This window comes from Enterobacter sp. MALB-1, from assembly GCF_041021625.1.
Classification (GTDB): Bacteria; Pseudomonadota; Gammaproteobacteria; order Enterobacterales; family Enterobacteriaceae; genus Enterobacter; species Enterobacter oligotrophicus.
The window spans coordinates 2,350,834-2,407,810 of the sequence record NZ_JBDPJL010000001.1; the positions used below are offsets into that span (position 1 = coordinate 2,350,834).

The window sequence follows — 56,977 nt, forward strand, 5'->3', positions numbered from 1 at the left end:
CGGCTCTTTTCGTGTCCACGCCTGGTAGCGCGCCCCCTGCGGCAGGGGAATCGAAAGATCGAGGGTTTTGCCCGCAATTTTGGTGGTTAGCCCGGCGGTATAACGCATCCAGTTCAGGGTACAGCCCACTTCAAAGGCGCGGGAAATGTTAATGGATTTCCCCTGCTCCAGCGTTTCAAGCTGCGCCAGTTCTTCGCTGTGCTGTTCCAGCAGATCGGCAAAACGCAGCAGGATGCGCTCACGCTCCGCCGGTAATTTTCCCGCCCAGCTTCGGGCCACAAAGGCGCGCCAGCCAGACATCACAGCGCGATCCACATCGTCCACGCTCGCATCCGCCGTCGATGCAATAACCTCGCCCGTGGCCGGGTTGTAGATATTCAGGCGCTTCTCGCTCTCTGACGCCACCTGGCGGCCTTCAATCCACAGGCCGTGGTGTCGGTCTAAAAACTGCTGTACGGCAGGCAGGACGGCTACCTGTGATTCAGACATCGGGAACTCCTTTGTTATTCTTCGCAGGGTGTTAATGCAGTCTACGAGGGCTTTCGCATTCCCGCTTTTGTCTGTGTGACATTCGCTTTGCCACCTGTGACAGGCTCCGCAATTCGTGATAATTCCCGCTTATTACGCTGTTACCAGTGAGTGTTCTTTCCTATAGTCAGCCTCATGGCTCTGACAAATTGCAACATAAATGCAACAATGCAAAAACATTGACGATGCATCGGGATAAACAATGGCGTGTGCAAGCGAACAGGAAAAATATCAACAGTGGCTGGCGCAAATAAACCAGGTGTGTGGACGCTTTGCGGCCCGTCCGCTGGAGGGTAAGTTTATTGGCGAACTGGAGACCAGCTACGCCCGAAGTCTGAAGTTAAGCACCGTGACCACCGCGGGCGTAAACCTGTTCCGTAGCCGCCATGAGATTAAAAACGGCAATGATGCCTGGTTCTATACCGTGTTCCAGCTGGAAGGAAGCGCGGAAATTGAACAGGACGACCGTCGCGCCATTCTTAAAACCGGTGACATTACCCTTCTCGACGCATCGCGCCCCTGCTCGATATCCTGGCACGACAAATCGCGCCAGATTTCACTTCTGCTGCCCCGCCAGATTGTTGAGCAACAATACCGTTTCCAGGAGGTGCACTGTGCGCTGCCCCTCCCACGCACATTACCTACCGTGCAACTGAGCCACCGACTGTTGCAGGAGAGTATGGGAAATCCTGATTTGAGCGATCTGGAGAGCGAAGCCGCGCTGGCAGCGATGGTCTGTCTGTTGCGTCCGGCGTTTGTGCAACGTGAGCCCGCGCAGCCGCCGCGCAAGGAGCGTCAGTTCCGCAACGTGCTTGCTCTGATTGATGACCATATCCAGTCTGAAGCATTGCGCCCGGAGTGGATTGCCGCGGAGAGCGGCATGTCGGTGCGCAGCTTATACCGTATGTTTGCCGATAAAGGTCTGGTGGTCGCCCAGTACATTAAGAATCGTCGTCTCGACCTGTGCGCTCAGGTACTGCGCACCGCCAGCGATGACGAAAAACTGGCGGGAATTGGTTTTAGCTGGGGCTTTTCTGACCACAGCCATTTTTCGACGGCCTTTAAGCAACGTTTTGGCGTCTCACCTGGCGAATATCGTAAGCGTTTTCGCTAACTATTTTTTCAGCCACTTACCGTTAATACCCTTCACGTATTCGCCCGGCTGTGCGCGGGCCACCAGCTTTTGCCCTGCCATTTTCGCCACTTCATCAACAGGCAGATTATTGCTGTCGGCCAGTTGCTGGTAGCTCTCCGTGCGTGCCGCGTTAATACGCTTCACCAGCGCCAGCGTTTCTGCATCCTGCTTAATCGGCGCGATATAGCCGCTCAGGGTTTCGCCAACACGCCCCTGCGCACGGGCGTCGTTCAGCGTGAGTGTTGCAGCCTGCACGTTCATCCCCAGCGCCAGTAGAATCAAAGCTAAAGCGAGTCGTTTCATGGCGTCCTCAGAACAGATCGCTGCGTGATTTCAGCAGGGCTTCAACGTCTTTATCGACCTTGATATGGATCTCGTGTTCGATTTTGACATTCATATTGATGGTTATCGGTTCTTTCGGCGCTGCGACTTCAATGCGCGGCGTACAGCCTGTCAGCAACCCGACAACGGCGACGGTGAGTACACCAGCCCTCTTTTTCATTGTTGTTCCTCACTTTCCTTGCCAGCCGAACTGCGGATACCGGGTATCGTCGCATGTTGCTCAAACCAGGTTTGCAGATTGTCCCCAAAGCGCAGGCTGCGCCAGAGCGTAAAAACATTCTCTTCGTGAGTGTAGTTAAGGTTCACGGAGCCGCTTTTACCTTCCACGCGGCTGGTTCCCTTAAGGGTCGACTGCATCGTTAATTCACCCAGATTATCCAGATTGATTTTCGTCCATGACCGGGAAATTTCCATATAGCGTAGCCAGTTAATCGCCGCCCCCGCCACCATATTATCATTCACAATGGCATCTGCCGTGTCTTTGTCGATACGCAGCGTCATTGGCCCTGGGTTGGTTAACCAGCCATCTTTGATGATCCATTTTTCATTGTCCAGCCAGAATGGCAGCGCCCCGCTCACCGGACCAGACAGAGTGAACTGCTTCGGATTGATGGCGCTGATAAGCTCGCTGGAGGAGATATTGTCTACGCGCAGTAGTGCCGGATCGTGCTGTGGCATACGCAATTGCTGCAGAGTGATCTTCCCGCCGAGCGTCTCGACCTTCACGTTGGAGAGCAACAGAGGATGGTTCTCTGACCATGGATAATCACCCTGCAAATCCGCCGTGATATTGCGCGCGGTTACCAGGTTTTGCACTTCACCAATGCGTAACGTCACGGGGCCACGCGTGCCCAGCGACCAGGTGCCCTCGCTAAAGCGGAACGGCAGAACAAAATCGACGCCGTTGATTTGGTTATCGGGCATCCACACACTGCCGGATTGCAGCACGCCGTGGCCACCCGCTTCAAAACCTTGTTCCGCCGCCGCTGAGAACGCCACCTGCGCGTACAGCGAACCTTCACGCAACGTCATTTTCCAGTCCGGTGGAAGCAAAGGCTGGAAAACGGTGAGAGACTGTTTCGGCCACCAGGCCTGCCCGCGCAGACGCTCGCCATCCCAGCGTCCATTCACCCGCACTGGCCCGATTTTATCGGCATGGAGATCGCCTTTGAACTGGAAGATCGTCGGGTCGGTGCCGTCAACGCGAAAAGTCAGTACCGATGGAGGTAGCACGCTTCCGCCGGAAAATGTCGTTTGCCCGGCATTGAGCGATAACGCGCCGCTAAATGTCGGGCTGTCAGGGTCGCGATACCAGCGCACCGGCGTGTCCAGCGCCAGGCGCGGTTTGCTGACCAGCATGGTGCCGTACTGGAGTTTATCGAAGCCGGTTGAGAGATCCGTCAACTCAATAACGTTATCACGCCACTCCCCTTTACCCGCCACATCCCAGCGCGCGTTCATTGGCGTGAAGTTCCCTTTCCCCCAATAGCGCCACTGCCACAGGCCGTTATCCGGTAAAAAATCGCTGGCCTGGCCGTCCAGATGAAGTTCAAAATCCCCCATCTCGTTTTCATGCGCCCGCAAAATGGCCTGCAGGCGGCCATCCACTCCCTTCTGCGTCAGCTTTACACCTGCCAGCGGCCAGCGTATTTCATCGATATCCAGCGAGTTAATAATGCGACCACGCGAGCGCAGCAGCGCCCCTGGCTCGAAAGTGAGCAGCGGATCGTTAAGGCTTCCCGTCAGCCTGGCCGGGAGTTTTGCATAGAGGATCAGATCGTTTTGTTTGGCTTCTCCGCTCAGATGCAGCGGCATGTTGCTGTTTTCCATGCTCAGCGTGCCGGGCCCGATATTCAGAACGGCGTTCCCTTTACCGGCATCGCCCTCGGTTAATACGTTCAGTCGTCCGGCGAAAGTGGCCTTCTCCAGCCCGTGTTGCCAGTTGTCGATCTTAAGGCCCAGGCGTCCACTCAGCGGCATCCCGGACTGTTGCCAGTTCCAGCGCCCATCACTGATAGTCAGTTGCTGCGCGGTGATTTGCCACGGCAGATCGAGCAGCGGATCGGGATTATCCCGCGCCATGACCACCAGTTGCCCCTGGCTGTTCTCCCAGTCCAGTTCGGCATCGACCAGCGAATCGATCTGTGGCACGTTAAAGGTTGCCAGCGCATGGCCTTTGACCGGCACACCGTCCGGCACGAGCGGCATTGTAAACTCACCCACCAGTTTCAGCGGCTGAGGTTGATTCGGAAGTTGCACATCAAACTGACTGATGGAGAGCATCTGACCGCGCAGTTGACCTTTGATGCTCACCTGCTCGCCTTTGTAGCTCAGCGACTGACTGGCAGGCGTCAACGAGGCTCGCAGTTCTCCCTGCCACTGCTGCCAGGGCGCAAGCGTCAGACGATGAATAGTCAGCCAGGTGTTGGGCAGAATGGCCTGCCACTGCGCCAGCGTTTTTGGCGCGACGGTTGACGGCGCAGATTGGGGCAATTGACTCAGGCACGCCGAGTTAAGCTCAAGCGCACCAATATCGAGATTCCAGCGGCTGGGATGCGATAAGGTGATATTGTCGATTCGGGCAATTTCGCAGTCTTCCACCAGATAACGGAGATCGGGGATCTGGAGGGAGTGACGCGTCAGACGGGGACTTTTTTCAAAGGCGATACGCGTTCCCACCGGCAGCCAGATCCCGGCAAGCGTGGGCACCCACTGGGCAAGCGTCATCAGCAGCGTCAGCGGCACGAGTATCAACAGCAGTAAGAGCGCAATCGCGGCTTTGTATTTACCCTTCATGGGCGGTTAATATCCTGATTTAGCGAGAAAAATAAGCCGACATTGCCGATCATTGTCGCATGTTTAGCCAGTCAGTTGAAGTGAACGCCATTTTTAAGGATAGATGCTCTACAATGATTCATAGAACTTATTGAATTCAATAATATTTTATAAATTGTAAGATTATTTTAATCATGCTAACGTGAATGCAAAATCACTGGAGAAAGTCTTATGAAACTCGCGGTATATAGCACAAAGCAGTACGATAAAAAGTATCTGCAACATGTTAACGAGGATTACGGATTCGATCTCGAATTTTTCGACTTTCTGCTGACCGAAAAAACCGCCAAAACGGCGCACGGCTGTGAAGGCGTCTGTATCTTTGTGAACGATGACGGTAGCCGCCCGGTGCTGGAAGAGTTGAAAAAACACGGGGTGAAGTATATTGCCCTGCGTTGTGCAGGTTTCAACAACGTGGATCTTGACGCAGCGAAAGAGCTGGGTCTGAAGGTCGTTCGTGTTCCGGCATACTCGCCTGAAGCGGTGGCCGAACACGCCATCGGTATGATGATGTCGTTGAATCGTCGTATTCACCGCGCTTATCAGCGTACCCGCGATGCCAACTTTTCTCTGGAAGGTCTGACCGGCTTTACCATGTACGGTAAAACTGCTGGCGTTATCGGTACGGGTAAAATCGGTGTGGCCGCCCTTCGCATTCTGAAAGGCTTTGGCATGCGTCTGCTGGCATTTGATCCCTACCCAAGCGCTGCTGCGCTGGATCTCGGCGTAGAGTATGTCGACCTGCCAACCTTGTTCTCCCAGTCAGACGTGATCTCCCTGCACTGCCCGCTAACGCCGGAAAACTATCATCTGCTCAACCAGACCGCATTTGACCAGATGAAAGATGGTGTGATGATCATCAATACCAGCCGTGGGGGGTTGATTGATTCTCAGGCCGCCATCGAAGCACTGAAAACGCAGAAAATTGGCGCACTGGGCATGGACGTGTATGAGAATGAACGCGATTTGTTCTTTGAAGATAAGTCTAATGACGTAATTCAGGATGACGTGTTCCGTCGTCTGTCCGCCTGTCATAATGTGCTGTTTACCGGTCATCAGGCCTTCCTGACCGCCGAAGCGCTGATCAGCATTTCCGAAACGACACTGGGGAATTTGCAGCAGCTGGAAAACGGTGAAGAGTGCCCTAACGCAATTGCGTAGGTAAACATAAACGGCAACCGAGGGTTGCCGTTTTGCAATATTATCTGCCATTGGTTATAACCACATATCTTGATCTGCTTTATTATCTGCGATCGATGTCAATACTGCTCCTGTTGTAAGCCCAACAAATAAGGGCAGAACGATAATAAATATAAAAAGCCATACTGACATATGCTCTACAACCTGTGGAGCAAATGCTGCTAACCCAATTAAAATAGTCACCATAGTGCAAACTCCAAACATTCCCCCTGCTTCCCACGGGCTACGATAGTTGGTATTAATTTTTGTTATTAATGCCTTAGGGATTTTTGAGGATAAGGCAACCAGTGATAGTTTATTATCTGTTGACGCCGCAATGAATTGCGGCCCCTGAGCATATTTTACGCCATCTGCCGCCAGAGCCAGCGCAAACCACCGATAACCTTCCGTTGACGAACCGAATGATCCTTCCAGTTCCAGCCTGTTTGCTGCCATTTTCCAGTCGTCTAATATCTTCAACAGCGGATATTTTTGCGATTTAGTTAAACCGGTATACCATAACGTCTTTGGTTCCTTCACCTGCTCGGTTTTAAGGTAAACAGGTATCGTTTCTTCCGGATCGGTTATGTCAGTTATCGGACGAAAAATATATATCGTCTTTTCGCCTTCTACTTTCCCATAACTGTTTGTCAATAATAATGCCGTTGCATTCTCCATCGATTTTGACGGTTTATCTTCCTCATGCATATCAATGATGATGAGCAGGCGTTTGATTACATAATCATTCCTCATCCATTCATTTAATAATGTGTAGCCGGGACACTCAGCCAGATAAGAGATTTCCGTTGCCGGGATATTGAGCTTTTCTAAGGAATATTTTAATTCTTCACTACAGCTTTCATTCCCGCCGCGGACCCAGAGACAGGCCTTGAAGCCATTACAGGATGCTTTTAACTTATCCACCAGTGGCGTTACCCCCTCTTTTTTAACAAGCATATTCGCCAGCATAGTAATGATTGTCCCCTGGCTATGGGCAACTATATTAATTACATCATCTTTGGTTACGGGCTCACGTCTAATCTGGAGTATTAAATCAGCAAGCCGTTGCGCCGCAAAAAACTGGTATATCCGGTGCGGGTTGGAATACATCGCATGGGTGTAATCCCCGTCTGAGGGATTACGAGACATTTTCGCTACCAAATCATAACTTAACCCAGCGGAACCAGGGCCTAACATATCCGGGATGCAGGTTGTCGCATTGGCGAACACACCACCGCCTTTGGCATAGTTCTCATCAAGTGCGTTAGCAAAGTTATCATTTTGAAATTTAAATGGTCCTTTACCATCATTACCCGCGGCGGCTTTTTTCTCAGGGTCAAACTCCTGATAAGCGTCATAAGGCAGCCTGGCATCTCCGGAAAGTTTACCCACTTCATCACGGTAGCGTTGCTGGTCTGTTTTCCAGTCTGCATATGTGACGGGTTTATATCCCCAATAAAAAGGAATAACGGGGCTTCTGCCCGGCTTACAGATTTTTGCACAATTTTCGCCAGCGTCCGAAATCTGAAAATGATTCCATCCATGAGGATACATATCATCGCGATTCAGCCGCTTCGATAATCCGGCAATAATACCTTTTTCCTGATTCTGATAGGCTTCACCTACATCATTCACACCATGAATAAGGATGACGATCCCAGGCATAGGACGAGGGATACTCACGACGGTGGTACAGGCTGCAAGTCCGGCACCTTTATGTGCCGGAATATCCCCCTGAGAAACAACACGAGGCCGATAAGGGCTTTTATTCTGTTCCGTCATTCAACTAACTCCATGATGTAGGTATCTAAGTCTGTGGCATCAAGTAGCGGCGAATTGCCGTTACTGTCAGTCATACCTTCCGTGACCTGGCCGGAGGAACTTGTCAGTTTAAATTTTTGATTCGCAATGGGTTGCCCGTCCGTCTGCAGTTGATAGCGTTTCTGGAAAGTCCCCTCTTTAAATGCCGGCGCTTGCACCTGAACGCTTTCAGGGCCATCGTATTTAAAGCCAGGGGCTTTTATTTCTACGCCTGTCGGCGAAAATATTTCTACAAGCCCATTGGGATTAATACGAATCCCGCCACCGCCACAGCTAAGTTGAATCCCTTTTTTCGCGCTGCCGTTCATCCGCCCTTCTGAACTCATCAGCGTGAAATCCTGCTGTGAAAACAGATGTACTGCGCCGCGTTGTGCCTGAGTAGTGATATCGCCTTTGCTGGCAATCAACTGAATGCCGAGTTTGCGCACAAATAAAGAGAATTTTTCGCCTGCGGCAACCGACAGTTTTTTGACAATATTCACACTGCCGTTATTCCCCGCCGTGGCAACCAAATCGTTACCCGCTGAAAGCTGCAGAGTTTGTGGAGTTACGTGCGCTTGCCCCTGGTCGGCATAGCTCAGAAGCCCCGCCCCCGTCAGCTTATCAAGCATGGCCTTTAGTTCATGTTGTGACGCCGTCTCCGTCTCACTGGCTCCGGCCGCGGCGGCGCATTGTTGAAGCGTATTTGCGATGCTTAACGCTTTCTCAAGCTGCGCTATGGCAGCGGCCATATCCAGTTGCTTGCCCTGCGCGCGAGGCTGAGGCTCTGTTGTGATTAACACGCCTTTACCGCCACGTAGCGCTATGCGGTCATCAGTACGCCCCTCAATACCTTCTCCGCGCGGTTTCCCTTGCGCATCGACGAGATTGCCTACGCTTAACTGGCTTTTCCCGTGCTCTGTGGAAATCTTGATATGTTCCTGTCCCCGCTTGTCTTCAAGCCGGATTTTATTCAGGCCAGCAGTGCGAATAACGTTGCGGGTGTTGTTACTGTTTGTCACCAGGTCCGGCGCTCTGCCATTATGCAAAACATGCGCGATAAACGGCCTGTCCGGATCGCCTCCCTCAAACGAAACAGCCACTTCGGTGCCATTGAGTAGCGGGAAATGAAAACCGTAAGTCTCGCCCCCATAAGGACGGCCTAACCGTATCAATGCGCTTTCAAACCCTTCACGTTTTTCAGCTAAATCAAAATCAAACTTCACCCGGTAGCGGCCCTGAGCGTCTATCCCTGCATAGGTTTTATTGCTGCCCAGGGAGGCTATGCGTGCAGGTACGGTTCCGGTAATCACAGGGCGGGAAGAATAAGCTGGACGATAGCTATAACCGTCAACGTAGGGTATGCCGTTGATGACACTCTGATAATGTTCTGAGCGACTGCCTGTAATTGTCAGCCTTGTCACCACCAGGCCCCGTGTGAACGATTGAGGTACAGGGCCGCCAGGCGTAAACACAGTGCCTGGAATTAGAACAGGATCGCTGGTGGTTGCGCTCAGGAGGCACTGCTCGTTAAGGAGTCGCTCATGCCGGACGCGTGCGTAGAATGCGGCGGTTTCTGTTTCATCGCCAAACAAATCACCTTCTTCCCTGAAGGGATCTGCATAGTGGTATTCCTGTCCGCAAGTAATTCCCTCTGGTATGTCATGAGAGGCTATTGCTTTATTTTTTTGCGGTGAAAAGGGAATTCGGTAGTTATAGCTTCGGACCAATGCGCTTCCGGAAACCAGAGTATGTTTTTCTTCCAGGTCGGTAATATATTCGTTGTAGCTAGTCATCCCTGAACGGCGTACATAAGGAATAGCCCGGTCACAAAACACATACTGGCCGGAGGAATCACCAAAAAGGACGACAACTTCGCTTTGCACTTTTTCGTGGTTTTCAAAACGGAAAAAGATCCCTACTTCGGCCAGTAAACGTTGAATAAACTGGAGATCCGTCTCTTTCCATTGGATCACCATTTCGCGCCGAGGGTAATGGTGGCTGAGCTTATCAAAATCGATGTTAAACCCTTCAAAGTAGCCACTGTCTGTCATTAATTTTTTAACCAGTTCCGGTACAGACAAATTCATATAAACAGCGGAGCGATAATTCCTGTTCAGTAACGAAAGTTCGTGTTCCAGAACACATTCATAAAACGCTTCATCAGCCGATGATTTGATACGCGCCAACGAGGTGATAGTACCATTTACCCGTCTGACAGGAAGCCAGGGGGTTTGTCCATGCCAGGCGGCTTTAGGGTTAGGCTCGCGAATATGAAATTCTGCACAATGATTGAGTATTCTTTCTACCGGGATATTTGATTCTTTAGAGGTGAAACGTATCGTGTAACGATAAGGGGTACTAAGCGCTTCCGTTGCTATAAAGGAATGGACATCGGCTATCACATCCTTACTATAAAAAAAAAGGAGATACCTGTTTAATGTGTCCTGCTGTTGTAGGGGAAATTGCTCTTTCATAGGAACATCCGTTTAAGTAAGCCGCAAAAATTATACGACCACTTTCCCCGGAGAGAAATACGTTTTCATCTACTATTAATTCAATACATTTATCAAAAGAATAAACTCACCCCCAACAATAAAAATTAAATATATTAATTACAGGGGGGCTTTTTATATTATATCTAACTCTTTCCGCTTTTTTAATTCAGACGCCCCTCTCCTTGTGGGAGAGAGGCAAAGTGAAAGCGATAACTCGTTAACTTAACCCACGATTCTTCAACATCGGCTCCAGCTTCGGATCGTGCCCGCGCCAGTCGCGGTATAGTGCTTCCAGGTCGCTGCTGTTCCCGCGTGACAAAATCGCCTCGCGGAACGTTTGCCCGTTTTCTCGCGTCAGGCCGCCCTGCTCAACAAACCACTGATAGCCATCGTCCGCGAGCATTTGCGTCCAAAGGTACGCGTAGTACCCTGCTGCATAGCCGCCACCAAAAATATGGGCGAAATAGCTGCTGCGATAGCGAGGCGGTACGGCGGGGAGATCCAGCCCCTCTTTTTTCAGTGCATGCGTTTCAAAAGCCTCAACATCCTCCACTGGCTCGCTGATCTCGTGCCAGTTCATATCCAGCAGCGCGGCGCTCAGCAGCTCCGTCATGTCGTAGCCTTTGTTGAACTGGGTCGCGCTAAGCATTTTATCCCGTAGCGTGTCCGGCATTGGTTCGTTGGTTTCATAGTGACGCGCATAATGCGCAAATACCTGCGGATGGCTGGCCCAGTGCTCGTTAATTTGCGACGGAAACTCTACAAAATCGCGCGGCGTGTTAGTACCAGAGAGCGTGGCGTACCGCTGGGTTGCAAACAGGCCGTGCAGCGTATGTCCGAATTCATGGAACAAGGTGATGACGTCATCCCAGGAGAGGAGCGCTGTCTGCCCCTGCGCCGGCTTTTGGTAATTACATACGTTGTATATGACCGGACGAGCGGAAAATTCGTATGACTGCTCAACGAAATTTCCCATCCACGCACCGCCGCTTTTGGAGTCGCGGGCGAAGAAATCACCGTAGAACAGCGCCATTCCTTCGCCGGTGTGGTCAAAGATTTCCCATACGCGAACGTCCGGGTGATAGACAGGAATGTCAAAACGCTCCACGAAACTGATCCCAAACAACTGGTTCGCGGCCCAGAATACGCCGTCATGCAGCACGGTATTGAGCGCAAAGTACGGTTTTATTTGCGACTCATCCAGCGCATATTGCCCCAGACGCACGCGCTCAGCATAAAACGCCCAGTCCCATGCCTGAACCGTAAATCCGCCCTGCTCATCGTCAATCACTTTCTGAATGTCGGCCTGCTCACGCTCTGCGCGCGAGCGCGCCGCAGGAACAATACCCCGCATAAACGCCAGCGCCGCGGCTGGCGTTTTCGCCATCTGATCGGCAATGCTCCAGCTGGCATAGTTTTCGAAGCCGAGCAGTTGCGCCTGACGCGCGCGTAATGCCGTGAGACGGCGGATCAACGCACGGGTATCATTTTCATCACCCTTCTGCGTACGTACCCAGCCCGCGTTGAATAAATTTTCGCGGGTCTGACGATCGCGAAGTGCAGAGAGCGCGGGCTGCTGCGTGGTATTAAGCAAGGGGATCAGCCACCGATCGTTCAGCCCTTTTTCTGCCGCGGCCTGCGCCGCCGTTGCAATCTCATCGGCGCTGAGTCCATCAAGCTGGTGAACATAATCCACAACCAGCCCGCCCGCTTTATTTGCCGCCAGAAGTCGCTGGTTAAACTGGCTCGTCAGGGAGGCCGACTCGGTATTTAACGCCTTCAGCTCCGCTTTTTCTGCATCATTCAGACGAGCCCCCGCCAGAACAAAGTGCTGATACGTCTCTTCTGCCAGACGGCGGGACTCGGCATCCAGCGCCGCGCGCTCCCGCCAGACAGCCTCCACGCGGGAGAAAAGCAACTCGTTAAGCCAGATGTCGTTCGCGAGCGCTGCCAGTTCCGTCGAGAACTGTTCATCCAGCGCTTGTAAAACATCATTGGTATGCGCGGAAGTCATCGCGAAGAACACGCTGCTGACGCGGGACAGCATGGCCCCGCTTTTTTCCAGCGCCAGCACGGTGTTGTTAAAGTCCGGTTCTGTCGTTTGCGCGACGATAGCGTCGATTTCCGCGCGTTTCTGGCGCATGGCTTCGTCAAATGCCGGGCGATAGTGGCTATCGGTAATCTCGTCGAAACGAGGAGCCTGATAAGGTAACGGGCTGATTTCAAAGAAAGGATTGTTGACCGACATCGTTTACTCCTGAGAACGGTATATCTCCCCAGAGTAGGCCAGGCCGCCGCGCCCTGCAATGCCGTCATACAAATGTTGCCTTAACGGGGTACCTGAGAGCGTGCTATGGTAGTAGAACACAAAAAGCGTTGAGGAACAGTGAGATGATTATTTTAGTTACCGGGGCGACAGCAGGGTTTGGTGAATGCATCACGCGCCGCTTCGTCGCCAACGGTCATAAAGTGATTGCGACAGGCCGTCGTCAGGAACGTCTGCAGGAGCTGAAAGATGAGCTGGGTGACAGCATTTTGACCGCACAACTGGACGTGCGTAACCGTGCCGCCATTGAAGAGATGATAGCGAACCTGCCTGCCGAATGGCGTGACATCGACGTGCTGGTGAACAATGCCGGTCTGGCGTTGGGTATGGAACCTGCCCATAAAGCCAGCGTGGAAGACTGGGAAAATATGATCGACACCAACAATAAAGGGCTGGTGTATATGACCCGCGCCGTGTTGCCTGGCATGGTTGAACGCAATCGCGGCCATATCATCAACATCGGTTCAACCGCGGGCAGTTGGCCTTACGCGGGGGGGAACGTCTATGGCGCGACCAAAGCGTTTGTACGCCAGTTCAGCCTGAATCTGCGCACCGACCTGCACGGCACTGCGATTCGCGTGACCGATATCGAGCCTGGTCTGGTTGGTGGTACGGAGTTCTCTAACGTGCGTTTCAAAGGGGATGACGCGAAAGCGGATAAAACCTACGAAAATGCCAATGCGCTGACGCCGGAAGATGTTACCGAGACCGTCTGGTGGGTCGCAACCTTGCCAAAACACGTTAATATCAACACCGTTGAAATGATGCCTGTCAGCCAGAGTTTTGCCGGACTTAGCGTCCATCGTGGTTAATTTACCCTTCCCGGCCTGCGGGCCGGGGATGTGATGACAGACAAAAGAATGGTAGTATGTGCAGGTTAACTCTCTGAGAAACCACAACACATGGCCGCTGAATCGCAACTCAATCCTACCCAGCCTGTTAATCAGCAAATCTATCGCATTCTGCGACGTGATATCGTTCACTGCCTGATCCCGCCAGGAACGCCGCTCTCTGAGAAAGAGGTATCCGTCCGTTTTGATGTCTCTCGTCAGCCTGTGCGCGAAGCATTCATTAAACTTGCAGAGAACGGTCTGATTCAGATCCGCCCGCAACGCGGCAGCTATGTAAATAAAATTTCCCTTTCTCAGGTGCGGAACGGCTGTTTTGTCCGTCAGGCGATTGAGTGCGCAGTGGTACGCCGCGCCGCCTCGCTGATTAATGACAACCAGTGTTACCTGCTGGAACAGAATCTTCATCAGCAGCGCATCGCCATCGACCGTAAGCAATTGAACGACTTTTTCCAGCTTGATGATGAATTTCATCAGAAGCTGGCTCAAATCGCTGATTGTCAGCTGGCCTGGGATACCATTGAAAATATCAAAGCCACCATTGACCGCGTGCGCTACATGAGCCTTGATCATGTCTCACCACCGGAAATGTTACTCCGACAACACCATGATATTTTTAATGCACTGGAAAAGCGTGACACCGACGCTGTTGAAAAAGCCATGACGCTGCACCTGCAGGAAATTAGCGAATCTGTGCAGTTAATTCGTCAGGAAAATAGCGACTGGTTCAGCGAAGACTAAATTCGCCGCCCCCTTTCGGTTGCGGCGTAGTGATTAACGAACGACTAATACCGGGATACTGGCATAGCGCAGGATGGATTCGGCGTTCGAACCGAGCAGATGGGTGGTGATACTCGGATTTTTTGATCCGATGACGATAACATCATATTCCCCTTCTTTGCTGAGCTTGATTATTTCATCGCGCACATTACCGAAGCGTACTACGCAGTGAATATCTTCCGGGGCGATATCGAATAACCGCTTGAGGTCCGTCATCTTTTTTTCGGACTCGGCGGTCATATACGCTTCAAACTTTCTGATATCGGCATTAAATCCACGTAACAATGACCGGCTGCTGCCCGGCAGAATATTAACCAGCGTAATCGACGCGCCTTCCGCCTTTGCCAGATTAGCCGCGTGGCGTACTGCTTTGTCGCTCAAGTCCATTTCAAACACATCAACAGGCATCAAAATCTTTTTATACATAAGCCTGACTCCCTTATTCCAGTGAAAGGATTATTTCCTGATCCAAGTTTGACATCTGCAATATAAACGAAGCCTCAACACTTACCTGCAGAAACTATCATTCTGCGAAAATAACTGTCCAGTTTGTAAATTGCTGTCCTGAACTGTCAGCAGCCACCAATAGTGAGAAAAAAGTGTGAGTTTGATCAAAAACAAAAAAACGAAGTGCAGACAGGCGTATTTATAGTGCCCCGTGAACGACAAAACCAGAATAGCGCCGTAACGGATACGTTAGAGAGGAGAAAATACCATGATGACATACGACCGAAACCGCAACGCAATTACGACCGGCAGCCGGGTCATGATCAACGGCACAGGACACACTGGTGTAATTAAAGCGATTCACAGCAACGGCCTTGATGCCGCACAGGTGCGTCGCAGCAAAACGGTTGAAGTGGAAGGATGCGAAGGTAAGTTTGAACCGATTGAACTGATTCGCCTGGGAATGCACTAAAACGTGCAAATCATGCCGCCGCGAACGGCGGCATGTGATGCGTTACAGCTGCGCCGCGTACTGCGCAACCGTTGCTTTCGCGCCTTTCTGAAGTAATGTCTTGTACGCCGCCATCACCGCGTCAACAAACACCGCTTCCTTCGGTAATTCTGTTCCAAAGATAGCCTCAATACCCAACAACGCTTTCACGCGGCTTTCACCTTCTGCACTGCCGTTTACGGCTGCCTGGATCACCGCCAGCTGCGGATCGCTCACTTCAATGGCGTTCCCCTGCTCGTCCACGCCACCGACATAGCGCATCCACCCCGCCACACCAAGTGCCAGCAGCGGGAAGTCTTTCTGGTGCACCAGGTGCCAGCGCACGGAATCGAGCATACGCTGCGGGAGCTTTTGGCTGCCATCCATCGCAATCTGCCATGTCCGGTGACGCAGAGCCGGGTTGCTGTAGCGCGCGATCAGCAGATCGGCATAGTGACCTAAATCGACCCCTTTCACTTTGAGCGTAGGGGCCTGCTCTTTCAGCATTAGCGCGTGCGCGGCTGTACGGTAGTTCGCGTCTTCCATGCAGTCGTTAATGTGCTGATAACCAGCCAGATACCCAAGGTACGCCAGGAAAGAGTGGCTGCCGTTGAGCATACGCAACTTCATTTCCTCAAACGGAATAACGTCAGACACCAGTTCAGCACCGGCTTTTTCCCACTCTGGCCGTCCGGCGACAAAATTATCTTCTACCACCCACTGACGGAACGGTTCACAGGCCACACCTGCCGGATCACGCACGCCGGTCAGCTGTTCGATTTTATCCAGCGTTTCCGCAGTCACCGCCGGAACAATACGATCCACCATCGTTGACGGGAAGGTCACATTGGCTTCAATCCAGTCTGCCAGCTCACCGTCCACAGCGCGTGCATAAGCACAGGTGACGTTTCGCATGACGTGACCGTTTTCCGGCATATTGTCGCAGGACATCACGCTGAAGGCTGGCAAACCCGCCGCTTTACGACGCGCCAGTGCTTCAACCACAACGCCCGGCGCAGATTTAGGCTGGTGCGGATTTTGCAAATCCGCAGCGATAAACGGGTGATCGAGCATTAATTGCCCGGTGGCCGGTGAGTGGCAGTAACCTTTCTCTGTGATAGTCAGTGATACAATCGCCACCTGCGGTTCACACATCGCCGCCAGCACGCTCTCCAGCCCGTCAACCTGCGCGTGCAGCGCATTTTTTACCACGCCGACCACGCGTGAAGTCCAGGCATCGGCTGACATTTCCGCCACGGTATAGAGGTTGTCCTGCGCCTTAAGATCGGCAATCTGTTGCTCGCCGCCAATCAGGTTTACTTCGCAGTAGCCCCAGTCGCTGCCGTGTTCAGCAGCAAGGATATCGGTATAGACTGCCTGGTGCGCACGGTGAAACGCACCGAATCCTAAATGCACAATACGTGCGTTGAGACGCTCACGGTCGTAATGAGGAAGTGTCGCCTTCGCCTGTAATAATCGGTTTTCCATGATTGTGACTCGTAAATGTAATTGAGGATCGTTTTGCCGCCGCGGCCACGTTACCGCTCGACCTGCTGACTACACCAACTAGAATGGTAGTTAATGCGTTATTTCTTTACCCGTAACCATACTGAATGTGCTGGTCTGAATATTGATTTACATTAACTTTCTTCTAATTGGTGTGATACAAACTTCAAGTTGTGTGACATCTAAGGCAATAGATGTAAACCAGGTTAGCTCACTGACGACGACCGGACTGCCACGCTATCTTCTGCATGCTCAGGCTCACGGCACAACGAATCGTAGGAATAGCCAGTAAGATCTTCCACCACGCGACGTGCCTCAGGCGTGGCATGCTGCGGTGAACCTTTTGCTTTCAGTCGCTCCAGTTCATCAACAAAAATTTTATGCGTGCGTTTGTTCAAATGGAATGTTAATGCCTGCCACAGAGCAAGGATCAGCAGCCCCGCAGTGCCGATAAACATCAACATAGCGATAGTGTGAATAGCTTCCGGCGGTTGCGTCTGGCTTCCTTTCACGAACCCACCGTTTTGCAGCAGGAGGCCAACAATAAAGGTGGCGATAGCAACGGTGGTTTTGCGGGAGAAGGTCATCACAGCGGCAAACAGCCCTTCCCGACGCTGGTGGCTTACCATTTCGTCGATGTCTGGAATAAACGGGAATACGTTCCACGGCGTAAATTCCAGCACGCAGCGCCCAACCTGATACAAACCCGCCAGAATAACCAGCGTCGCGACAGTATTCAGTGCCGGGATCTGGTACACAGCAAAGAACCCGCCCAGGCAGAGCATCATCAGAGAGTAGGCAAAGACATACAGTTTCGACGGGCCAAACTTAATGATCCCGATACCGGCAATCAGGGTAACCGGCAACCCGACGATACTCATCGACAGCAGGCTGCCTGCCAGCGAAGAAGAAACATTCAGACAATAAACACAGAAGAAGACGAATACGGTGTTGTAAACATCCTTTCCGGTAAAAGAGAGCAGGTATATCGCCAGATGTTTTCTGAATGCACGAATTTTAAGGGTAGAACCATAATCTTTAAACAGACGTCCAAATGCAGCTAACTTTTCAGCCAGCGTTTTTTGCCGCTCGGTTTTTTCAAGCTCAGCCAGCATTTCAGGAGTCAGTTCGCGTTCCCATGTCACTTTCCAGGAGATAAATACGCAAATCATAAACAACACGGCAAAGATCACACCGTTAATAAGATAGGCTTCGGCACTTTTTTCACCAAAGTAGCCAATGAGTAAGCCTGGAATAAACGTTGCCAGAAATGTTCCGGATGCAGAGAGAAACATGCGACAGGTTGACAGCTTCGTTCTCTGGTTAAAATCTTTGGTCATCTCCGAAGGTAATGTTTCCCAGGGGATCAAGACCATCGCGGCAATAATTTCAAACGCCAGGTAGACTGCAAGATAAAAACCATACGTCATACCATCAAGCCAGAGTAAGGCATACACCAGCATCAGCGGTGCCCCGATCAGCAAGAAGAAACGGCGGCGACCGAATTTCTTCCCGAAATAATTCTTATAAAAGTGATCGGTATAACTCCCCATAAAAAGACTGACGACAGCATCGACAATCCTGGCAATAGCAACTATCGATGCCGCTTCGACAGGTGACAAACCCACAAATGTCGTATAAAAAAACAGTAGCCAGGCACCAATGACGGTAAATGCACCACCGCCCATAATGTCTGTTAATCCATACCCAATACTGACCGGGATGGTTACATTTTTATTTTTGCGTAACATGTTCTATCCCCACTCTAAGAGTAGTTATTTAAAATTTAAAATAGTTATGAGCGTTATCGTGGCAAATATTGCTTATCATTTTTGTGAGTATCTTGTTATTATCGGGGACTTCCCCTTTTTCTACCCAACCGCCAATTAAATTACACAAGATCCTGCGAAAATAATCATGCCGGGTATAAGAAACCAGACTTCTTGAATCTGTGAGCATACCGACAAAATTCATTAACAAACCCTGGTCGGCAAGACTATTAAGTTGATTTTCCATCCCCCGCCGCGTGTCGTTAAACCACCAACCGGAACCAAACTGCATCGGCGACTTCACGCCGAGTTCAGCAGACTGGAAATTGGCAATGGTAGAGGCAACGATATCGTTATAACTGGCATTAAGGTTATAGAGTATTGTTTTGGGTAGCCCTCCATTCTGTGACATGGCATCTAAAAGCCCGTTCAGGCTTGAAGCCAGATGAGACTGATCGGTTATGGAATCGAACCCGGTATTCAGCCCCAACGTCTGGTACATCCGGGTATTATTATTGCGAATCGCACCAAAGTGAATTTGCATCGCCCAGTTGTGCTGTTTATAGTGCTTTGCCAGCATAATAAATATGGCACTGTCCAGAACCGCATTATCCAGATGATTAATCCCCTCCCCTTTGCATTTGCGCGCAAAAATGGCTTCAACCGATTGTTCATCGGCAGCCTGATAATGTATTTCGACCGGGCCGTGATCAGAAATACGGCATCCCATTTCATGGAAATAATCAATACGCATTCCGAGCGCGGTAGAGAAATCAGAAAACGAATGAATATTTACCCCTGTCAGCGCGGATAATCGTTCAACAAAGGTGGCAAACTGCGCCGGACTTTCTGCAAAAACATCATCCGGACGGAACGTAGGCAGCACCTTCACTGAAAATGTTTCGTCGTCACGCAATAGCTGGTGGTAGTGCAATGTGTCCAGCGGTGAATCTGTGGTACAGATCACTTCGACGTTTGAACGGTTAATCAGCTCCCGAGGCGCAAAATCGGGGCGTTGCAATAAACGATTGCAGTGCTCCATAATGTCACGCCAGTTATGGCTACCAAGCTGCTCGTCACAGAAGAAGTAATGACTCAGTTCTAAATGCGTCCAGTGATAAAGCGGATTACCAAAACTGGCTTCTACCGTTTCCGCCCATGCAGCGAACTTTTCCTCCGGTGAGGCATTTCCGGTAATGTATTTTTCGTCGATACCGTTCGCACGCATCGCTCGCCATTTATAGTGATCGCCACCCAGCCAGAGCTGAGTCATATTCTCTGCGTTTTTATTCTCGAATATCTCTTTGGCATCAAGATGGCAGTGATAGTCGATAATAGGTAAGTTTTTGGCAACGTTTTGATATAAGCGTAAGCCCGTTGCATTGCCAATCATAAAATTATCGTTAATAAAACTCATAACAGCGCTCCATATTTTTGATTCTCTCCGGCCTTGCCTTTGTGAGCTTTTGCTTCAGCCGCATCTTCCGCCTCGCTCAAATCGCGGTCGCGTACTTCCGGCATTAACACCGCAGAGATCAACCCAATCAGCGAGTACGCCACCAGCATCGCAACAATGGGCCACCAGGAACCGGTCATATTGCAGAAGATCCCCGCCAGCACCGGGCCAAAGCCGACCGCCACCAGCCCCCCCGCCTCTTTCGAGATAGCCATGCGGGTAAAGCGATTACGTGAGCCAAACATTTCCGCCATAGTGATATTTTCCAGCGCGAATAACCCCAGCACCGCAACGTTATGGATGACGATGATGGACATCATGATCACACCCGGCGCATAGCTTTTATCAACGATAATCGACAGCATCGGGTAGGCCAGAATAATGGCGGAGATGTTGAGAATGATGTACGGCAGACGACGCCCGACTTTGTCAGACAGCCAGCCCAACAGCGGGATAGAGATAAAGCCGAGGATGGAACTGATCATCAGCGCGTCGGTAGGAATTGCTTTATCGAACAGTAATGACTGCACCAGATAACCGGCAAGAAACGTCTGGATCAAACCTGAATTGCCCGCCTGACCAAAGCGCAAGCCGGTCGCCAGCCAGAAGGATTTGCTTCTGAACATTGCCCCCAGGGATGTCTCCTGCGCAACCGCTGGTGTCGCCGCGTCAGCATCGTTCACCTTTTCAAATACCGGGCTCTCTTTGAGGTTCATTCGCAGCCAGATGGCAAAAATCATCACCACCACGCTTGCGAGGAAAGGCACACGCCAGCCCCAGGCAACCAGATCTTCACGATCGAGGGCAAAAAACATAACCGCCCAAATCGCCGTCGCGCTCAGGGTCCCGCAGTTAGTCCCCATCGCCACCAGCGACGAGATGATGCCGCGTTTCCCTTTCGGTGCATACTCCGCCAGCATGGTTCCCGCACCGGAGATTTCCGCCCCTGCACCCAGCCCCTGAATAATACGCAGCGTCACCAGTAGCACCGGCGCGAAAATCCCAATCTGCGCATAGGTCGGCAGCACACCGATCAGCGTGGTACAGATCCCCATCATGGTAATGGTGATAAACAGCACCTTCTTACGACCGATACTGTCGCCCATTCTGCCGAAAATAAAGGCTCCGACGATACGCGCAATATAGCCCGCGCCGTAGGTCCCCATCGCCAGAATCAGCGCCATTGCAGCTGACTGTTCAGGGAAGAAGATTTCATGGAATACCAAAGCAGCGCCCAGCGAGTAGAGCTGGAAATCCATAAACTCCAGAGCGGTGCCCAGCCAGCCAGAAACGGCGGCTTTCACCAGATCTGAAGTCGTTCTTTGAGGTTGTGCTTGAGTCATAATAGCTATCTCTGAAAGGTAAGATGCGTACCACTCAGAGCCTGTCTGTGCAGGCTCTTAACCGCTGTGTTTTTATTAGCCGAACGTGAGCAAGACTTTGCAGCACTGCCGCTGGTCTTTTTCAAACAGTTCGATTGCGTCTGTTACGTGGTGATAGTCAAAGGTATGGGTAATCAGTTTTTCCGGGTCGATCAGCCCCTTTTCCAGCCAGTCGATAACGACCGGGAATTTGTTGGCGTTCAGGCGCGAGGAGAATATCGACAGCTCTTTCCCGGTGATCCCCTGCTGGACAATCTGGCTTGGGTCACTGGAAAAGCCCATCAGCACGATACGTGCCGCCGGCGAAGCCAGCGCGATCGCCTCCTGCAGAATCGACGGATGACAGGCGGCATCAATAATTAACGTCGGTTTGATCCCTTTTTCTTCCAGGGCAGCCTGTAACGGCTGTTCGCCATTGTTAAATACCCAATCCGCGCCGCTGCGCTGCGCCATCGCCAGCCGCTCGTCAATCCGGTCGACCACGATAACCTGCTTCACCTTGTAGACGCCTTTCAGCGCCTGTACGGTGACCAGCCCCATCGGACCTGCGCCGTAGATCAGCGCAACATCCTGCTCCGTTGGTTTTGCCTGGCCCGTCACGTTCGCAGCAATGGTAAACGGCTCCACCATTACGGCGTGCTTGTCTGAAATAGCATCCGGAATAGGCCAGGCGTTTTTTGCCGGAACCACGGCATATTCGCTGAAACCGCCGTCACGGTGGACACCCAGCACCACCAGCGAGGTGCAGACGTTGGGTTTACCCACCGAGCATGGGTAACAGTGGCCGCAGCTGATCACCGGGTCGACCGAAACGCGCTGGCCCAGGCGGGAACGCTCAACGCCCTCGCCTACGGCATCAATCACGCCGAAGAACTCATGGCCGATGACGCGCGGGTATTTGGCAAACGGGTTATGACCACGGTAAATATGGCTGTCTGAACCGCAGATCCCCGCCAGCGTGATTTTGACGCGCACGTCCCCGGCGGCAGGCTCAGGGAGCGGGCGTTCTTCAATTACCAGTTCATTCGGCTGTTGAATGACTACGCTTTTCATCGTTCACTCCTTTTACCAGTTCCACAGGGTGCCATCTTCAAGGCGAGCTACGGGCAGGTAAGCCGGGTCGTATGGATATTTCGCCGCCAGTTTTTCGTCAAACTCAATGCCAAGCCCTGGTTTATCGCCTGGGTGCATATAGCCGTTGTCGAAGCTCCAGCTGTGCGGGAAGACTTCCAGCATCTGCTCGGAGTAGCCCATATATTCCTGTACGCCAAAGTTTGGCACCCACAGGTCGAAATGCAGCGCGGCAGCGTGGCAAATCGGCGACAGATCTGACGGGCCGTGTGAACCGGTACGCACCTGGTAGAGTGAGGCGAAGTCCGCAATACGACGCATCCCCGTGATGCCGCCCGCATGAGTAATGGTGGTGCGGATGTAGTCGATAAGCTGTTCTTCGATGAGCTGTTTGCAGTCCCAGATGCTGTTGAACACCTCGCCCACGGCGATCGGCGTAACGGTGTGCTGGCGGATGAGACGGAAACATTCCTGATTTTCCGCAGGGGTTGGATCTTCCATCCAGAACATGCGGAACTCTTCAATGCTTTTACCAAAGCGCGCCGCTTCGATAGGCGTCAGGCGATGGTGCATGTCGTGTAGCAAATGTTCATGGAAACCAAATTTGCTGCGCACCGCATCAAACAGTTTCGGCGTGAAGTCGAGGTACTTCTCAGTAGACCAGAGCTGCTCTTCCGGCCAGTTACCTTTGGTGGCAGGCTCATAGGCCAGCCCTTTCCCTTTGGACATGCCGTAGGTGGTTTTCATCCCTGGCACACCGCACTGAACACGGATAGCCTTAAAGCCCATCTCTTTGTGACGGGCGTAATCTTCCAGCACGTCATCAATGGTGTGGCCGGTTGTGTGGCAATAGACCATCACCCCTTCGCGGGATGCGCCGCCCAAAAGCTGGTACAGCGGCATGTTGGCGGCTTTCGCTTTGATATCCCACAGCGCCATATCTACAGCGGAGATCGCCGACATAGTGACCGGGCCGCGACGCCAGTAAGCGCCTTTGTAGAAAAACTGCCAGATATCTTCGATACGGTGCGCATCGCGGCCAATCAGCTGCGGGCAGAGGTGGTCTTTCAGGTAAGAGGCAACGGAGAGTTCACGTCCGTTCAGTGTGGCATCACCAAGACCGACGATCCCCTCGTCGGTGGTGATTTTTAGGGTGACAAAGTTACGCCCTGGGCAGGTAACAAAAACTTCAGCCCCGACAATCTTCATAATCCAGTTCCTTACATCGTTCGTTGTGATGCAGGAAATTTACGCAACTACACTACTACCATACAAGTATAATGATCATAAAATCAGCGAGCGATCACAAAACGAGGGCGCTTAAGCGCGCCCCCAGCCTGCCACAATGATCAGCATGCCGCACAGCGCAACCCCTGCACCAGCCCAGTCGTATACGCTGAGTTTGACGCCATCGACCACGCGCAGCCACAGCAGCGCTGTGCAGACATACACGCCGCCATAAGCAGCATAGACCCGCCCGCTGGCGGCCGGATGCAGCGTTAACAGCCAGACAAACAGCGCCAGTGCCACACCCGCCGGGACAAGCAGCAGCACCGCTCCCCCCTTCTTCAGCCAGAGCCAGGGTAAAAAGCAACCGATGATTTCACACAGCGCGGTGGCAAAAAATAACAGTGTCGTTTTGAACATGTATGAGGTTATGTGAGGATTGATTTAAACATCATACCCGATAATAGCCTTTACTTTTCCATACCTGCGGCGCGGGTATGCCGACATTTCGGTTTGGTGTAGAATTCGGATTGGGTATACCGCATATCTGCATCGTTTTTAAAGGAACACGCTATGACTACATTAAGCAAACGCCTTTGTCTGACAGCATTGCTCGCGCTGTCAACGTTCACCTTTGCCGCAGCAGCGACTGCCGAAACCAGCAAGCTCATTATTGAATCTGGTGACAGTGCGCAAAGCCGTCAGAACGCCGCCATGGACAAAGAACAATGGAATGACACCCGCAGCCTTCGTCAGAAAGTGAACAAACGTGCTGAAAAAGAGTGGGATAAAGAAGATGTCGCCTTTGATGCGCGTGATAAGTGCCAGCAAAGTGCTAACGTCAATGCCTACTGGGAGCCAAACACCCTGCGCTGCCTGGATCGTCGTACCGGCCGCACGGTTGCACCTTAATCTCACGGAGTGAAAATGGCTGATATATCAGACGTTAAACTTCGTCCGCTGGAGCGCGAGGATCTGCGCTTCGTCCACCAGCTCGACAACAACGCCAGTGTGATGCGCTACTGGTTCGAAGAGCCTTACGAGGCGTTTGTCGAGCTGTCCGATCTTTATGACAAGCACATCCACGATCAAAGCGAACGTCGTTTTGTGGTGGAGTGCGAAGGTGAAAAAGCCGGTCTGGTCGAACTGGTTGAGATTAACCACGTTCATCGTCGGGCAGAGTTCCAGATCATTATTTCCACGGAACATCAGGGAAAAGGTCTCGCCACGCGGGCGGCAAAGCTGGCGATGGATTACGGATTTAACGTCCTGAATCTCTACAAGCTCTACCTCATCGTGGATAAAGAGAACGAAAAAGCGATCCACATTTACCGTAAACTGGGCTTTATGGTAGAGGGCGAACTGATCCATGAGTTCTTTATCAATGGCGAGTATCGCAACACCATTCGCATGTGCATCTTCCAGCATCAACATCTGGCCGGGCATAAATCGTCAGGTGCCAGCCTGCTGAAACCGACCGCGCAGTAATCTGCGCGGCTCTTACTCAATAGTAATCAATGCTGTTTTTAATGGTGTATTTGCGCTCAATGGCAGGTTTTACGCTGTCATCGACGATCACCAGATCGCAGCTCACCGGGTTGTTATGCCTGTCGTAGTCGCAGCTCTGCTTCACATTGCCCATTGGTTTATCGTTCAGCACACTCACCGCCGTGTAATCCATTCGTTTACGCAGATCCTTTGATGGCGTCGACTGGACGGATAAGTGTTGATCTCCGGATACGGTCGTTTTGCCCAGCGGATAGCCGTCGGTGTCGTAGCGATATTTAACTTCCATCTCTTTACCGTGCGCCGCCACCACGAAGCCATTGTCGTCGGTGTCCCACGTCACACCCGCTGAAGGTAATTCCGCAAGCTGGCATTTCCCCTGCAGCTTCACTTTCTGCTGCTGGGTTTCAGCATCAAGATAATAGTTTGCATCCAGTACCAGTGCGACGCCGGTATTGGCCTCCAGATCGTGCAGCTCCAGGGTATCGAAGCACCCTTCCGTCGACAGGGTGCCGGTCACGCGTTTTGAGACCTCCCCCTTGTCGTTAAACAGGGTCTGGGTAAAGTCTTTGACCGGCCCGCGCAGAGGATCAAAATCAAATTCGTTTGAGAAGCTGGCCATTTCCGGCGTAAATGACAACGGCGCGGAATTGTTATCACATCCCGCCAGTACCATCGTCAAAAGCGCTATTGCTGCGTATTTCTTCACATCATTTACCGATACAGAAAGATTATTCCCAATCATATTAGCAAATACAGATGTTTACACGAACCCTGCTAAAATTAATCTACACACAGAGAAAAGGAGCTACAGATGAAACGGTTAACCTGGATTACCGCCCTGCTGATGTTGAGTGCATCACCGGCCGTACTGGCTGCCCCCGATTCCTGCGAGCGCGTGAAAAGCGACATCCAGCAGAAGATCATTAACAACGGCGTGCCGGAGTCCGGCTTTACGCTTAACATCGTCCCTAACGATCAGGCCGATCAGCCTGATGCACAGGTGGTTGGGCATTGTGCCAATGATACCTTCAAAATTTTGTACACCCGCACAAGTAGCGGTAACTATCCGGTCAGCGGCGCGGGTACTCAGGATAACGCCCCCGCTGAACCACAATGATTTTCTCGACTCAATGCCCTTTCAGTTGACGAGGATTAATATTTAATACCCCCAAATAAGTAACATTCACCCCATCATTAGCCCGGTTGTAATCACGGGTGAAAATAATACGTAATAACAATGATGGGGTGAGTCATGTCCGATGTTGAACATCACGGCGGGATTAGCCGTCGAACTCTGGTTAAATCCACTGCAATAAGTTCACTGGCGCTTGCCGCCGGAGGGCTGTCATTACCGTTTGGTTTGAAAAGGGCCGCTGCCGCGGTGCAAAACGCCATGCAACCTGCGGAAGATAAAGTCGTCTGGGGAGCCTGCTCTGTAAACTGCGGGAGCCGTTGCGCGCTGCGCCTTCACGTGCGTGATGACGAAGTATACTGGGTCGAAACCGACAATACCGGTGATGATATTTACGGCAACCACCAGGTGCGCGCCTGCCTGCGCGGTCGTTCCATTCGCCGCCGCATCAACCACCCGGACCGTCTGAACTACCCGATGAAGCGCGTGGGGAAACGGGGTGAAGGTAAGTTCGAGCGTATCTCCTGGGAAGAAGCGCTGGATACGATCGCCCACAGCCTGAAAGGTGTGGTAGACAAATACGGCAACGAAGCGGTCTACATTAACTACTCATCCGGAATTGTTGGCGGCAATATCACCCGCTCCTCCCCTTATGCTTCGCTGGTGGCACGTCTGATGAACTGCTACGGCGGTTTTTTAAGCCACTATGGAACCTACAGTACCGCGCAAATCGCCTGCGCGATGCCTTACACCTATGGCAGTAATGAGGGCAACAGCACCTCGGATATCGAAAACACAAAACTGGTGGTGATGTTCGGCAACAATCCGGCGGAAACGCGTATGAGCGGCGGCGGGATTACCTATTACCTTGAACAGGCGCGTGAACGTTCTAATGCGCGGATGATTGTTATCGATCCACGCTATACCGACACTGCCGCAGGCCGTGAGGACGAGTGGATACCTATCCGTCCGGGGACGGACGCCGCGCTGGTAAGCGCGCTTGCGTGGGTCTTGATCACCGAAAACCTTGTCGACCAGCCTTTCCTCGATAAATACTGCGTCGGCTACGATGAAAAAACGCTGCCGGAAGGTGCGCCAGCAAACGGACACTACAAAGCCTGGGTCCTCGGTCAGGGTGATGACAACACGGCCAAAACGCCGGAGTGGGCCGCCCGCATTACCGGCATTCCTGCAGACAGAATCATTAAGCTGGCCCGCGAAATCGGCTCCGCTAAACCGGCCTACATTTGCCAGGGCTGGGGTCCACAGCGCCAGGCCAACGGTGAGCAAACCTCTCGCGCCATCGCAATGCTGCCGATCCTCACCGGTAATGTGGGGATCAACGGCGGGAACAGCGGCGCGCGTGAATCCACCTACACCATCACCATCGAACGTATGCCGTTACCGGATAATCCGGTGAAAACGCAGATCTCCTGTTTTAGCTGGACAGATGCCATCGCCCGTGGCCCGGAAATGACCGCCCTGCGCGATGGTGTGCGCGGCAAAGACAAGCTGGATGTGCCGATCAAGTTCATCTGGAACTATGCCGGTAACACCATCATTAACCAGCACTCTGATATCAATAAAACCCACGACATTTTGCAGGACGAAAGCAAGTGCGAAATGATCGTGGTGATCGACAACTTCATGACCTCATCGGCAAAATATGCCGATATTCTGCTGCCGGATTTAATGACCGTTGAGCAGGAAGACATCATTCCTAACGATTATGCAGGCAATATGGGCTATCTGATTTTCCTGCAGCCCGTTACCGCGCCGAAGTTTGAGCGTAAACCAATCTACTGGATCATGAGCGAGGTGGCGAAACGCCTCGGGCCGGATATCCACCAGCGTTTCACCGAAGGCCGGACTCAGGAACAGTGGTTGCAGTATCTGTACGCCAAAATGCTCGAAAAAGATCCGCAACTGCCGTCCTATGACGCGCTGAAAAAAATGGGCATCTACAAGCGCAAAGATCCGGCTGGACACTTTGTGGCTTATAAGAAATTCCGCGATGACCCGGACGCGAATCCATTAAAAACCCCGTCGGGTAAGATTGAGATTTACTCCAGCAAGCTGGCAACTATCGCTGCCACCTGGGAGCTGGAAAAAGATGAAACGATCACCCCACTGCCCGTTTATGCCTCCACCTTTGACGGCTGGGATGCCCCTGAGCGCAGCAAATTCCCGCTACAGATGTTCGGTTTCCACTTCAAGGCCCGCACGCATTCCAGCTACGGCAATGTCGATGTCCTCCAGGCCGCCTGCCGCCAGGAAGTCTGGCTTAACCCGCTTGATGCCGACAAACGCGGCATTAAGAACGGTGATATGGTCCGCGTCTTTAACGATCGCGGCGAGGTGCGTATTCCGGCGAAAGTTACGCCACGCATCATGCCCGGCGTAAGTGCGATGGGCCAGGGAGCCTGGCACGATGCTGACATGAACGGCGATCGCATTGATCACGGTTCGTGCATCAACACGTTAACCACGCACCGCCCGTCACCGCTGGCGAAAGGCAACCCGCAGCACACGAATCTGGTGCAGATCGAGAAGGTGTAAGGAGTAACCGATGACAACCCAGTATGGATTTTTCATTGATTCCAGCCGTTGTACCGGTTGCAAAACCTGCGAGCTGGCCTGTAAAGATTACAAAGACTTAACGCCGGATGTCAGTTTCCGTCGTATTTACGAATACGCGGGCGGTGACTGGCAGGAGGACAACGGCGTCTGGCATCAGAACGTCTTTGCCTATTACCTGTCGATTGCCTGTAACCACTGCGAAGATCCGGCGTGTACCAAAGTCTGCCCGAGCGGTGCGATGCACAAGCGCGACGACGGTTTTGTGGTGGTGGATGAAGATGTCTGCATCGGCTGTCGCTACTGCCATATGGCCTGCCCGTACGGCGCGCCGCAGTACAATGCCGCCAAAGGGCATATGACCAAGTGCGATGGCTGCCACACCCGCGTGGCGGACGGTAAAAAGCCGATCTGCGTGGAATCCTGCCCGCTGCGTGCGCTGGACTTTGGCCCGATAGACGAACTGCGTAAAAAACACGGCCAGCTTGCTGCGGTGGCACCGCTGCCGTCCGCGCACTTCACGAAGCCGAGTATTGTGATTAAACCTAACGCCAACAGCCGTCCGACGGGTGACACCACCGGCTATCTGGCAAACCCGAAGGAGGTGTGAGATGGGAAGTGGATGGCATGAATGGCCGCTGGTGATCTTCACCGTCTTTGGGCAATGCGTGGCCGGCGCGTTAATTGTAAGCGGCTTTGCCTGGTTCAAAGAAAAAGACGAGGCGATAAAATTACGCATTGTACGTAGCATGTTCTTTCTCTGGGTGGTGATGGCGATTGGCTTTTTGGCCTCGGTGCTGCATCTCGGTTCGCCGCTACGCGCATTTAACTCCCTGAACCGCGTCGGTGCCTCAGCGCTCAGTAATGAGATCGCCGCAGGTTCCGTTTTCTTTGCCGTCGGCGGATTCTGGTGGCTGGTCTCCGTCATCGGTAAAATGCCCGCAGCTCTGGGGAAAATCTGGATGATCGTCAGCCAGGTTCTGGGGATTGTCTTTGTCTGGGCCATGACCCGTGTGTATCAAATCGATACCGTGCCAACCTGGTATACGGGTTACACCACGCTGGCCTTTTTCCTGACGCTGGTTCTGGGAGGGCCGCTGTTTGCCGCCCTGTTACTTCGCGTCGCCGGAGCGAGTTTTAAAGGCACACGTACCGCAGCGCTAAGCGCGCTGGCGTTGTTAATCAGCGTGGCTGTCATTGTGCTGCAAAGTAACGATCTGGCGACGATCCACAGCTCGGTTCAGCAGGCAAGCGCCCTGCTACCTGATTATGGTTCATTGCAGATCTGGCGTCTCGTGCTGGTCGCCGCCGGATTAGGCTGCTGGCTGTGCCCGCTTATTCGTCGTCAGGAGCCAAAAACCCTCGGCCTTTGTGCAGGTGTGGTACTGGGGGTGCTGGGTGAGCTGATTGGCCGTGGGCTATTCTATGGACTGCACATGACCACAGGTGTGGCAATTGCGGGTTAACATACGCGCGGCAAGCCGTGCGTGAGTAAGGAACGTTGTAATGAATGAAGTATCAGATCGTGAGTTGTTCGCTTTCAGCGCCAGGGTGCTGGGTGCGCTTTTTTATTTTTCCCCGACCAGCGAGCAAACCGCACCGCTGGTAAATGCCCTTACCCACAGTGACTGGGTGCAGGACTGGCCACTGGCACAGGAAGTGCTGCACCCTGTCGCGGAAGGTTTTAAAACCCCTGCCAGTGAAACGCTGAAAGACGCCTGGCAACGTCTGTTTATTGGCCCCTACGCCCTGCCCGCGCCGCCGTGGGGCTCCGTCTGGTTAGACCGCGAATCTGTCCTGTTTGGTGACTCCACTCTGGCGCTACGCCAGTGGATGCGCGAAAACAATATTGCCTTTGAAATGCAGCAGAACGAGCCGGAAGATCACTTTGGTACGTTACTGCTGCTGGCTGCATGGCTTGCGGAAAATGGTCGCCATACAGAACGTGACCAGCTTCTGGCCTGGCATTTACTGCCGTGGAGCACGCGTTTTCTTTCAGTCTTTGTCGAAAATGCCGCTCACCCGTTCTACACGGCGCTTGGCAAACTCGCGCAGCTCACGCTCGCGGACTGGCAATCCACCTTGCTTATTCCGGTTGCGGATAAGCCGTTATACCGTTAATCACCCTGGTTTGCCCACTAATGGTGGGCAAACCAGGCCTTCCAGCTACTGAATACCGAAAACTTTTGCGCGCTGGTGGCGTTACATCGACCAGTTGAACTCACAGCCAACAGCGAGCATAAAATTTATTACAGTGACTTAAATTAATTTCTATTTCGCAGGTCTGTTCCATGGCATTTTTAACAACAAACTCGCCATCCCACATAGACCACTCAACCCTGCAAAAAGTAATCCTGCACCCACAAAGCCTGACAGAAGAAATAGCCTGCTATCAATGGCGTACCCCAAAACAACCCCTGTAAGAATAAGGGTGCCCGCAACAATCTGGACTTGCCTCATGACAGGCAACGGTTGCTTTTTGTCTTCAATAGTAGGGAGGCCGGCGCTCTTCCACGCATTAATACCTCCTGCCATCAGTAAAACCGGTGCAGGGCTAGCTGCTTTCGTGAGTACATGGGCATTTTGAGCTGTACGCATTCCCGTCAGGCAATGAAAAATGACAGGCTGGCGCTCTGCACTTACCACCGTTTTATCCGCTGTAATATCAGCGAGTGGAAGTGAGAGCGCATAGGGTATGTGCTCACGCAAGTATTCAGCGCGGTCTCGGATATCAATGAGCACAGCGCCTTGCTCAATAAGTCTTTGGGCCTCTTGTGGAGATACTGATTCTGATGTCATTTAAAAACCCTCAGGACAGTAAATGTCTTTCAAAGTGGAGATGATTTTTTCCACCGCATCGTTTTTGATGAAGTAGTTCACTCTTTGCGCCACTCTTTTTGACTCAACCAAACCATCTTCTTTCATTTTCGCCAGATGTTGAGAGGTTGCGGAAGGCGTAAGGCCGGTCAGTTGCCCTAACTCACCCGATGAAGTACCAGGTTTATCAATGAGAACACAAAGAATTAGCAGACGATTGCTGTTACTCATCGACTTAAGCAACGTTGTTGCCTGTGAAGCGCCTTCTTGTAATTGGAAAAGTTGAGTCTCTTTCATCTTAATTTTAGATTTATCTAAATTTAGAATACCCTAAATCAAAGAGGGTACACACGCAATCAAAAAATTTAAGGTCTCAGGATGTTTACTGTTCGCTCACAGCGGACCTTCCTGATACTTATCGCATTTCTTACAGCACTCTTTTAAATGCTACAATTTCTGCAACCATACTTTTCCTGAATAAAATGACTGATGGCTATAGCTAAATTTGAACGACCGAAACTACAACTTCCAAACGGCGCAGATAAATTGTTGTTGCACTCGTGTTGCGCCCCCTGTTCCGGTGAGGTAATGGAAGCCATCCTGGCGTCGGGCATTGATTACACCATTTACTTCTACAATCCGAACATTCATCCGCACAAAGAATATCTCATCCGTAAGGAGGAGAATATTCGTTTCGCTAAGAAACATGGTGTGCCTTTTGTCGATGCAGATTATGACACCGACAACTGGTTTGATCGCGCGAAAGGAATGGAGTGGGAGCCTGAGCGCGGCGTTCGGTGCACCATGTGCTTTGATATGCGCTTTGAGCGCACAGCGCTGTATGCCGCAGAAAATGGGTTCAGCGTGATCAGCAGTTCGCTCGGGATTTCCCGCTGGAAGAATATGCAGCAGATTAACGACTGCGGACAACGCGCTGCCTCACATTATCCGGGAATGGTGTACTGGGATTACAACTGGCGTAAACAGGGAGGGTCATCGCGCATGATTGAGATCAGCAAGCGCGAACAGTTTTACCAGCAGGAGTATTGTGGCTGCGTCTATTCACTGCGCGATACTAATATGCACCGTAAATCGCAAGGCAGGCCGCTCATCAAACTCGGTCAACTTTACTACGGTAAGGAAGATGAAGGGCAATAATACGAGAGGCGTTTATTTCCTCTACATATTCAGAAAACCCATTCGGAACATCCCGTTGATGCAGATAATTAGTGGTTGAAAATATGGCAGGAATGACGGAAGAATATGCCAATGTTGCTGAGGTTCAAATGGATTGAGAGGCAAGAAGTGGGATCGTCTGAGACAGTAAAGAAAATCGTTCTGCTGACCATTGCGGTCAGCCTGGCCGTGGGATGCGCGCCGTTACATCCTTCCGGCTGCCATAAGACCACGGCAACGGGTAATTGCAGTTCAGGACGCTGGGATGATCAGGATGAATGGGGTGCGCAAGCGCGGGCAATCAGGGCAGCAATAAATGCCAAACTTGATGATCCACAAAACTGGAAAGGGAAAAAATGCAGGTTGCATATGGAATTTTCTCAGGATGGCACGGCTTTAAAAATATCAACCAGCAACGGCAATAAAGCCTATTGCGAAGCGATCAAATCTGCAGCCCATAAAGCCAAATTCCCGGCCTTCAACAATCCGGAAGTCTATAGAGATTTTCAACAATCCGGCTTCGACATGCGCGGTTAGCTATCTAAATGTCGCCTCCTCGCTCATCGCAGTCACATAAACGCAATCAACTTCCTTTTTCATTCAGCGCCACGTCCTAGAAAATCAGCACTTCATGCCGGGACTTACCCTAAATTTTCAGCGTATCAATCACCGCTCTCAGGGCTGGCGACACGTTGCGGTGCGGATAATACAAGTACAATCCATCCATGCGCAGGCTATAGCGCTGCAACACTCTGATCAGCACTCCACGTTCTAAATCATCCGCCACCAGCTCCACCGGAACATAAGCCAGCCCCAACCCCTGCCGGGCGGCTTCGGCTTCCATATAGCTGTCAGACAGGGCCCATTGTCCTTCTGGCCGATGGGTTATTTTCTTACCGTCCTGAACGAGTTCCCACTGATAGAGACTGCCGTCGGCAAACTGATAGGCAATGCAGGGATGAGCCACTAAATCTGCAGGCGTTTGCGGGAAACCGTAGCGTCGAAAGTGATCCGGAGTGGCAACTACGGCCATCTCCATGTCGGGCGTGATGCGCACCGCGATCATGCCCTGGCCTACCTCTGGTCCCAGCCGTACACCCGCATCGAAGCGCTCAGCAATAATGTCGACAAAACGACTCTCATTCATCAGCTCCAGCCGGATGTCAGGGTAACGCTGTTTGAAAATTGCGAGCTTTGGCAGGAGGCATTTATCAATAGCGTGCTGGCTGGCATTAATGCGAACCGTGCCGGACGGTGTCTGGCGATAATGTGCCAGGGTCGCCAGACCCGTATCGAGCGCATCAAATCCCGACTCTGTTGTCTTGTAGAGCTGCTCCCCCGCGTGGGTCAGCGACAGTTTTCGCGTGGTGCGGACCAGAAGCTGGACGCCAAGCCGCTCTTCCAGCTCGCGCACCGAACGGCTGATACCGGATTGCGCCAGCCCGAGCCGTTGCGCTGCTGCAGTGAAACTGCCCTCCCGCACCACCTGCATAAACAGGTACAGCTCATTGTAGTTTTCCCGTTTCGCCATCATGGCTCCGCTATTTATAACAATATGATATGAATCTTAGCAGCTTTCGCCCTCTAATCAGCACTATTCCTGCGAACTATACTGGCCCCATCACAACAACACACGGTACCTCTTATGAAAATATTCACCCAAAAACTGATAGTTGCGATGCTGTTATGCGCATCATTAAGTGGAGTGACGACAATGAGTTATGCAGAAACAACCAACCCGAACGCGCCGGTTTCAATGGTTACCACCTGGGACAAAACCTTCGCGGAAAGTGACAAGGTTGATCACCGTAAGGTGTCATTCCAGAACCGGTACGGGATCACCCTGGTGGGCGATCTTTACCTGCCAAAAGACCGTGGAGCGCGCAAACTGGCAGCGATTGCCATAAGCGGACCGTTTGGCGCGGTTAAAGAGCAATCCAGTGGTCTTTACGCGCAAACAATGGCTGAACAAGGATTTGTGACGCTGGCATTCGACCCTTCCTACACGGGCGAAAGTGGCGGTCAACCGCGCAACGTCGCCTCTCCGGATATCAACACCGAGGACTTTAGCGCAGCGGTGGATTTCCTGGGTTTACAAAAGGAAGTCGACCGTAATCGTATCGGTATCCTCGGCATCTGCGGCTGGGGCGGCATGGCGCTGAACGCGGCCTCCATGGACACCCGCGTGAAAGCAGTCGCGACTAGCGTGATGTATGACATGAGCCGAGCAATGGGTCATGGCGTCGGCGACGGGAAAGACCGTTATTCAACAGCTGACCGCCGCGCGGTTTTACACTATCTGAACGAGCAGCGCTGGAAAGACGCCGAAAGTGGAACCGTTGCGCATGGTGGTCATGATATTTATGTCGATGAGAACGGCAAAGTGACCGCCGCTGAGCGTATTCTGCCAGAAGCACTACCGGCAAACCCGAATCCGGTGCTGAAGGAGTTCTTTGATTATTACCGGATGCCGCGAGGCTTCCATGCGCGTTCCGTTAACTCTACAGGCGCATGGACCGCGACAATGCCGTTATCATTCATGAACATGCCATTGCTGAGTTATGCCAAAGAGATCACCATCCCGACGCTTATCGTGACCGGTGAAAAAGCCCACTCCCGCTATTTTGCGGAAGATGCCTATAACGCTGTCGGCAGCAAACAGAAAGAACTGGTGATTGTCCCAGGCGCAAATCATGTCGACTTATACGACAACGTCGCCGGGAAGATCCCTTTTGCACAGTTTGAACAGTTCTTCAAAACCAGCCTGAAATAATCCTCTCAGCCACCTGTGTTTTACGGGTGGCTTCGCTTCTCGTTTTTGCGAAATCTGATTATGCCTGCATTGAGCCATACCCCACCACAGAATACCGGCCATGCGCACTGGAGCGGTATTTTTGCCATGACCTTGTGCGTATTTGTCCTGATTGCCTCTGAATTTATGCCTGTCAGCCTGCTAACCCCTCTGGCCAGCGATTTGGGTGTCCCGGAAGGGCTTGCAGGCCAGGGGATTGCCCTCTCCGGCGTGCTGGCGGTCCTGACCAGTCTGTGTCTTTCTCAGCTTGCCGGGAATATGAATCGTAAACATCTCCTGCTGGGAATGACCCTGGTAATGGCGATATCGGGGATCGTCATTGCCTTTGCATCCAGCTATCTGGTCTATATGGCAGGCCGCGCGTTAATCGGTATCGCAATTGGTGGATTTTGGTCTATGTCTGCCGCAACGGCCATTCGCCTGGTGCCTGAACATCAGGTATCCCGCGCGCTGGCGATATTCAACGGCGGCAACGCGCTGGCGACGGTGGTAGCCGCCCCGCTTGGCAGCTATCTTGGCGCAACCATCGGATGGCGCGGAGCCTTCTTGTGTCTGGTCCCGGTGGCAATAGCGGCCTTCATCTGGCAGTGTTTTAGCTTGCCTGATATGCACAGGAACCCTCACTCATCACCGCGCAGGAGCGTACTGCGGTTGTTCCATCACTCTGCGGTTTCCGTTGGTCTGACGGCCTGCGGGCTGTTCTTTATGGGGCAGTTTGCGCTGTTTACCTATGTCCGTCCGTTTCTGGAAACCGTTACATCTGTCAGCACCTCCGGCTTATCGCTGATTTTGCTGACCATCGGTATCGCCGGTTTTGTTGGCACTCTGATCGTCGCCCTGTTCCTGAACACTGTGTTTTTCCTGACGTTAATGATGATCCCATTGCTGATGGCCGCCATCGCCGGGATGTTAATCCTGGCCGGGCATAGCGTGTGGATCGTTGCTCTGCTGTTAGGTTTCTGGGGCATGCTGGCAACAGCAGCACCGACGGGATGGTGGACGTGGCTTGCGCGTGCTCTGCCAGAGGATGCCGAGGCAGGCGGCGGGTTAATGGTCGCAGTGATCCAACTCTCCATTGCGCTTGGATCAACGGCGGGCGGTATCGTATTCGACTCGCTTGGCTGGCAAAGCACGTTTGCCTTGAGTGGCATATTGCTTCTGTGTGCCGTAGTGCTGACCGGTGTCACATCGCGTCACCGGGCCAACACGCAGTAGTCTGAAGAAGGGCCACGCGCCAGGAAGGTGGGCAGCGCAATATCACTGCGCACGGAACGTCCCCCTTCCACACTCTGAATTTCATCAAAATGAATGTGACAGTGTCACTTGCCTGAATCGTCTTTAGGACTATTCTGCCTGCCCTGCAGTCAGCCCTTACTCCATAAGGCTTAACACAAGGTCTTCACTACTTTCATAAGGTTATTGATTTTTATCCTTTGCTGGAACCCTTCCCAATCCCTTGCTATAGCTCAATCACCCCTGCCGAAACATGGCATAACAACAGGCAACCGCTGGTTGCTATAATGCATGCGCACAGGGAGACACACCGCAATGCACCCATTACTTAAACGTTCGCTGCTTTTTATCGGCGCGATTATCGTGGTTCTCGCCCTCCTCATCTGGGGAATTGGACTTGAGACAATCAAAGCACGACAGGTTGACCTGATCTATCTTGGGCAACAGCATCTGATTTTGGTTTTCTCCTCCATGTTCTTTGCCCTGCTGGTCGGTATTCCGAGCGGAATTCTGCTGAGCCGTCCGGCCGCGCGCGGTATTGCCGAATATGTGATGCAAATCTTTAACGTCGGCAATACGCTGCCACCGCTTGCCGTGCTGGCGCTGGCGATGGTGGTCATCGGTATTGGTGATAAACCCGCCATTATTGCGCTCTTCCTCGCCTCGTTACTGCCGATTGTGCGTAACACCTACGCAGGGCTGTGCTCCGTCCCGCCGTCGTTACTGGAGGCCGCCAACGGCATCGGCATGACCAAATGGCAGCGTTTGCGCCAGGTCGAAATTCCCAACGCCTGGCCGGTGATGCTCTCCGGTATTCGCATCGCCACCGCCATTAACGTGGGAACCGCACCGCTGGCGTTTCTGATTGGTGCCAGCAGCTATGGCGAGCTGATTTTCCCCGGTATTTACCTGAACGACTTCCCGACGCTGATCCTGGGCGCAGCGGCCACCGCCCTGTTCGCGCTGATTCTGGATACCTTGCTGGCAGCGCTGGGTCGCGTGATGAGCCCGCATCTCGCTCGATAACAATAACAAGGAGCTTTTATGAGACTATTTTCCGGCCTGACGGCACTGTTCGCCGCCGCGCTCTTTACCAGCCAGACGCTGGCTGCCCCGCTGATTCTGGCGACCAAGAGCTTTACCGAACAGCATATTCTCTCGGCCATGACTGTGCAGTACCTGCAAAAGAAAGGGTTCCAGGTGCAGCCGCAGACCAATATTGCGACGGTCATCTCCCGTAACGCGATGATCAACAAGCAGATTGATATGACCTGGGAGTACACCGGTACGTCATTAATCATCTTTAACCACATTAACAAACGCATGTCGCCGCAGGAGTCTTACGAAACAGTAAAACGCCTGGATGCGAAGCTCGGTCTTGTATGGCTTAAGCCTGCGGATATGAACAATACCTATGCCTTTGCTATGCAGCGCAAGCGTGCCGAAGCGGAGCATATCAACACCATGTCGGAGATGGTGGCAAAAATAGAACAGATCCGCAAAACCGACCCGGACAACAACTGGTTGCTGGGTTTAGACCTGGAATTTGCCGGGCGCAGTGACGGCATGAAACCGCTGCAGGCGGCGTACAACATGGAGCTGGATCGTCCGCAGATCCGCCAGATGGACCCCGGACTGGTTTACAACGCGGTGCGCGACGGGTTCGTGGATGCCGGGCTGATCTACACCACCGATGGCCGCGTGAAGGGCTTCGACCTGAAGGTTCTGGAAGATGATAAAGGCTTCTTCCCGAGCTATGCGGTGACGCCGGTGGTACGCAAAGACACGCTGGAGGCGAATCCGGGTCTGGAAGAGGCACTCAACACGCTCTCCTCTCAGCTCAACAACGACGTTATCACCGAACTGAACAAGAAGGTGGATATCGACCATCAGTCACCGCAGCAGGTCGCCCGTGATTTCCTGCGTAGCAAACAGTTGCTGTAGGAGGCGCTATGGAGACGATTCACTACATTATTGATAACTGGGACTATCTGCTGACGCTAACGCTGCAGCATCTCTGGCTGGTAGCGCTGGCCGTGGGCTTAGCCATTATTATCGGCGTGCCGTTGGGTATTTTGATTGTTCGCCACAAATGGCTGGCAACGCCGGTGCTGGGGATTGCCACCATCGTGCTGACTATCCCATCCATTGCCCTGTTTGGGCTGATGATCCCGCTCTTTTCGCTGATCGGTCAGGGTATTGGCGCGCTACCCGCCATCACCGCCGTCTTTCTTTACTCTCTGTTACCCATTGTGCGTAACACACATACGGCACTCGACAGCCTGCCGCCGGGCCTGCGTGAGGCCGGACGCGGCATCGGCATGACCTTCTGGCAGCGTCTGCGTTGGGTTGAAATTCCAATGGCGCTTCCGGTGATTTTTGGCGGCATCCGTACCGCCGTGGTGATGAATATCGGCGTGATGGCGATTGCCGCCGTCATTGGTGCGGGCGGCCTGGGCCTGCTGCTGCTTAACGGCATTGGCGGAAGCGATATTCGCATGTTGATTGCTGGCGCGCTGATGATTTGCCTTTTAGCGATTGTGCTCGACTGGTTATTGCACCGTCTGCAGGTCGTTCTGACTCCAAAGGGGATTCGATAATGATAAAACTGGAAAACCTCACCAAACAATTTTCACAGAAGCACGGCCAGACCTTTAAGGCCGTGGACAACGTCAACCTGAACGTCCCCGAAGGGGAAATGTGCGTCCTGCTTGGTCCATCCGGCTGCGGCAAGACCACCACCCTTAAAATGATTAACCGCCTGATTACACCGAGCAGCGGAACGATCCTGATTAACGGCGAAGACACCAGCGGAATGGATACGGTGACGCTGCGCCGCAACATCGGCTACGTGATCCAACAGATTGGCCTGTTCCCGAACATGACCATTGAAGAGAACATCACCGTTGTGCCACGCATGCTGGGCTGGGATAAAGCGCGCTGTAAAACCCGTGCGGAAGAGCTGATGGATATGGTGGCGATGGACCCGCACAAGTTCCTCAGCCGCTACCCGCGCGAGATGTCTGGCGGTCAGCAGCAGCGTATTGGCGTGATCCGCGCCCTGGCGGCCGATCCTCCGGTACTGCTGATGGATGAACCCTTCGGCGCGGTCGACCCGATCAACCGTGAAGTGATCCAGAACCAGTTCCTTGAGATGCAACGCAAGCTGAAAAAAACGGTAATGCTGGTGAGCCACGATATTGATGAAGCTCTGAAACTGGGTGACCGTATCGCCGTTTTCCGCCAGGGACGCATCGTCCAGTGTGCCAGCCCGGACGAACTGCTGGCTAAACCGGCCAATGAGTTTGTTGGCTCGTTTGTCGGCCAGGACCGCACCCTGAAGCGCTTGCTGCTGGTATCGGCGGGCGACGTGACCGATCAACAGCCCACGATTACGGTTCGGGCGTCCACTCCGCTACCGGAGGCGTTTGTCACGATGGACGATAACGATATCCGCGCCATCACCGTGGTCGATGAACACGGTAAACCACTGGGCTTTGTGAAGCGTCGGGAAGCGCGTAACGCCAGCGGCGTCTGTGCCGATATCCTTCACCCGTTCCGCATGACCGGAAAGGCCGAAGACAACCTGCGCGTGGTGCTCTCCCGCCTGTATGAGAGCAACACCAGCTGGATGCCGATTGTGGATGAGGACGGGCGCTACAATGGCGAAATTTCGCAGGACTATATTGCGGAGTATTTGAGTTCTGGTCGTACACGTCGGGCGCTGAATATTCATAGTGACAGTTAATCCTTCCAGCCGGGCTCGCCCGGCTTTTTTTCGCACGCATACCTTTTGCTAACCCCGCGATTTCCCGCCACAATATTGTATCTTTCCCGTTTAATCGCGACCCATGCAACGTCTTCACGCTTACCCCGACATTCGCGCAATGTTTCGCCGCCTCCTGATCGCCACCGTTACCGGCGTGCTGGCCGCGTTAGCCGTTGCGGTATTTCGTCATGCCATGTATCTGCTCGAATGGCTGTTTCTCAGCAACGACAGCGGCAGCCTGGTTAATGCCGCCGCCGCATTAGCGCCCTGGCGACGGGCGCTAACCCCCGCGCTGGGCGGCCTGGCCGCCGGGTTATTGCTCTGGGGATGGCAACGATTTAACGCGCAACGCCCCCATGCCCCAACCGACTATATGGAAGCGCTGGAGACGGAAGATGGACAGTTTGACTACGGGGCCAGCCTGGTAAAATCACTCGCGTCACTGCTGGTGGTCGCCAGCGGGAGCGCCATCGGACGCGAAGGGGCGATGATCCTGCTTGCTGCCCTCGCCGCCTCCCTGTTCGCCCGACGCTTCACACCAAAATCGGAATGGAAATTGTGGATAGCCTGCGGAGCTGCCGCGGGGATGGCCAGCGCCTACCACGCGCCATTGGCCGGAAGCCTCTTTATCGCTGAGATCCTCTTTGGCACGCTGATGCTGGCTTCGCTCGGTCCGGTGGTGATTGCTGCGGTGGTGGCGTTACTCACAACACGTCTGCTCAGCCCCGGCGCAAACACCCTTTATCAAGTCCAGCTCAGCGAGCTCCTCACCGCAGTGGATTATTCCCTGATAGTCGGCATGGGCCTTCTGGCCGGGCTGTGCGGCCCGCTATTGATGTGGCTGATGACCTCCAGCCACTCCCTGTTTCTGCGTCTTAAACTTTCGCCGCCGTGGCAACTGGCGCTCGGTGGGCTGATTGTGGGGCTACTGTCGCTCCTGACCCCGAAAGTCTGGGGCAATGGCTATAGCGTGGTGCAGGGTTTTCTTCTCTCTCCGCCATTGCTCCCGGTGATTGCAGGAGTATTTATTTGTAAGCTGCTGGCGGTACTGGCGAGCAGTGGTTCAGGTGCGCCGGGCGGGGTATTTACGCCGACCTTGTTTGTCGGCATGGCGACAGGGATGCTGTTTGCGCAAATCGTCGCGCTGTGGTTTCCGGGTTCAGACGCGGCGATTTTGCTGGGGCTGGCCGGAATGGCGACGATGCTGGCGGCGACGACACATGCACCGATTATGTCGGCGCTGATGGTTTGTGAGATGACCGGACAGTACGTTTTACTGCCCGGTTTGCTGATTGCGTGTGTTATTGCATCGGTGCTGTCGCGGACGTTACGCCACGACTCGATCTACGGACAACATACTGCCGAAAGCAGAGAGGTCGATGTACTGCGCTAATTCACGCTGTTCAGCGCGAGGCAGATAAGGCAACTCACCAACCAAAGGCCCCGGCAGTTTTTTGCTCAGCACGTCGATAATTTCAGCGTAGTGTGCGAGGCCGGGGTTAATACGATTTGCCACCCAGCCAATCAACGGCAGGCCATCATTGGCAATGGCCTGTGCCGTCAGCAGCGCATGGTTGATGCACCCTTCCTGGATGCCGACCACCATCACCACCGGCAACTGTTCCTGCACCACCCACTCGGACAACGGACGTAAATCGTTCATCAGGCTGCGCCAGCCACCGGTGCCTTCAACAACAACGTGGTCAACCTTCTCGCCCAAGTTTGCCAGGCCGTCAGATAACAGGCTGTAGTTAATCAGACCGCTGTGGGCCACGCTACTTTCATCTTCGCTTAAAGCGATGGGATTGACGGCGTGATAAGGCAATTCCAGAGACGAGACGCTTTGCAGAACCAGAGCGTCTTTATTACGCAACCCTTCTGGCGTCTCTTTACTGCCTTTTGCGACTGGTTTGTACCCTGCAACACGCTTGCCGCTTGCCGCCAGGGCCTGCAGCAATGCGCGGGATACAACAGTCTTCCCGACAGAGGTATCAGTACCAGTTACAAAGAAACGCTTAAGCATGACTCATTCCACCTCTTGGGTATGCTTCGAAAATATAAACCAGGTAAATAATTCAGTGGAGGAAGTCTACGGGAAGCCTGCGCTACCCGGCTTGAGATAGCGCAATATTTCTTACATCTATAGAAAAGAGTTAACCCTGCAACAAGCGAATCAGTAACGAACCGTTGTACATCGCATCTTTCACCAGTGCGGCACCTGCCATTGTGCCCTGGTTGGAGAACTGGGTGCTTTCGACCACGATGTTTTTGCTGTATGCCGGAAGTGCCTGCTGGTTGATACAGGCAGAAATCGCCGGAAAGAGAATATCCGCCGCCTGGCTGAGCGGCGATCCAATCAGAATTTTTTGCGGGTTAAACAGATTCACCATGATGGCAAGAATACGCCCCACATTATTCCCGACGCCGGTAATGATGTCTTTCGCCAGCAGATCGCCCTGCCGTGCCGCGGCACATAATGAATCGACCGTTAACGGCTGGCCGTGCAGCGAGGAGCTCATCGACTGGCTGAGGCGCACCTGTGCCAGCTCCAGGATGCTCTCGACGCTGGCAATGGTCTCCAGACAACCGTGGTTCCCGCAGTAGCAGCGTTTACCATACGGGTCGACCTGAGTATGACCAATCTCCACCAGGCTGCTACTTCCGGCATGCAGCAGACGCCCGTCGGTGATGACTCCGGCTCCCACGTTGTGGTCAATCACTACCTGAATCACGTCTCGCGCACCGCGAGATGCGCCAAACAGCGCTTCGGCCATTGTCCAGGCGCTGATGTCATGCTGAATATAGACCGGCACACCGGTATGGTTTTCCAGCACGTCGCCAAGCGGCATCTCTTTAACGTCGTCATAAAACGGCATGCGGTGCACAATACCGTTTTCGGTATCGATAATGCCCGGCATGGTGATGGCAATTGCCGTTAAGCGTTCAAGACGCTGTTGATGGCGAATAAAGAACTGATCGATATGGGTGAGAATGGTCTCCAGCAGAGGCTGCTCCGCATCAAGCGGCAGCTCCAGACGGTCTTCCACCACCAGCTTGCTGCTGAGATCGCGCAGGGCCAGGAAGATTTCGCCGCGACTGATGCGCAGCGACAGGTAGTGCCATGCTTCGGTTTCCACCACCAGCCCGACCGCCGGACGGCCACGGCTGCCCGGTTCCTGAATTTCCGTCTCCTGCACCAGGTGGGCTTCCAGCATCTCGCGAACAATCTTGGTGATACTGGCGGGTGCCAGTTGTGCCAGGCGCGAAAGATCGATACGCGAAACCGGACCAAGTTGATCAATCAGGCGATAAACCGCGCCTGCGTTGGTCTGCTTAATCTGATCAATATGCCCTGGCTGACTATCAGCAACCACCTCGTACTCCCTTATTTTCGAGCTTCGAAATAAACTGTGGGCTATGGTGAATCACTTCACCAGGCGGCGTCAAATATTTACTTAGCCATGTGATTTACTGCACATTATTACCCACACTTCCCTATAAATACCGCTTTGCAGCGACGGTGATAAGCTGCTTTTTGAAACGCTGTGCCGCATGACTCATTTCGCGATGCTTTGACCACACCAGCCACATTTCTGACACGGCATCGTCTTCGGCAATCGTCACCCAGCGCATCTCCCGCAATTGTACCCGTTTAAAGGAGGCGGGAAGAACAGAAACGCCCAGTCCTGCCGCCACCAGCCCAATAATGGTCATGGCTTCACCCACTTCCTGGGTAATGACGGGCGCGAGATCGTAACGGCGCATCAGGCCCAGTATATCGTCATACAACCCGGTGCCAACCTGCGGATCAAAAAAGACAAAGGGTTCTTTTGCCAGCTCCGCCAGCGTGACCACAGGCTGTGCCGCTAGCGGGTGGTCGCGGGGGATCATCGCCAGCAACGGTTCGCGCAAAATCACCTCCCACGCCAGCGTATCAGGCAGTTGCGTGTTGCGCATCAACCCCAGGTCAAGCGCCCCTTCATTGAGCGGTGATATTTGCTCACGGGTATTAATTTCGCGGGTCTGAATATGCACATCCGGAAAGTGACGGCGAAACGACGACAGGGTTTCCGAGACCGCACTGATAAACGGTGCCGACGAGGTAAAACCAATGCGCAATTCACCGGTTTCCCCCAGATAGAGCCGCTCTGCTCTTGCTGCCGCGTCATCCACCATACTCAGGATCTGGCGGCTGTCGGCAAGAAACTGCTTACCCGCCGCCGTCAGGCTTACGCTGCGGTTGGTTCGCGCCAGCAGACGCGCCCCAACCTGCTGCTCGAGGATCTGAATTTGCTGGCTCAGCGGCGGCTGGGAGATGTTCAGGCGTGCCGCTGCGCGACCAAAATGCAACTCTTCTGCCACTGCAATAAAATAGCGTAAATGACGCAGTTCGATATTCATATCTTTAAAGTATCATTCGAGATTATTAATATATTAGACAGAATATTTACATTTTCCTACCCTGATCGTGTGGTCATACCCGTCACCAGAAATCACGGGGATGTTTAAGCAAGGAACATGTGTGAGTCGTACAACTACCATCGATATTACTCCGGCAAATGATATTGATGATTTACCTGTCGCATCGCAGCCGGTGCAGTTTATTAAACGTGGTACTCCCCAATTTATGCGCGTCACGCTGGCGCTCTTCTCAGCGGGCCTGGCGACCTTCGCCCTGCTCTACTGCGTTCAGCCGATCCTGCCTGTCTTGTCTCATGAATTTGGCGTATCGCCTGCCAGCAGCAGTATTTCGCTCTCCATTTCTACCGGGATGCTGGCGATTGGCCTGTTGTTCACCGGGCCACTCTCCGACGCCATTGGCCGCAAGCAGGTGATGGTTACCGCGTTGATGCTGGCGTCTGTCTGTACGCTGCTCTCCACCATGATGACCAGCTGGCACGGCATTTTGATGATGCGCGCGCTGATTGGGCTATCGCTAAGCGGTGTGGCCGCCGTTGGGATGACCTATCTCAGTGAAGAGATCCACCCGAGCTTTGTGGCCTTCTCGATGGGACTGTATATCAGCGGGAACTCTATCGGCGGGATGAGCGGTCGCCTTCTGAGCGGCGTATTTACCGACTTCTTTAACTGGCGTATTGCGCTGGCGGTGATTGGTCTTTTCGCCCTCGCCTCTGCGCTCATGTTCTGGAAAATTCTGCCGGAATCCCGCCATTTCCGCCCCACATCCCTGCGTCCGAAAACGCTGTTTATTAACTTTCGTCTGCACTGGCGTGACAAAGGGTTGCCGCGGTTGTTCCTGGCCGGTTTCCTGCTGATGGGCTCGTTCGTTACGCTGTTTAACTACATTGGCTACCGTCTGATGCTTTCACCATGGCATATGAGCCAGGCGGTTGTGGGCCTGCTCTCCGTCGCGTATCTCACCGGAACATGGAGTTCGCCAAAAGCCGGGGCAATGACCGCGCGCTATGGTCGCGGCCCGGTCATGGTGGTCTCCACGGCGGTGATGCTGCTCGGCCTGCTGATGACGCTGTTTTCCTCCCTGTGGCTGATTTTTGCCGGGATGCTGCTCTTCTCTGCGGGCTTTTTCGCCGCGCATTCGGTCGCCAGTAGCTGGATTGGCCCGCGCGCACGTCGCGCCAAAGGACAGGCATCGTCCCTGTATCTCTTTAGTTACTATCTCGGCTCAAGCATCGCCGGGACGCTCGGCGGCGTGTTCTGGCATAACTACGGCTGGAACGGCGTGGGTGGGTTTATCGCGCTGATGCTGTGTGCGGCGCTGCTGGTGGGGGCTAGTTTGCATAAACGTCTGCATTAACATTCTGCGGCCTTCGTGTTTAAATCGAGCCGATGCTAATTTTTGTCATCGGCTGATTCAGACACGAGGGCTTCATGAAAAACAACTACCAACAACTCACCCGCACCTTCCAGCGCCTCTCCCGTTTCTCCCACCTCTCCTCCATCGCCAGCTGGGATATGTTTACCATGATGCCACCAGGCGGCAGCGCCGCGCGCGGTGAAGCGCTGGCCGAGATGAGCGTCCTGCAACACCAGATCCTGACCGATAAAAAAGTGGGCGAATGGCTGGCGGCGGCGGCGAGTGAAGACCTGAACGATGTTGAACAGGCCAACCTGCGTGAAATGACGCGCCACTACCAGCAGGCCACGTTACTGCCGGAATCGCTGGTAGAAGCCAAATCGCTGGCGGGCAGCAAATGCGAACACGCCTGGCGTACCCAGCGCCCGGCCAACGACTGGCACGGTTTTTCCGCCAATCTGAAAGAGGTGGTCAAACTCAGCCGCGAAGAAGCTCGCCTGCGCGCCGACGCTAAAGGCTGTAGCCCTTACGACGCGCTGCTCGATATTTTCGAGCCGGACATGACCAGTGAACGTCTGGATGTGCTGTTCGGTGACATGAAAACCTGGCTGCCGGATCTGCTGGCGAACGTCGTGGAAAAACAGGCTCAGCAGTCGTTCGTGCCGCCACAGGGTCCCTTCCCGACGGCAACACAGCGCGAGCTGGGGCTTGAAGCCATGAAAATGCTCGGCTTCGATTTTAACGGTGGCCGCCTGGACGTTAGCGCACATCCATTCTGCGGCGGCGTGCCGGAAGATGTGCGTATCACCACGCGTTACGATGAAAACGAACTGCTCAGCGCCCTGTTTGGCGTCATCCACGAAACAGGTCATGCCCGCTACGAGCAAAACCTGCCGCGTGCATGGGCGGGTCAACCTGTCGCACTGGCACGTTCAACGGCAATCCACGAATCCCAGAGCCTGTTCTTTGAGATGCAGCTCGGACGCAGTAATGCCTTCCTCAGGCACCTTCTCCCGGCCGTTCATGCCCGTTTTGGCAGCCAAGCGGCCTTCAGCGAAGAGAACTTTATCGCCTGGAACCAGCGCGTAAAACCAGGTTATATCCGTGTCGATGCGGATGAAGTGAGCTATCCGGCACACGTCGTGCTGCGCTATGAGATTGAACGCGCATTGATCAATGGCGACATTGAGGTCGACGATATTCCGGCGCTGTGGGATGAGAAAATGCAGGCCTGGCTTGGTTTGTCCACCAAAGACAACTACCGCAACGGCTGTATGCAGGATATCCACTGGACCGACGGCGGCTTCGGTTACTTCCCGTCGTACACGCTGGGCGCAATGTATGCCGCGCAGCTGTTCCATGCGGCCAAAACCGCGCTGCCGGGACTGCAGGACGCCATTGCTGAGGGCGATTTCTCCGCGCTGTTTGACTGGCTGCGCCAGAATATCTGGCAACACGGCAGCCGGTTTAGCACGTCGCAATTAATTACCCAGGCGACCGGGGAAGATCTGAATATCCGTTATTTCCGCGAACATCTGACCTCCCGATACCTGTAAGTACGCGTGCCGGGGAAAATCCCCGGCGTTGTACAAACGGTTACACGCCGATACCAATCACTCACGGAAACCCCGAATTTACAGGGATATAGTTATTTCAACGGCCCCGCAGTGGGGTTAAATGAAAAACCAAATTCGAGGGTATGAACATGAAAAAAGTATTAGCTCTGGTTGTTGCCGCTGCTATGGGCCTGTCTTCTGCTGCGTTCGCTGCTGAAACTACCGCAGCACCAGCCACCACGACCACTACCGCACCAGCCAAAGCGGTACACCATAAGAAACATCACAAAGCAGCGAAACCTGCTGCAGAGCAAAAAGCCCAGGCGGCGAAAAAGCACCACAAAAAAGCGGCGAAACCCGCTGCAGAGCAGAAAGCCCAGGCGGCGAAAAAGCATCACAAAAAAGCAGTAAAACACGAAGCGGCTAAACCTGCTGCACAGCCAGCGGCATAAGTCGTAATCGCTTAACCGTGCCTATACGGGCACGTTGCTAAACCGGCGCTGAACCCTCCAGTTCCGCGCCGTTTTTTTATCCGGAGGGCGTATGCTGCGGCGCTATCGGTTTGAGCTCATTCTTATCATGCTTATTTTATGCGCGCTCATCGCAAGCCACTTTTATCTTTCCTGAATGTAGCACGCTGATTTTACTCCCACTTTCGTGCTGTCCCGTCTATAGTATTTTCATAGGGTTCACTTTTAATAATCATAATTACCCCACCAGAGTGTGATATGCGTAAATCTGTTGTGTTGTTACTGGGAACGTTTGGGCTTTTTTCTGGCTTTACACATGCGGATGATGGCGATGATGACGCCATTAGCGCCAAAGAGGTCAAAACGCTGTTTTTTGGCCATGACGATCGCACGCGAGTTCCCGATCCTACTCAGGCCCCCTGGGATGCTATCGGGCAACTGGAAACCGCCAGCGGTAATCTCTGCACCGCCACCCTGATCACTCCTCAACTTGCGCTGACGGCGGGTCATTGCCTGTTAACGCCGCCAGGCGGCAAACCGGACAAAGCCGTCGCGTTGCGATTTGTGTCGCAAAAAGGCCTGTGGCGCTATGAGATCCACGGCATTGAAGGCCGGGTTGACCCTTCTCTGGGGAAACGTTTAAAACCGGATGGTGATGGCTGGATTGTTCCCCCGGCGGCGGCATCCTGGGATTTCGGCCTGATTGTTTTGCGTTATCCACCGTCCGGCATTACGCCGCTGCCGTTATTTGACGGCGATAAAGCTGCACTGACCGCCGCGCTAAAAGCGGCCGATCGAAAAGTGACGCAGTCTGGCTATCCGGTCGATCATCTGGATTCGCTTTATACGCACACGGACTGCATTGTCACGGGCTGGGCACAAAATAGTGTGTTGTCGCACCAGTGCGATACCTTACCCGGCGATAGCGGCTCACCATTGATGTTAAAAACAGAAAATGGCTGGCAACTGATTGGCGTACAAAGCTCCGCTCCGGCGGCTAAAGACAGGTGGCGTGCCGATAACCGGGCGTTGTCCGTAACCGGTTTTCGCGACAAGCTGGAAGCACTGGCACAACAATGATCGCTGACGCAACGCCATCATCGCCTCAATGGGCACCGGCTGGCTGAATACAGGCAGCGGATTTCGCTGCCTGTAAATAATGGCGGCGCTTAGATCAGGCCAGTTTTATCATGATCATACCGGCCAGCAGCAGTACCAGCCCTACCCAACCCTTATGATTTAAACGCTGACCGAAAAGTATCCAGCCTGCTGCGAGGGTGGCGGCGATACCGAACCCGCCCCACAGCGCATACGCGACGGAAAGATCAATGCCTTTCACCGCCTGTGACAAAGCGCTGAACGCCCCAAGTACGGCGGCAATCGACATTAATCCGTAGAATTTACGACGAAAACCATCGGAGAACTTCAGAAAGACGTTAGCCACGATTTCCAGCACAATAGCCAACGCCAGCCAGGCTCCGTGGAACCATTCAAACTGCTGCATGGCGCTGCTCCTTCTGCTGTTTTGCCGGCTTGCGTGTACCCGATTTAATCAGCACGATACCTGCCACCAGCGTCGTTAATCCGGCGATTTTCATTGTCGATAACGTCTCATCAAATAGCATGACGCTGAACAACGTAATCAACAAAATACCGATACCTTCCCACAGGGCGTAGGCTACACCCAGCGCGATCTTTTTCACCGCAAAGGAGAGGAAAATATAGGAAAGTGAAATCATCACCAGCATTAAAATAAAACCCGTATGACCATCACTGACGCTTGCCCATTTCATAGACAACGTGCCGGTAATTTCAGCGACGATAGCCAGAGCTAATAAAATCCAGTAAAACATGTTTTTCTCCTGCTTGAGAATATAATCCATCAAGGCTCGCCGTAGACAGCAAACCCAAAAATATGAAATTAAATCAGGTAGCTAAGCGCATAGCGCCAGCTCAGGCAGAAGATGTGACTATAGCGCGGTGCGCCAGTGTTGCTCACCAGAAAGAAGGCAGAAAGAGGTGGAATATACAGCGGTGTTGTTTGAAAAATACGTCCTGAACAAATTGTCCATAAAATTACAATTATCCGCGGTGTTGCTTCTCGTCTTTGCGGATGAAAATTGTCCTCAGTAGTTGAACACGCCTGATTTGTATCATAAGCCAGGTTTTTACTCAAAGTCTTTTCAATTCTTTACCCACTCTGTTTGACTTTGGTTAGTTTATTGCGAAGGCTTTCGCATCTATTATAAATAAAAATATTATTCAGGAATTTCCATGGCTAAACCCATCATTACCCTGAACGGGCTTAAGATTGTCATTATGCTGGGCATGCTGGTGGTCATTTTGACCGGCGTCCGCTTTGCGGCCGACATTATTGTGCCCTTTATCCTGGCGCTGTTTATCGCCGTGATCCTTAACCCTCTGGTGCAGCGCATGGTGCGGCTGCGCGTGCCGCGCGTACTGGCGATATCAGTGCTTATCAGCGTCATAATTATCGCGATGGTACTGCTGGTGGCCTACCTGGGCACGTCCCTGAACGAGCTGGCGCGCACCCTGCCCAAGTACCGTTCATCGCTGGCGATCCCTCTGTTGCAAATTGAACCCTGGCTGCAGCGGGCAGGCATTGAGGTGTCCGTTGATGAGATGCTGAAATATATCGACCCAAACGCTGCAATGACGATCGTTACCAGTCTGCTGGCACAGCTGTCCAATGCCATGACCTCCATTTTCCTGCTGTTTTTGACGGTCGTGTTTATGCTGCTGGAAGTGCCACAACTGCCCGCGAAGCTGCAGCAGATCATGGTTCGCCCGGTGGAAGGAATGGGAGCGATTCAGCGCGCACTGGACAGCGTCTCGCGCTATCTGGTGTTAAAAACCGCCATTAGCCTGGTGACGGGGATAGTCGTCTGGGGCATGCTTGTCGCACTGGATGTCCGGTTTGCGTTCGTCTGGGGATTGCTCGCCTTCGCACTCAACTATATTCCCAATATTGGCTCCGTACTGGCCGCGATCCCGCCGATCCTTCAGGTACTGGTTTTCAGCGGATTTTACGATGCCCTCGTTCTGCTGGCGGGCTATCTGATCATTAACCTTGTGTTCGGGAACATTCTGGAGCCGCGCATGATGGGCCGCGGGCTGGGGCTTTCCACCCTTGTGGTATTCTTGTCCCTGATTTTCTGGGGCTGGCTGCTTGGCCCGGTCGGCATGCTGCTTTCTGTCCCGCTGACCATCATTGCAAAAATTGGCCTTGAGCAAACGGCAGGCGGGCAAAGTATCGCTGTCTTATTGAGCGATATGGATCACCACTAGCGCTCCATCACCAGCATGGGTTTGCCGATCCTGCCAGCTTCACGATACGCACTCAGCGCCCTCTGCCATTCCGTCAGAGGGTACAGCGCGACATCGCTGTACTGGCTGGCACGCAGCTTAGGCCAGATACGATGAAACTCCGCCTGCCACGCCTCCACGCTTAGCGCGTCAAGATAGTTGCGTATATGAAACCACTCCACGCGTGGCAACGCCCGCTGCTGCCGGAACGTCTGTCCGGAGAGCAAGCCGTAGCAGACAAAAATGCCCTGTTCCGGCATTACGCTCAGGATCGTTTCCGCCAGTTTGCCGCCTGTGGCGTCGTACACCACATCAGCTCGCGCGGCGATGTCCCGTACTCCTGCCGTATCATGTTGTGCAATCGGGATAATGCCCATGGCACTCAGCCGTTCAGCATGGACGGATGAACGATGAATACCATATACCGCCGCGGCCCCCGCCAGGCGTGCCCACTGTCCGAGTAAAATGGCACAGTCAGATCCGGCGGCCGTGAGCAGCACGCGTTTTCCCTGCGGCGAATAGCGGGCCAGCATCATCTGCGCAGCCAGCGGGTTGATATAGGCCCGTGCGGCAAGGTGCGGGTCGATATCCTCCGGGACGGGGACCGCATACTCTGCCGGGCAATCCACATAGCGCTGCCAGGTTCCCTGCCCCCGTAGCGGCAAAACGCGTGTACCCGGCAGGTGCGCGAACGCTGCAGGGGCATCGGTCACAATGCCAACCCCTTCATAGCCTGCTATTGCCGGTAGCGGCGTCCGGTGACGATACGCGCCGGTAATGGGAATAAGGTCGGATGCATTGACCGGAGAAAAGAGCATGCGCACGCGGAGGTTCCCCGTCTGGCGCGCATCAGGCGTGGAGATTTCAGGCTGCAAAACGGTTTCGGGCTCGCCAAAACGGCGATACCAGAGGGCGAGATTATTCATTGCGATCGCGCCAGCCCATTTCGGGCGCAACATGCTTCAGAATGGATTCAATAACATGCACGTTGTAATCGACACCCAGCTGATTCGGGACGGTCAGCAATAACGTATCCGCTTCGGCAATGGCTTCGTCCTGTTTCAGTTGTTCGATCAGCTTGTCGGGTTCTGCAGCATAGCTGCGTCCGAAAATCGCGCGCGTCTTCTCATCAAGGAAACCGACGCTGTCACTGTCGTCCCGGCCAGAGCCGAAATACATCCGATCGCGATCGTTCATCAGGGCAAAAATGCTGCGGCTGACGGAGACGCGTGGTTGACGCGAATGCCCGGCTTCCGCCCAGGCCTGCCGATACGCGCGGATCTGTTTTGCCTGCTGAATATGGAAAGGTTCGCCGGTTTCATCGTCTTTCAGCGTTGAGCTTTGCAGGTTCATGCCCAGCGTTGCGGCCCAGACGGCCGTCGCGTTCGATCCCGCTCCCCACCAGATACGATCGCGCAGGCCTTCAGAGTGTGGCTCCAGACGCAGCAGCCCCGGCGGGTTCGGGAACATGGGTTGTGGATTGGGTTTGGCAAAGCCTTCACCGCGCAGTACCTCCAGCAGCACCTCAGTATGGCGGCGCGCCATATCTGATTCGCTTTCACCTTCCTGCGGTACATAACCGAAGTGACGCCAGCCATCGATCACCTGCTCCGGTGAGCCACGGCTGATACCCAGTTGCAGACGTCCCCCGGCGATCAAATCCGCTGCACCCGCCTCTTCCGCCATGTACATCGGATTTTCATAACGCATATCAATAACGCCCGTACCAATTTCGATACGTTTGGTTTTTGCGCCTGCCGCGGCCAGCAGCGGAAACGGCGAGCTGAGCTGACGGGCAAAGTGGTGCACACGAAAATACGCGCCGTCTGCACCCAACTCTTCGGCAGCCACAGCCAGATCGATGGATTGCAGCAGCGTATCGGCAGCCGAGCGGGTGGCAGACTGCGCCGACGGCGTCCAGTGGCCAAATGACAAAAATCCGATCTTTTTCATAATCATTTATCCTGATTCTGCTTCGGGTTCCCTCACTTTACGCATTACCTGAGGAGAATAAATGCCCTTTATTTCACTGATTGCATCAAATAAATTGACTGAAATACGCGGCCTGCACCCCGGACGCAAATCAGGCGGCTCCGGTCACCAGCCCGAGATACGCTTTTACCGCTTCACCCGGTTCCTGTTCCCGACTGATCAGCACCAGGTTAGCGGTTAAGTCTGGCTCGTTCAGAGGACGATAGACCAGGCCCGGAATATGTACCTGCTGTAAAGGTGCAGGAACCAATGCCAGCCCCAACCCGGTGGCAGCCATAGCCAGAATGCTCAGCGTGCTGCCGGAACGATACGCGACCTGACACGCTTCCCCAAGCCTGCGGGTCAGCATAATAAACAGATGTTCATGGGCGTCGTGAGCGTCATAAAGAATAAGCGGATGCCCGGCGAGCATGTCGATCGTTAAGGATGCCTGCTGTGTGAGAGGATGATCCTCCGTCATTGCCACAAGGATTTCCCAGTCTCCGATGCGCCTGACGGCAATATCCGGAGCCGAAACGTTGCTATGCGCTGGCGTATAGCCGATGTCCAGATGCCCGCCACGGATCGCCTCGACCTGCTCCTGCGGGCCGACTTCCTGAATCATCAGTTCTGCATCTGGAAAGCGCCGGTGAAAAAGACGCAGGTCGGCCACCAGTTTTCCGCTAAAGATGGCATTCCCGGCAAATCCAACCCTCACCCGCCCCGTTTCCCCGCGCATGGCGCGTTCTACGGTGAGACGGGTGTGCTCTGCCTGCTCAAGCGTTCGTCGGGCTTCGGTCTGCAGGAGGACGCCAGCATCAGTCAATTCAACCCGGCGACTGGTACGCACAAACAGCGCCCCGCCCAGTTCAGCCTCAAGCGCTTTGATTTGCATACTGAGCGCAGGCTGAACGATGTTAAGTCTCTCCGCTGCGCGGCCAAAGTGCCCCTCTTCGGCGACGGCTAAAAAATAACGCAGGTGGCGCAGTTCCATACCTTACCCCGGTTATCATTAAAAATGATTGATCAGTAATATCTATATATTTCAGTTTATCCTGTTTTCGCGGCAAACTGAATTCAGTCAACCAACAGGAGCTATCACAATGCATAATCACGATGACGACCGACAGCAGCTTAACGATCTGATGAATGGCTGGATGCACCGCGATTTAGGTGAATGGGAACCGCTACGCAACCTTTTCCACCCAGACGGCACCATTGAAATCACGTGGTTTGAAGGGCTGGCGAGCGAGTTTGTCAATGGCTCAATGCGCATGGGGGCCTCGGATTTGCGCACCAAACACATGATCGGAACGCCCGCAGTGACGTTCAATGACAGCGGTAATAAGGCTATCCTCGAAACGAATGCCATCATCATCGCTGAGAACGTCAAACTGAATATTGGCTGTGAATGCCACAATCGTTTTTATGATCTGGCGGAAAAAAGAGAGGGTGTGTGGAAGCTGTTTCACCGCCAGAGTATTTACGATATGGGCACATTTACGTTCCCGTTCGGCCCGGTCGGGATTGACCAGCACATTGTTGCAAAATACCCGCGTGAATATGCAGCACTGGCTTATTTACTGGAACAGAGCGGATTTCCACTCGGGCGTGTATTTGCCACACGCGGCAGTGAGCTGGAAGCAAAAATGAAAGCCGGGGGCCGTCGCTGGTTGTCTGCCTGACGCTGGAGGAGCACGCCAGCCCTCTCCTTCTCCGCCGTTATGGGATATATTGTCACTTATCTTTTTATGACAGGTAATACCGACAATGGCTCTGATCCCCAAAAACTACGCGCGGCTTGAAAGTGGCTACCGTGAGAAAGCACTCAAAATCTATCCCTGGGTTTGTGGGCGCTGCTCACGGGAGTTTGTTTATTCAAATCTGCGTGAGTTAACCGTTCATCATATCGACCACGATCATACCAATAACCCCGAAGATGGCAGTAACTGGGAATTATTGTGTCTGTATTGCCACGATCACGAACATTCAAAGTACACCGAAGCCGATCAGTACGGCACCACCGTTGTGGCGGGAGAAGACGCGCAAAAAGAGGTGGGTGCCGCCACGTATAATCCTTTTGCTGATCTGAAGGCGATGATTGGTAAGAAGAAATAATGCAGCCATGACGCGGGTGGCAGCAAGTAACGCCTTGAACTTTCACAAATATACATTTATTTACATTTAACTTACAGAATTACCTGCATGCGATAAAGCAAATAATTATCATTGCCATTCTTATTTGAATGATTTGCATAAAACAACAACGACTGGCAGGTAAAATCATGCTTCTTAATGGCAGGGGTAACCACGGGAAAACGCCCGCACGGGCGATGTATAAACCGTTTTCTTTTTCACTTCTTGCGCTGGCGATGCAGGCCGTGATGCATCCGGCGCAGGCGGCTGAGAACAAAAACGAACAAGAGATGGTGGTCTACGGCGAGGCAAATGCGAGCGCCGATCAGCAACAGGATTACGCGGTGAAAACCACGCGTGCCGGAACGAAAATGCTGCTGGCACCGCGCGATGTCCCACAGTCCGTTAGCGTGGTGACGCGCCAGCGTATTCAGGACCAGAATCTGCAAACCGTCGACGAGGTGCTGACGAATACTACCGGCATTTCGTCGCAGCACTTCGACAGTGAGCGCTCAAGCTATTTTTCTCGCGGCTTTGAAATTACGAATTTCGCCTACGATGAGATCCCGACGTCAATGGGTGACGCATGGAACTTCGGAGATGCGGAGGAAGATACGGCAATTTACGAACGCATCGAAGTGGTGCGCGGCGCAACCGGCCTGATGACGGGTGCAGGCGATCCGGGCGCAACGGTGAATATGGTGCGCAAACGCGCCGGGAGTAAAACCTTCACCGGCAACGTCAGCGCAAGCTACGGTAGCTGGAATAAACAGCGTTACGTGGGCGACGTCTCTGCGCCGCTGAATACCGACGGCAGCCTTCGCGGACGCGTGGTTGCGGGTTATCAGGATCAGGACAGCTGGCTGGATCGGTACGGTAAGCGCAAGAAGTTTCTCTATGGCGTCGTTGAAGCCGACCTTACTGATCACACAACCGCCTCGCTGGGCTGGGATTATCAGCAAACGAATACCGCTAACCCGACCTGGGGCGGTTTACCCAGCCTGTACAGCAATGGCTCTCGCACCCATTACGATCGCAACGTCAATACCTCGGCGAACTGGACCGGGTATACCGTCGAGTCGCGTAAAGTGTTCGCT

At 53.2% G+C, this 56,977-nt stretch carries 56 protein-coding genes (2 of these 56 running past the window's edge); 29 read left to right on the plus strand and 27 right to left on the minus strand.

The features are described 5' to 3' along the window. On the minus strand, positions 1–489 hold the start of the coding sequence (locus ABGB15_RS11200; RefSeq protein WP_215721998.1) for an aldehyde dehydrogenase family protein. 1,011 nt of this gene lie to the left of the window's left edge; the window shows 489 of its 1,500 coding nt (coding positions 1–489); it begins with the start codon at positions 487–489; its stop codon lies beyond the left edge, outside the window. Between the two features lie 241 nt (positions 490–730). Here ABGB15_RS11200 and feaR point away from each other — a divergent pair, with 241 nt between their 5' ends. Then, positions 731–1,642, plus strand: coding sequence for a transcriptional regulator FeaR (gene feaR, locus ABGB15_RS11205; RefSeq protein WP_152081018.1), 912 nt, complete (start codon positions 731–733; stop codon positions 1,640–1,642). Here feaR and ABGB15_RS11210 read toward each other — a convergent pair whose 3' ends face one another. The 3 genes from ABGB15_RS11210 to ABGB15_RS11220 are packed head-to-tail and all read right to left on the minus strand — an operon-like array spanning position 1,643 to position 4,801. After that, the gene (locus ABGB15_RS11210) at positions 1,643–1,966 is read right to left on the minus strand and encodes a YdbL family protein (protein ID WP_152081017.1); all 324 of its coding nucleotides are present in this window, start codon (positions 1,964–1,966) and stop codon (positions 1,643–1,645) included. A 7-nt stretch (positions 1,967–1,973) separates the two neighbouring features. Beyond that, positions 1,974–2,165, minus strand: a complete 192-nt coding sequence (locus ABGB15_RS11215; protein WP_152081016.1) for a YnbE family lipoprotein — start codon at positions 2,163–2,165, stop codon at positions 1,974–1,976. Beyond that, complete coding sequence (locus ABGB15_RS11220) at positions 2,162–4,801, minus strand: YdbH family protein (protein ID WP_215721997.1); 2,640 nt, start codon at positions 4,799–4,801, stop codon at positions 2,162–2,164. Before ABGB15_RS11220 ends, ABGB15_RS11215 begins: the two co-directional genes overlap by 4 nt. A gap of 210 nt (positions 4,802–5,011) precedes the next feature. Here ABGB15_RS11220 and ABGB15_RS11225 point away from each other — a divergent pair, with 210 nt between their 5' ends. Next, entirely contained in the window at positions 5,012–6,001 is a 990-nt protein-coding gene (locus ABGB15_RS11225; RefSeq protein WP_215721996.1) for a 2-hydroxyacid dehydrogenase, read from the plus strand. A gap of 54 nt (positions 6,002–6,055) precedes the next feature. On the opposite strand, the gene ABGB15_RS11230 is transcribed toward ABGB15_RS11225, so the two are convergent. The 3 genes from ABGB15_RS11230 to dcp all read right to left on the minus strand — a co-directional run bounded on the left by ABGB15_RS11230 (position 6,056) and on the right by dcp (position 12,565). After that, positions 6,056–7,801: a hypothetical protein gene (locus ABGB15_RS11230; RefSeq protein ID WP_369064178.1), complete on the minus strand. Its 1,746-nt coding sequence runs from the start codon at positions 7,799–7,801 to the stop codon at positions 6,056–6,058. Further along, a complete protein-coding gene (locus tag ABGB15_RS11235) occupies positions 7,798–10,296 on the minus strand; it encodes a type VI secretion system Vgr family protein (RefSeq protein WP_369064179.1) in 2,499 nt (832 codons plus the stop codon). Before ABGB15_RS11235 ends, ABGB15_RS11230 begins: the two co-directional genes overlap by 4 nt. A gap of 238 nt (positions 10,297–10,534) precedes the next feature. Further along, positions 10,535–12,565, minus strand: a complete 2,031-nt coding sequence (gene dcp / locus ABGB15_RS11240; protein ID WP_215721988.1) for a peptidyl-dipeptidase Dcp — start codon at positions 12,563–12,565, stop codon at positions 10,535–10,537. Between the two features lie 143 nt (positions 12,566–12,708). Here dcp and ydfG point away from each other — a divergent pair, with 143 nt between their 5' ends. Both ydfG and ABGB15_RS11250 read left to right on the plus strand, forming a co-directional pair. Beyond that, a complete protein-coding gene (gene ydfG, locus ABGB15_RS11245; protein ID WP_152081006.1) occupies positions 12,709–13,455 on the plus strand; it encodes a bifunctional NADP-dependent 3-hydroxy acid dehydrogenase/3-hydroxypropionate dehydrogenase YdfG in 747 nt (248 codons plus the stop codon). Between the two features lie 90 nt (positions 13,456–13,545). Continuing rightward, positions 13,546–14,232, plus strand: a complete 687-nt coding sequence (locus ABGB15_RS11250; protein WP_152081005.1) for a GntR family transcriptional regulator — start codon at positions 13,546–13,548, stop codon at positions 14,230–14,232. A 33-nt stretch (positions 14,233–14,265) separates the two neighbouring features. Here the strand turns inward: ABGB15_RS11250 and ABGB15_RS11255 are convergent, their stop codons facing one another. Continuing rightward, positions 14,266–14,697 carry a universal stress protein gene (locus ABGB15_RS11255; RefSeq protein WP_215721987.1) on the minus strand — a complete coding sequence of 144 codons (432 nt, stop codon included), beginning with the start codon at positions 14,695–14,697 and terminating at the stop codon, positions 14,266–14,268. A 289-nt stretch (positions 14,698–14,986) separates the two neighbouring features. On the opposite strand from ABGB15_RS11255, the gene ydfZ reads away from it, so the two are divergent. Continuing rightward, positions 14,987–15,190 (plus strand): putative selenium delivery protein YdfZ, encoded by a 204-nt coding sequence (gene ydfZ, locus ABGB15_RS11260; protein ID WP_152081003.1) that lies wholly within the window; start codon positions 14,987–14,989, stop codon positions 15,188–15,190. 42 nt (positions 15,191–15,232) lie between these two features. Here the strand turns inward: ydfZ and ABGB15_RS11265 are convergent, their stop codons facing one another. The 7 genes from ABGB15_RS11265 to ABGB15_RS11295 all read right to left on the minus strand — a co-directional run bounded on the left by ABGB15_RS11265 (position 15,233) and on the right by ABGB15_RS11295 (position 24,039). Next, on the minus strand, positions 15,233–16,696 hold the full coding sequence (locus ABGB15_RS11265; RefSeq protein WP_215721986.1) for a mannitol dehydrogenase family protein: 1,464 nt from the start codon (positions 16,694–16,696) through the stop codon (positions 15,233–15,235). A 224-nt stretch (positions 16,697–16,920) separates the two neighbouring features. Beyond that, positions 16,921–18,465, minus strand: a complete 1,545-nt coding sequence (locus tag ABGB15_RS11270; protein WP_215721985.1) for an MFS transporter — start codon at positions 18,463–18,465, stop codon at positions 16,921–16,923. A 28-nt stretch (positions 18,466–18,493) separates the two neighbouring features. Continuing rightward, the gene (uxaC, locus tag ABGB15_RS11275; protein ID WP_215721984.1) at positions 18,494–19,900 is read right to left on the minus strand and encodes a glucuronate isomerase; all 1,407 of its coding nucleotides are present in this window, start codon (positions 19,898–19,900) and stop codon (positions 18,494–18,496) included. Then, positions 19,897–21,282: an MFS transporter gene (locus ABGB15_RS11280; RefSeq protein WP_215721983.1), complete on the minus strand. Its 1,386-nt coding sequence runs from the start codon at positions 21,280–21,282 to the stop codon at positions 19,897–19,899. Before ABGB15_RS11280 ends, uxaC begins: the two co-directional genes overlap by 4 nt. A 75-nt stretch (positions 21,283–21,357) precedes the next feature. Further along, positions 21,358–22,374 carry a Zn-dependent oxidoreductase gene (locus ABGB15_RS11285; RefSeq protein ID WP_215721982.1) on the minus strand — a complete coding sequence of 339 codons (1,017 nt, stop codon included), beginning with the start codon at positions 22,372–22,374 and terminating at the stop codon, positions 21,358–21,360. 12 nt (positions 22,375–22,386) lie between these two features. Next, complete coding sequence (rspA, locus tag ABGB15_RS11290) at positions 22,387–23,601, minus strand: starvation-sensing protein RspA (protein WP_152080997.1); 1,215 nt, start codon at positions 23,599–23,601, stop codon at positions 22,387–22,389. A gap of 111 nt (positions 23,602–23,712) precedes the next feature. Further along, positions 23,713–24,039: a YnfA family protein gene (locus ABGB15_RS11295; protein WP_215721981.1), complete on the minus strand. Its 327-nt coding sequence runs from the start codon at positions 24,037–24,039 to the stop codon at positions 23,713–23,715. Positions 24,040–24,192: 153 nt separating this feature from the next. Here ABGB15_RS11295 and ABGB15_RS11300 point away from each other — a divergent pair, with 153 nt between their 5' ends. Both ABGB15_RS11300 and speG read left to right on the plus strand, forming a co-directional pair. Then, positions 24,193–24,531 (plus strand): DUF1283 family protein, encoded by a 339-nt coding sequence (locus tag ABGB15_RS11300; RefSeq protein ID WP_152080995.1) that lies wholly within the window; start codon positions 24,193–24,195, stop codon positions 24,529–24,531. Between the two features lie 15 nt (positions 24,532–24,546). Further along, the gene (gene speG, locus ABGB15_RS11305) at positions 24,547–25,107 is read left to right on the plus strand and encodes a spermidine N1-acetyltransferase (RefSeq protein ID WP_369064180.1); all 561 of its coding nucleotides are present in this window, start codon (positions 24,547–24,549) and stop codon (positions 25,105–25,107) included. 16 nt (positions 25,108–25,123) lie between these two features. Here the strand turns inward: speG and ABGB15_RS11310 are convergent, their stop codons facing one another. After that, complete coding sequence (locus ABGB15_RS11310) at positions 25,124–25,834, minus strand: YnfC family lipoprotein (protein WP_215721991.1); 711 nt, start codon at positions 25,832–25,834, stop codon at positions 25,124–25,126. 105 nt (positions 25,835–25,939) lie between these two features. Between ABGB15_RS11310 and ABGB15_RS11315 the strand changes: the two genes are divergently transcribed. The 5 genes from ABGB15_RS11315 (at position 25,940) to dmsD (ending at position 30,958) form a co-directional block, all read left to right on the plus strand. Continuing rightward, on the plus strand, positions 25,940–26,245 hold the full coding sequence (locus ABGB15_RS11315; RefSeq protein ID WP_152080993.1) for a DUF1161 domain-containing protein: 306 nt from the start codon (positions 25,940–25,942) through the stop codon (positions 26,243–26,245). 135 nt (positions 26,246–26,380) lie between these two features. Continuing rightward, positions 26,381–28,819: a selenate/tellurate reductase subunit YnfE gene (ynfE, locus tag ABGB15_RS11320; RefSeq protein WP_215721980.1), complete on the plus strand. Its 2,439-nt coding sequence runs from the start codon at positions 26,381–26,383 to the stop codon at positions 28,817–28,819. A 10-nt stretch (positions 28,820–28,829) separates the two neighbouring features. Next, a complete protein-coding gene (locus tag ABGB15_RS11325; RefSeq protein WP_014169373.1) occupies positions 28,830–29,447 on the plus strand; it encodes a DMSO/selenate family reductase complex B subunit in 618 nt (205 codons plus the stop codon). Position 29,448: 1 nt separating this feature from the next. Continuing rightward, complete coding sequence (locus ABGB15_RS11330; RefSeq protein WP_369064181.1) at positions 29,449–30,303, plus strand: dimethyl sulfoxide reductase anchor subunit family protein; 855 nt, start codon at positions 29,449–29,451, stop codon at positions 30,301–30,303. 40 nt (positions 30,304–30,343) lie between these two features. Beyond that, complete coding sequence (dmsD, locus tag ABGB15_RS11335; RefSeq protein WP_215723265.1) at positions 30,344–30,958, plus strand: Tat proofreading chaperone DmsD; 615 nt, start codon at positions 30,344–30,346, stop codon at positions 30,956–30,958. A gap of 150 nt (positions 30,959–31,108) precedes the next feature. On the opposite strand, the gene ABGB15_RS11340 is transcribed toward dmsD, so the two are convergent. Next, positions 31,109–31,636: a rhodanese family protein gene (locus ABGB15_RS11340; RefSeq protein ID WP_215723264.1), complete on the minus strand. Its 528-nt coding sequence runs from the start codon at positions 31,634–31,636 to the stop codon at positions 31,109–31,111. After that, positions 31,637–31,951, minus strand: a complete 315-nt coding sequence (locus tag ABGB15_RS11345) for a helix-turn-helix transcriptional regulator (protein ID WP_152080987.1) — start codon at positions 31,949–31,951, stop codon at positions 31,637–31,639. It lies immediately after the preceding gene. Between the two features lie 192 nt (positions 31,952–32,143). On the opposite strand from ABGB15_RS11345, the gene ABGB15_RS11350 reads away from it, so the two are divergent. Both ABGB15_RS11350 and ABGB15_RS11355 read left to right on the plus strand, forming a co-directional pair. Next, the gene (locus ABGB15_RS11350; protein ID WP_215723263.1) at positions 32,144–32,812 is read left to right on the plus strand and encodes an epoxyqueuosine reductase QueH; all 669 of its coding nucleotides are present in this window, start codon (positions 32,144–32,146) and stop codon (positions 32,810–32,812) included. A 111-nt stretch (positions 32,813–32,923) separates the two neighbouring features. After that, a complete protein-coding gene (locus ABGB15_RS11355; RefSeq protein WP_215723274.1) occupies positions 32,924–33,367 on the plus strand; it encodes a cell envelope integrity TolA C-terminal domain-containing protein in 444 nt (147 codons plus the stop codon). Positions 33,368–33,476: 109 nt separating this feature from the next. Here ABGB15_RS11355 and ABGB15_RS11360 read toward each other — a convergent pair whose 3' ends face one another. Next, the gene (locus tag ABGB15_RS11360; RefSeq protein ID WP_215723273.1) at positions 33,477–34,361 is read right to left on the minus strand and encodes a LysR family transcriptional regulator; all 885 of its coding nucleotides are present in this window, start codon (positions 34,359–34,361) and stop codon (positions 33,477–33,479) included. 114 nt (positions 34,362–34,475) lie between these two features. Here ABGB15_RS11360 and ABGB15_RS11365 point away from each other — a divergent pair, with 114 nt between their 5' ends. The 7 genes from ABGB15_RS11365 (at position 34,476) to clcB (ending at position 42,037) form a co-directional block, all read left to right on the plus strand. Further along, entirely contained in the window at positions 34,476–35,603 is a 1,128-nt protein-coding gene (locus tag ABGB15_RS11365; protein WP_215723262.1) for an alpha/beta hydrolase, read from the plus strand. 60 nt (positions 35,604–35,663) lie between these two features. Then, positions 35,664–36,857, plus strand: a complete 1,194-nt coding sequence (locus tag ABGB15_RS11370) for an MFS transporter (protein WP_313327110.1) — start codon at positions 35,664–35,666, stop codon at positions 36,855–36,857. A gap of 333 nt (positions 36,858–37,190) precedes the next feature. Next, complete coding sequence (gene osmY, locus ABGB15_RS11375) at positions 37,191–37,901, plus strand: osmoprotectant ABC transporter permease OsmY (protein ID WP_152080983.1); 711 nt, start codon at positions 37,191–37,193, stop codon at positions 37,899–37,901. Positions 37,902–37,919: 18 nt separating this feature from the next. Further along, entirely contained in the window at positions 37,920–38,819 is a 900-nt protein-coding gene (osmX, locus tag ABGB15_RS11380; protein ID WP_215723261.1) for an osmoprotectant ABC transporter substrate-binding protein OsmX, read from the plus strand. Positions 38,820–38,827: 8 nt separating this feature from the next. Next, positions 38,828–39,475 (plus strand): osmoprotectant ABC transporter permease OsmW, encoded by a 648-nt coding sequence (gene osmW, locus ABGB15_RS11385; RefSeq protein WP_152080981.1) that lies wholly within the window; start codon positions 38,828–38,830, stop codon positions 39,473–39,475. Continuing rightward, a complete protein-coding gene (osmV, locus tag ABGB15_RS11390; RefSeq protein WP_152080980.1) occupies positions 39,475–40,623 on the plus strand; it encodes an osmoprotectant ABC transporter ATP-binding protein OsmV in 1,149 nt (382 codons plus the stop codon). The genes osmW and osmV overlap by 1 nt, the downstream gene beginning before the upstream one ends. 103 nt (positions 40,624–40,726) lie before the next feature. Continuing rightward, positions 40,727–42,037: a voltage-gated ClC-type chloride channel ClcB gene (clcB, locus tag ABGB15_RS11395; RefSeq protein ID WP_215723260.1), complete on the plus strand. Its 1,311-nt coding sequence runs from the start codon at positions 40,727–40,729 to the stop codon at positions 42,035–42,037. Here clcB and bioD read toward each other — a convergent pair. The 3 genes from bioD to ABGB15_RS11410 form a co-directional block, all read right to left on the minus strand. Beyond that, positions 41,972–42,667 (minus strand): dethiobiotin synthase, encoded by a 696-nt coding sequence (bioD, locus tag ABGB15_RS11400; RefSeq protein ID WP_152080978.1) that lies wholly within the window; start codon positions 42,665–42,667, stop codon positions 41,972–41,974. The two genes, clcB and bioD, sit on opposite strands and share 66 nt — an antisense overlap. A gap of 130 nt (positions 42,668–42,797) precedes the next feature. Beyond that, positions 42,798–44,018: a sugar metabolism global transcriptional regulator Mlc gene (gene mlc, locus ABGB15_RS11405; RefSeq protein WP_152080977.1), complete on the minus strand. Its 1,221-nt coding sequence runs from the start codon at positions 44,016–44,018 to the stop codon at positions 42,798–42,800. 121 nt (positions 44,019–44,139) lie between these two features. After that, on the minus strand, positions 44,140–45,045 hold the full coding sequence (locus ABGB15_RS11410) for a LysR family transcriptional regulator (RefSeq protein ID WP_215723259.1): 906 nt from the start codon (positions 45,043–45,045) through the stop codon (positions 44,140–44,142). 121 nt (positions 45,046–45,166) lie between these two features. Here ABGB15_RS11410 and ABGB15_RS11415 point away from each other — a divergent pair, with 121 nt between their 5' ends. From ABGB15_RS11415 to ABGB15_RS11430, 4 genes are all read left to right on the plus strand, one after another. Beyond that, complete coding sequence (locus tag ABGB15_RS11415; RefSeq protein ID WP_215723258.1) at positions 45,167–46,420, plus strand: MFS transporter; 1,254 nt, start codon at positions 45,167–45,169, stop codon at positions 46,418–46,420. 74 nt (positions 46,421–46,494) lie between these two features. Beyond that, a complete protein-coding gene (locus tag ABGB15_RS11420; protein ID WP_215723257.1) occupies positions 46,495–47,976 on the plus strand; it encodes a carboxypeptidase M32 in 1,482 nt (493 codons plus the stop codon). Between the two features lie 149 nt (positions 47,977–48,125). Then, complete coding sequence (gene asr, locus ABGB15_RS11425; protein ID WP_152080972.1) at positions 48,126–48,428, plus strand: acid resistance repetitive basic protein Asr; 303 nt, start codon at positions 48,126–48,128, stop codon at positions 48,426–48,428. Between the two features lie 276 nt (positions 48,429–48,704). Continuing rightward, the gene (locus ABGB15_RS11430) at positions 48,705–49,526 is read left to right on the plus strand and encodes a serine protease (RefSeq protein ID WP_215723256.1); all 822 of its coding nucleotides are present in this window, start codon (positions 48,705–48,707) and stop codon (positions 49,524–49,526) included. A 94-nt stretch (positions 49,527–49,620) separates the two neighbouring features. Here the strand turns inward: ABGB15_RS11430 and mdtI are convergent, their stop codons facing one another. Further along, positions 49,621–49,950, minus strand: coding sequence for a multidrug/spermidine efflux SMR transporter subunit MdtI (mdtI, locus tag ABGB15_RS11435; protein ID WP_152080970.1), 330 nt, complete (start codon positions 49,948–49,950; stop codon positions 49,621–49,623). Continuing rightward, a complete protein-coding gene (gene mdtJ, locus ABGB15_RS11440) occupies positions 49,937–50,299 on the minus strand; it encodes a multidrug/spermidine efflux SMR transporter subunit MdtJ (RefSeq protein ID WP_152080969.1) in 363 nt (120 codons plus the stop codon). The genes mdtI and mdtJ overlap by 14 nt, the downstream gene beginning before the upstream one ends. A gap of 421 nt (positions 50,300–50,720) precedes the next feature. On the opposite strand from mdtJ, the gene ABGB15_RS11445 reads away from it, so the two are divergent. Then, positions 50,721–51,755 carry an AI-2E family transporter gene (locus tag ABGB15_RS11445; RefSeq protein WP_215723255.1) on the plus strand — a complete coding sequence of 345 codons (1,035 nt, stop codon included), beginning with the start codon at positions 50,721–50,723 and terminating at the stop codon, positions 51,753–51,755. On the opposite strand, the gene ABGB15_RS11450 is transcribed toward ABGB15_RS11445, so the two are convergent. The 3 genes from ABGB15_RS11450 to ABGB15_RS11460 all read right to left on the minus strand — a co-directional run bounded on the left by ABGB15_RS11450 (position 51,752) and on the right by ABGB15_RS11460 (position 54,738). Further along, positions 51,752–52,699, minus strand: a complete 948-nt coding sequence (locus ABGB15_RS11450) for a zinc-dependent alcohol dehydrogenase family protein (protein ID WP_215723254.1) — start codon at positions 52,697–52,699, stop codon at positions 51,752–51,754. The two genes, ABGB15_RS11445 and ABGB15_RS11450, sit on opposite strands and share 4 nt — an antisense overlap. Next, positions 52,692–53,726: an LLM class flavin-dependent oxidoreductase gene (locus ABGB15_RS11455; RefSeq protein WP_215723253.1), complete on the minus strand. Its 1,035-nt coding sequence runs from the start codon at positions 53,724–53,726 to the stop codon at positions 52,692–52,694. The genes ABGB15_RS11450 and ABGB15_RS11455 overlap by 8 nt, the downstream gene beginning before the upstream one ends. A gap of 130 nt (positions 53,727–53,856) precedes the next feature. Further along, positions 53,857–54,738: a LysR substrate-binding domain-containing protein gene (locus ABGB15_RS11460; RefSeq protein WP_215723252.1), complete on the minus strand. Its 882-nt coding sequence runs from the start codon at positions 54,736–54,738 to the stop codon at positions 53,857–53,859. Positions 54,739–54,847: 109 nt separating this feature from the next. Between ABGB15_RS11460 and ABGB15_RS11465 the strand changes: the two genes are divergently transcribed. The 3 genes from ABGB15_RS11465 to fhuE all read left to right on the plus strand — a co-directional run. Then, positions 54,848–55,429 (plus strand): nuclear transport factor 2 family protein, encoded by a 582-nt coding sequence (locus ABGB15_RS11465; protein WP_215723251.1) that lies wholly within the window; start codon positions 54,848–54,850, stop codon positions 55,427–55,429. A gap of 85 nt (positions 55,430–55,514) precedes the next feature. Continuing rightward, positions 55,515–55,862: an HNH nuclease YajD gene (gene yajD, locus ABGB15_RS11470; protein WP_152080963.1), complete on the plus strand. Its 348-nt coding sequence runs from the start codon at positions 55,515–55,517 to the stop codon at positions 55,860–55,862. Positions 55,863–56,029: 167 nt separating this feature from the next. Beyond that, a protein-coding gene (gene fhuE, locus ABGB15_RS11475) for a ferric-rhodotorulic acid/ferric-coprogen receptor FhuE (RefSeq protein ID WP_215723250.1) crosses the window boundary here: on the plus strand, positions 56,030–56,977 show its start. The gene runs 1,221 nt beyond the window's last position; 948 of the gene's 2,169 nt are visible here — the first part of the coding sequence; the start codon lies at positions 56,030–56,032; the stop codon falls past the right edge of the window.

Bases quoted from the DNA above. Each gene is read 5' to 3' on its own strand.
- ABGB15_RS11285 (WP_215721982.1), bottom strand. From the start codon at position 22,374: ATGAAAAGCGTAGTCATTCAACAGCCGAATGAACTGGTAATTGAAGAA.
- ABGB15_RS11210 (WP_152081017.1), bottom strand. From the start codon at position 1,966: ATGAAACGACTCGCTTTAGCTTTGATTCTACTGGCGCTGGGGATGAAC.
- osmX (WP_215723261.1), top strand. From the start codon at position 37,920: ATGAGACTATTTTCCGGCCTGACGGCACTGTTCGCCGCCGCGCTCTTT.
- ydfG (WP_152081006.1), top strand. From the start codon at position 12,709: ATGATTATTTTAGTTACCGGGGCGACAGCAGGGTTTGGTGAATGCATC.
- ABGB15_RS11330 (WP_369064181.1), top strand. From the start codon at position 29,449: ATGGGAAGTGGATGGCATGAATGGCCGCTGGTGATCTTCACCGTCTTT.
- ABGB15_RS11430 (WP_215723256.1), top strand. From the start codon at position 48,705: ATGCGTAAATCTGTTGTGTTGTTACTGGGAACGTTTGGGCTTTTTTCT.
- ABGB15_RS11225 (WP_215721996.1), top strand. From the start codon at position 5,012: ATGAAACTCGCGGTATATAGCACAAAGCAGTACGATAAAAAGTATCTG.
- clcB (WP_215723260.1), top strand. From the start codon at position 40,727: ATGCAACGTCTTCACGCTTACCCCGACATTCGCGCAATGTTTCGCCGC.
- ydfZ (WP_152081003.1), top strand. From the start codon at position 14,987: ATGATGACATACGACCGAAACCGCAACGCAATTACGACCGGCAGCCGG.
- yajD (WP_152080963.1), top strand. From the start codon at position 55,515: ATGGCTCTGATCCCCAAAAACTACGCGCGGCTTGAAAGTGGCTACCGT.
- mdtJ (WP_152080969.1), bottom strand. From the start codon at position 50,299: ATGTTTTACTGGATTTTATTAGCTCTGGCTATCGTCGCTGAAATTACC.
- asr (WP_152080972.1), top strand. From the start codon at position 48,126: ATGAAAAAAGTATTAGCTCTGGTTGTTGCCGCTGCTATGGGCCTGTCT.
- ABGB15_RS11270 (WP_215721985.1), bottom strand. From the start codon at position 18,465: ATGTTACGCAAAAATAAAAATGTAACCATCCCGGTCAGTATTGGGTAT.
- ABGB15_RS11340 (WP_215723264.1), bottom strand. From the start codon at position 31,636: ATGACATCAGAATCAGTATCTCCACAAGAGGCCCAAAGACTTATTGAG.
- ABGB15_RS11460 (WP_215723252.1), bottom strand. From the start codon at position 54,738: ATGGAACTGCGCCACCTGCGTTATTTTTTAGCCGTCGCCGAAGAGGGG.
- ABGB15_RS11410 (WP_215723259.1), bottom strand. From the start codon at position 45,045: ATGAATATCGAACTGCGTCATTTACGCTATTTTATTGCAGTGGCAGAA.
- dmsD (WP_215723265.1), top strand. From the start codon at position 30,344: ATGAATGAAGTATCAGATCGTGAGTTGTTCGCTTTCAGCGCCAGGGTG.
- ABGB15_RS11315 (WP_152080993.1), top strand. From the start codon at position 25,940: ATGAAACGGTTAACCTGGATTACCGCCCTGCTGATGTTGAGTGCATCA.
- ABGB15_RS11450 (WP_215723254.1), bottom strand. From the start codon at position 52,699: ATGAATAATCTCGCCCTCTGGTATCGCCGTTTTGGCGAGCCCGAAACC.
- ynfE (WP_215721980.1), top strand. From the start codon at position 26,381: ATGTCCGATGTTGAACATCACGGCGGGATTAGCCGTCGAACTCTGGTT.
- ABGB15_RS11230 (WP_369064178.1), bottom strand. From the start codon at position 7,801: ATGACGGAACAGAATAAAAGCCCTTATCGGCCTCGTGTTGTTTCTCAG.
- ABGB15_RS11445 (WP_215723255.1), top strand. From the start codon at position 50,721: ATGGCTAAACCCATCATTACCCTGAACGGGCTTAAGATTGTCATTATG.
- speG (WP_369064180.1), top strand. From the start codon at position 24,547: ATGGCTGATATATCAGACGTTAAACTTCGTCCGCTGGAGCGCGAGGAT.
- osmV (WP_152080980.1), top strand. From the start codon at position 39,475: ATGATAAAACTGGAAAACCTCACCAAACAATTTTCACAGAAGCACGGC.
- rspA (WP_152080997.1), bottom strand. From the start codon at position 23,601: ATGAAGATTGTCGGGGCTGAAGTTTTTGTTACCTGCCCAGGGCGTAAC.
- ABGB15_RS11215 (WP_152081016.1), bottom strand. From the start codon at position 2,165: ATGAAAAAGAGGGCTGGTGTACTCACCGTCGCCGTTGTCGGGTTGCTG.
- ABGB15_RS11220 (WP_215721997.1), bottom strand. From the start codon at position 4,801: ATGAAGGGTAAATACAAAGCCGCGATTGCGCTCTTACTGCTGTTGATA.
- osmW (WP_152080981.1), top strand. From the start codon at position 38,828: ATGGAGACGATTCACTACATTATTGATAACTGGGACTATCTGCTGACG.
- ABGB15_RS11280 (WP_215721983.1), bottom strand. From the start codon at position 21,282: ATGACTCAAGCACAACCTCAAAGAACGACTTCAGATCTGGTGAAAGCC.
- ABGB15_RS11265 (WP_215721986.1), bottom strand. From the start codon at position 16,696: ATGGAAAACCGATTATTACAGGCGAAGGCGACACTTCCTCATTACGAC.
- ABGB15_RS11350 (WP_215723263.1), top strand. From the start codon at position 32,144: ATGGCTATAGCTAAATTTGAACGACCGAAACTACAACTTCCAAACGGC.
- ABGB15_RS11465 (WP_215723251.1), top strand. From the start codon at position 54,848: ATGCATAATCACGATGACGACCGACAGCAGCTTAACGATCTGATGAAT.
- feaR (WP_152081018.1), top strand. From the start codon at position 731: ATGGCGTGTGCAAGCGAACAGGAAAAATATCAACAGTGGCTGGCGCAA.
- ABGB15_RS11255 (WP_215721987.1), bottom strand. From the start codon at position 14,697: ATGTATAAAAAGATTTTGATGCCTGTTGATGTGTTTGAAATGGACTTG.
- ABGB15_RS11370 (WP_313327110.1), top strand. From the start codon at position 35,664: ATGCCTGCATTGAGCCATACCCCACCACAGAATACCGGCCATGCGCAC.
- ABGB15_RS11360 (WP_215723273.1), bottom strand. From the start codon at position 34,361: ATGGCGAAACGGGAAAACTACAATGAGCTGTACCTGTTTATGCAGGTG.
- ABGB15_RS11365 (WP_215723262.1), top strand. From the start codon at position 34,476: ATGAAAATATTCACCCAAAAACTGATAGTTGCGATGCTGTTATGCGCA.
- dcp (WP_215721988.1), bottom strand. From the start codon at position 12,565: ATGTCGGTCAACAATCCTTTCTTTGAAATCAGCCCGTTACCTTATCAG.
- osmY (WP_152080983.1), top strand. From the start codon at position 37,191: ATGCACCCATTACTTAAACGTTCGCTGCTTTTTATCGGCGCGATTATC.
- bioD (WP_152080978.1), bottom strand. From the start codon at position 42,667: ATGCTTAAGCGTTTCTTTGTAACTGGTACTGATACCTCTGTCGGGAAG.
- ABGB15_RS11295 (WP_215721981.1), bottom strand. From the start codon at position 24,039: ATGTTCAAAACGACACTGTTATTTTTTGCCACCGCGCTGTGTGAAATC.
- ABGB15_RS11420 (WP_215723257.1), top strand. From the start codon at position 46,495: ATGAAAAACAACTACCAACAACTCACCCGCACCTTCCAGCGCCTCTCC.
- mdtI (WP_152080970.1), bottom strand. From the start codon at position 49,950: ATGCAGCAGTTTGAATGGTTCCACGGAGCCTGGCTGGCGTTGGCTATT.
- ABGB15_RS11235 (WP_369064179.1), bottom strand. From the start codon at position 10,296: ATGAAAGAGCAATTTCCCCTACAACAGCAGGACACATTAAACAGGTAT.
- ABGB15_RS11345 (WP_152080987.1), bottom strand. From the start codon at position 31,951: ATGAAAGAGACTCAACTTTTCCAATTACAAGAAGGCGCTTCACAGGCA.
- ABGB15_RS11250 (WP_152081005.1), top strand. From the start codon at position 13,546: ATGGCCGCTGAATCGCAACTCAATCCTACCCAGCCTGTTAATCAGCAA.
- ABGB15_RS11455 (WP_215723253.1), bottom strand. From the start codon at position 53,726: ATGAAAAAGATCGGATTTTTGTCATTTGGCCACTGGACGCCGTCGGCG.
- uxaC (WP_215721984.1), bottom strand. From the start codon at position 19,900: ATGAGTTTTATTAACGATAATTTTATGATTGGCAATGCAACGGGCTTA.
- ABGB15_RS11300 (WP_152080995.1), top strand. From the start codon at position 24,193: ATGACTACATTAAGCAAACGCCTTTGTCTGACAGCATTGCTCGCGCTG.
- ABGB15_RS11355 (WP_215723274.1), top strand. From the start codon at position 32,924: ATGTTGCTGAGGTTCAAATGGATTGAGAGGCAAGAAGTGGGATCGTCT.
- ABGB15_RS11325 (WP_014169373.1), top strand. From the start codon at position 28,830: ATGACAACCCAGTATGGATTTTTCATTGATTCCAGCCGTTGTACCGGT.